This is a genomic window from Magnetospirillum sulfuroxidans (assembly GCF_018224925.1).
In the GTDB taxonomy this organism is placed as follows: domain Bacteria; phylum Pseudomonadota; class Alphaproteobacteria; order Rhodospirillales; family Magnetospirillaceae; genus Magnetospirillum; species Magnetospirillum sulfuroxidans.
Window position 1 is genome coordinate 112,020 of sequence record NZ_JAGTUF010000006.1, and the last position, 57,671, is coordinate 169,690.

General features: G+C 63.0%; 50 protein-coding genes (2 of these 50 cut by a window edge). 26 read left to right on the forward strand and 24 right to left on the reverse strand.

The window, feature by feature from the left end; genetic code table 11:
- Positions 1-240 carry the 5' portion of a bacteriohemerythrin gene (locus tag KEC16_RS08970; protein WP_211548007.1) on the reverse strand. The gene continues 156 nt to the left of window position 1, outside the view, so the window shows 240 of its 396 coding nt (coding positions 1-240); it begins with the start codon at positions 238-240; its stop codon lies beyond the left edge, outside the window.
- A 112-nt stretch (positions 241-352) separates the two neighbouring features.
- Positions 353-2,254 carry a sigma-54-dependent Fis family transcriptional regulator gene (locus KEC16_RS08975; protein ID WP_211548009.1) on the reverse strand — a complete coding sequence of 634 codons (1,902 nt, stop codon included), beginning with the start codon at positions 2,252-2,254 and terminating at the stop codon, positions 353-355.
- A gap of 270 nt (positions 2,255-2,524) precedes the next feature.
- Here KEC16_RS08975 and adh point away from each other — a divergent pair, with 270 nt between their 5' ends.
- The 3 genes from adh (at position 2,525) to KEC16_RS08990 (ending at position 5,687) form a co-directional block, all read left to right on the forward strand.
- Positions 2,525-4,045: an aldehyde dehydrogenase gene (gene adh / locus KEC16_RS08980; protein WP_211548011.1), complete on the forward strand. Its 1,521-nt coding sequence runs from the start codon at positions 2,525-2,527 to the stop codon at positions 4,043-4,045.
- Between the two features lie 72 nt (positions 4,046-4,117).
- Positions 4,118-5,269 (forward strand): L-threonine dehydrogenase, encoded by a 1,152-nt coding sequence (gene yiaY, locus KEC16_RS08985; protein ID WP_211548013.1) that lies wholly within the window; start codon positions 4,118-4,120, stop codon positions 5,267-5,269.
- 61 nt (positions 5,270-5,330) lie between these two features.
- Positions 5,331-5,687: a DUF779 domain-containing protein gene (locus tag KEC16_RS08990; RefSeq protein WP_211548015.1), complete on the forward strand. Its 357-nt coding sequence runs from the start codon at positions 5,331-5,333 to the stop codon at positions 5,685-5,687.
- Here KEC16_RS08990 and KEC16_RS08995 read toward each other — a convergent pair.
- Entirely contained in the window at positions 5,684-6,283 is a 600-nt protein-coding gene (locus KEC16_RS08995; protein WP_211548017.1) for a TetR/AcrR family transcriptional regulator, read from the reverse strand. The genes KEC16_RS08990 and KEC16_RS08995 overlap by 4 nt on opposite strands.
- Before the next feature lie 114 nt (positions 6,284-6,397).
- Here KEC16_RS08995 and KEC16_RS09000 point away from each other — a divergent pair, with 114 nt between their 5' ends.
- From KEC16_RS09000 to KEC16_RS09010, 3 genes are all read left to right on the forward strand, one after another.
- Positions 6,398-7,147 (forward strand): SDR family oxidoreductase, encoded by a 750-nt coding sequence (locus KEC16_RS09000; protein ID WP_211548019.1) that lies wholly within the window; start codon positions 6,398-6,400, stop codon positions 7,145-7,147.
- A gap of 63 nt (positions 7,148-7,210) precedes the next feature.
- A complete protein-coding gene (locus KEC16_RS09005; RefSeq protein WP_211548021.1) occupies positions 7,211-8,395 on the forward strand; it encodes an efflux RND transporter periplasmic adaptor subunit in 1,185 nt (394 codons plus the stop codon).
- Between the two features lie 28 nt (positions 8,396-8,423).
- Positions 8,424-11,642, forward strand: coding sequence for an efflux RND transporter permease subunit (locus KEC16_RS09010; RefSeq protein WP_211548023.1), 3,219 nt, complete (start codon positions 8,424-8,426; stop codon positions 11,640-11,642).
- A 109-nt stretch (positions 11,643-11,751) separates the two neighbouring features.
- Here the strand turns inward: KEC16_RS09010 and KEC16_RS09015 are convergent, their stop codons facing one another.
- From KEC16_RS09015 to purT, 3 genes are all read right to left on the reverse strand, one after another.
- A complete protein-coding gene (locus KEC16_RS09015; protein WP_211548025.1) occupies positions 11,752-13,209 on the reverse strand; it encodes a catalase in 1,458 nt (485 codons plus the stop codon).
- Between the two features lie 128 nt (positions 13,210-13,337).
- Positions 13,338-13,685 (reverse strand): arsenate reductase, encoded by a 348-nt coding sequence (locus KEC16_RS09020; RefSeq protein WP_211548027.1) that lies wholly within the window; start codon positions 13,683-13,685, stop codon positions 13,338-13,340.
- Positions 13,686-13,689: 4 nt separating this feature from the next.
- On the reverse strand, positions 13,690-14,871 hold the full coding sequence (gene purT, locus KEC16_RS09025; RefSeq protein ID WP_249208993.1) for a formate-dependent phosphoribosylglycinamide formyltransferase: 1,182 nt from the start codon (positions 14,869-14,871) through the stop codon (positions 13,690-13,692).
- A gap of 212 nt (positions 14,872-15,083) precedes the next feature.
- On the opposite strand from purT, the gene KEC16_RS09030 reads away from it, so the two are divergent.
- Positions 15,084-15,575, forward strand: a complete 492-nt coding sequence (locus tag KEC16_RS09030) for a GlcG/HbpS family heme-binding protein (RefSeq protein ID WP_211548029.1) — start codon at positions 15,084-15,086, stop codon at positions 15,573-15,575.
- Here the strand turns inward: KEC16_RS09030 and KEC16_RS09035 are convergent.
- The 9 genes from KEC16_RS09035 to KEC16_RS09075 all read right to left on the reverse strand — a co-directional run bounded on the left by KEC16_RS09035 (position 15,572) and on the right by KEC16_RS09075 (position 26,673).
- Entirely contained in the window at positions 15,572-17,392 is a 1,821-nt protein-coding gene (locus tag KEC16_RS09035; RefSeq protein ID WP_211548031.1) for a diguanylate cyclase, read from the reverse strand. The two genes, KEC16_RS09030 and KEC16_RS09035, sit on opposite strands and share 4 nt — an antisense overlap.
- Before the next feature lie 62 nt (positions 17,393-17,454).
- A complete protein-coding gene (locus tag KEC16_RS09040; protein ID WP_211548034.1) occupies positions 17,455-18,756 on the reverse strand; it encodes a M16 family metallopeptidase in 1,302 nt (433 codons plus the stop codon).
- Positions 18,753-20,204: a M16 family metallopeptidase gene (locus KEC16_RS09045; protein ID WP_249208996.1), complete on the reverse strand. Its 1,452-nt coding sequence runs from the start codon at positions 20,202-20,204 to the stop codon at positions 18,753-18,755. The genes KEC16_RS09040 and KEC16_RS09045 overlap by 4 nt, the downstream gene beginning before the upstream one ends.
- Positions 20,173-20,442 (reverse strand): hypothetical protein, encoded by a 270-nt coding sequence (locus KEC16_RS09050; protein WP_211548035.1) that lies wholly within the window; start codon positions 20,440-20,442, stop codon positions 20,173-20,175. Before KEC16_RS09050 ends, KEC16_RS09045 begins: the two co-directional genes overlap by 32 nt.
- Positions 20,443-20,623: 181 nt before the next feature.
- Positions 20,624-21,202: a DUF3035 domain-containing protein gene (locus KEC16_RS09055; protein ID WP_249208998.1), complete on the reverse strand. Its 579-nt coding sequence runs from the start codon at positions 21,200-21,202 to the stop codon at positions 20,624-20,626.
- Positions 21,203-21,215: 13 nt separating this feature from the next.
- A complete protein-coding gene (gene lspA, locus KEC16_RS09060) occupies positions 21,216-21,719 on the reverse strand; it encodes a signal peptidase II (RefSeq protein ID WP_211548039.1) in 504 nt (167 codons plus the stop codon).
- Positions 21,720-21,723: 4 nt separating this feature from the next.
- Complete coding sequence (gene ileS, locus KEC16_RS09065) at positions 21,724-24,576, reverse strand: isoleucine--tRNA ligase (protein ID WP_211548041.1); 2,853 nt, start codon at positions 24,574-24,576, stop codon at positions 21,724-21,726.
- A 12-nt stretch (positions 24,577-24,588) separates the two neighbouring features.
- Positions 24,589-25,575, reverse strand: a complete 987-nt coding sequence (locus tag KEC16_RS09070) for a bifunctional riboflavin kinase/FAD synthetase (RefSeq protein ID WP_211548111.1) — start codon at positions 25,573-25,575, stop codon at positions 24,589-24,591.
- Positions 25,576-25,656: 81 nt separating this feature from the next.
- Positions 25,657-26,673 (reverse strand): DUF2125 domain-containing protein, encoded by a 1,017-nt coding sequence (locus KEC16_RS09075; RefSeq protein WP_211548043.1) that lies wholly within the window; start codon positions 26,671-26,673, stop codon positions 25,657-25,659.
- Between KEC16_RS09075 and KEC16_RS09080 the strand changes: the two genes are divergently transcribed.
- The 4 genes from KEC16_RS09080 to KEC16_RS09095 all read left to right on the forward strand — a co-directional run bounded on the left by KEC16_RS09080 (position 26,672) and on the right by KEC16_RS09095 (position 28,652).
- Positions 26,672-27,253 (forward strand): gamma-glutamylcyclotransferase, encoded by a 582-nt coding sequence (locus KEC16_RS09080; RefSeq protein ID WP_211548046.1) that lies wholly within the window; start codon positions 26,672-26,674, stop codon positions 27,251-27,253. The two genes, KEC16_RS09075 and KEC16_RS09080, sit on opposite strands and share 2 nt — an antisense overlap.
- Positions 27,254-27,316: 63 nt before the next feature.
- Entirely contained in the window at positions 27,317-27,886 is a 570-nt protein-coding gene (locus KEC16_RS09085) for a TetR/AcrR family transcriptional regulator (RefSeq protein ID WP_211548048.1), read from the forward strand.
- Entirely contained in the window at positions 27,883-28,377 is a 495-nt protein-coding gene (locus KEC16_RS09090; protein ID WP_211548050.1) for a GNAT family N-acetyltransferase, read from the forward strand. Before KEC16_RS09085 ends, KEC16_RS09090 begins: the two co-directional genes overlap by 4 nt.
- On the forward strand, positions 28,374-28,652 hold the full coding sequence (locus KEC16_RS09095; protein ID WP_211548052.1) for a hypothetical protein: 279 nt from the start codon (positions 28,374-28,376) through the stop codon (positions 28,650-28,652). Before KEC16_RS09090 ends, KEC16_RS09095 begins: the two co-directional genes overlap by 4 nt.
- 2 nt (positions 28,653-28,654) lie before the next feature.
- Here KEC16_RS09095 and KEC16_RS09100 read toward each other — a convergent pair whose 3' ends face one another.
- Positions 28,655-30,334, reverse strand: a complete 1,680-nt coding sequence (locus KEC16_RS09100; protein ID WP_211548054.1) for a peptide ABC transporter substrate-binding protein — start codon at positions 30,332-30,334, stop codon at positions 28,655-28,657.
- 302 nt (positions 30,335-30,636) lie between these two features.
- Between KEC16_RS09100 and KEC16_RS09105 the strand changes: the two genes are divergently transcribed.
- Genes KEC16_RS09105 through ychF form a run of 3 tightly spaced genes read left to right on the forward strand, consistent with a single transcriptional unit; the run spans position 30,637 to position 33,059 of the window.
- The gene (locus KEC16_RS09105; protein WP_211548056.1) at positions 30,637-31,242 is read left to right on the forward strand and encodes a 50S ribosomal protein L25/general stress protein Ctc; all 606 of its coding nucleotides are present in this window, start codon (positions 30,637-30,639) and stop codon (positions 31,240-31,242) included.
- Positions 31,243-31,256: 14 nt separating this feature from the next.
- A complete protein-coding gene (gene pth / locus KEC16_RS09110) occupies positions 31,257-31,949 on the forward strand; it encodes an aminoacyl-tRNA hydrolase (RefSeq protein ID WP_211548058.1) in 693 nt (230 codons plus the stop codon).
- Between the two features lie 6 nt (positions 31,950-31,955).
- Positions 31,956-33,059 (forward strand): redox-regulated ATPase YchF, encoded by a 1,104-nt coding sequence (gene ychF / locus KEC16_RS09115; RefSeq protein WP_211548060.1) that lies wholly within the window; start codon positions 31,956-31,958, stop codon positions 33,057-33,059.
- A 54-nt stretch (positions 33,060-33,113) separates the two neighbouring features.
- On the opposite strand, the gene KEC16_RS09120 is transcribed toward ychF, so the two are convergent.
- Positions 33,114-34,286, reverse strand: coding sequence for a helix-turn-helix domain-containing protein (locus tag KEC16_RS09120; RefSeq protein WP_346344057.1), 1,173 nt, complete (start codon positions 34,284-34,286; stop codon positions 33,114-33,116).
- 148 nt (positions 34,287-34,434) lie between these two features.
- Entirely contained in the window at positions 34,435-35,223 is a 789-nt protein-coding gene (locus KEC16_RS09125; protein ID WP_211548062.1) for an enoyl-CoA hydratase, read from the reverse strand.
- Between the two features lie 83 nt (positions 35,224-35,306).
- On the opposite strand from KEC16_RS09125, the gene KEC16_RS09130 reads away from it, so the two are divergent.
- On the forward strand, positions 35,307-35,717 hold the full coding sequence (locus KEC16_RS09130) for a PaaI family thioesterase (protein WP_211548064.1): 411 nt from the start codon (positions 35,307-35,309) through the stop codon (positions 35,715-35,717).
- Positions 35,718-35,812: 95 nt separating this feature from the next.
- On the opposite strand, the gene KEC16_RS09135 is transcribed toward KEC16_RS09130, so the two are convergent.
- The 4 genes from KEC16_RS09135 to KEC16_RS09150 form a co-directional block, all read right to left on the reverse strand.
- On the reverse strand, positions 35,813-36,028 hold the full coding sequence (locus KEC16_RS09135) for a hypothetical protein (protein ID WP_211548066.1): 216 nt from the start codon (positions 36,026-36,028) through the stop codon (positions 35,813-35,815).
- 86 nt (positions 36,029-36,114) lie between these two features.
- Positions 36,115-38,376, reverse strand: coding sequence for a phosphoenolpyruvate--protein phosphotransferase (gene ptsP, locus KEC16_RS09140; protein WP_211548067.1), 2,262 nt, complete (start codon positions 38,374-38,376; stop codon positions 36,115-36,117).
- On the reverse strand, positions 38,376-39,401 hold the full coding sequence (locus tag KEC16_RS09145) for an NAD(P)H-dependent flavin oxidoreductase (protein ID WP_211548069.1): 1,026 nt from the start codon (positions 39,399-39,401) through the stop codon (positions 38,376-38,378). Before KEC16_RS09145 ends, ptsP begins: the two co-directional genes overlap by 1 nt.
- A gap of 31 nt (positions 39,402-39,432) precedes the next feature.
- On the reverse strand, positions 39,433-40,653 hold the full coding sequence (locus KEC16_RS09150; RefSeq protein WP_211548071.1) for an aspartate kinase: 1,221 nt from the start codon (positions 40,651-40,653) through the stop codon (positions 39,433-39,435).
- 152 nt (positions 40,654-40,805) lie between these two features.
- Between KEC16_RS09150 and ubiG the strand changes: the two genes are divergently transcribed.
- Both ubiG and KEC16_RS09160 read left to right on the forward strand, forming a co-directional pair.
- Positions 40,806-41,555: a bifunctional 2-polyprenyl-6-hydroxyphenol methylase/3-demethylubiquinol 3-O-methyltransferase UbiG gene (gene ubiG / locus KEC16_RS09155; RefSeq protein WP_211548073.1), complete on the forward strand. Its 750-nt coding sequence runs from the start codon at positions 40,806-40,808 to the stop codon at positions 41,553-41,555.
- Positions 41,556-41,633: 78 nt separating this feature from the next.
- Positions 41,634-43,505, forward strand: coding sequence for an ATP-binding protein (locus KEC16_RS09160; RefSeq protein ID WP_211548075.1), 1,872 nt, complete (start codon positions 41,634-41,636; stop codon positions 43,503-43,505).
- Positions 43,506-43,690: 185 nt separating this feature from the next.
- Here KEC16_RS09160 and KEC16_RS09165 read toward each other — a convergent pair whose 3' ends face one another.
- The gene (locus KEC16_RS09165) at positions 43,691-45,028 is read right to left on the reverse strand and encodes a KAP family P-loop NTPase fold protein (RefSeq protein WP_211548077.1); all 1,338 of its coding nucleotides are present in this window, start codon (positions 45,026-45,028) and stop codon (positions 43,691-43,693) included.
- 126 nt (positions 45,029-45,154) lie between these two features.
- Between KEC16_RS09165 and KEC16_RS09170 the strand changes: the two genes are divergently transcribed.
- From KEC16_RS09170 to clpB, 9 genes are all read left to right on the forward strand, one after another.
- Entirely contained in the window at positions 45,155-45,976 is an 822-nt protein-coding gene (locus tag KEC16_RS09170) for a substrate-binding periplasmic protein (protein WP_211548079.1), read from the forward strand.
- Between the two features lie 73 nt (positions 45,977-46,049).
- A complete protein-coding gene (ispG, locus tag KEC16_RS09175) occupies positions 46,050-47,150 on the forward strand; it encodes a flavodoxin-dependent (E)-4-hydroxy-3-methylbut-2-enyl-diphosphate synthase (protein WP_211548081.1) in 1,101 nt (366 codons plus the stop codon).
- A gap of 2 nt (positions 47,151-47,152) precedes the next feature.
- On the forward strand, positions 47,153-47,884 hold the full coding sequence (locus KEC16_RS09180; protein WP_211548083.1) for a class I SAM-dependent methyltransferase: 732 nt from the start codon (positions 47,153-47,155) through the stop codon (positions 47,882-47,884).
- Between the two features lies 1 nt (position 47,885).
- Positions 47,886-49,121 (forward strand): histidine--tRNA ligase, encoded by a 1,236-nt coding sequence (gene hisS, locus KEC16_RS09185; protein ID WP_211548085.1) that lies wholly within the window; start codon positions 47,886-47,888, stop codon positions 49,119-49,121.
- A complete protein-coding gene (gene hemA, locus KEC16_RS09190; protein ID WP_211548087.1) occupies positions 49,118-50,371 on the forward strand; it encodes a glutamyl-tRNA reductase in 1,254 nt (417 codons plus the stop codon). Before hisS ends, hemA begins: the two co-directional genes overlap by 4 nt.
- 8 nt (positions 50,372-50,379) lie before the next feature.
- Positions 50,380-51,438, forward strand: a complete 1,059-nt coding sequence (gene prfA, locus KEC16_RS09195; RefSeq protein WP_211548089.1) for a peptide chain release factor 1 — start codon at positions 50,380-50,382, stop codon at positions 51,436-51,438.
- On the forward strand, positions 51,435-52,280 hold the full coding sequence (gene prmC / locus KEC16_RS09200; protein ID WP_346344058.1) for a peptide chain release factor N(5)-glutamine methyltransferase: 846 nt from the start codon (positions 51,435-51,437) through the stop codon (positions 52,278-52,280). Before prfA ends, prmC begins: the two co-directional genes overlap by 4 nt.
- 208 nt (positions 52,281-52,488) lie before the next feature.
- Entirely contained in the window at positions 52,489-53,352 is an 864-nt protein-coding gene (locus tag KEC16_RS20195) for a DUF4167 domain-containing protein (protein ID WP_428846055.1), read from the forward strand.
- A gap of 206 nt (positions 53,353-53,558) precedes the next feature.
- Positions 53,559-56,147, forward strand: a complete 2,589-nt coding sequence (clpB, locus tag KEC16_RS09210) for an ATP-dependent chaperone ClpB (protein ID WP_211548091.1) — start codon at positions 53,559-53,561, stop codon at positions 56,145-56,147.
- 252 nt (positions 56,148-56,399) lie between these two features.
- On the opposite strand, the gene KEC16_RS09215 is transcribed toward clpB, so the two are convergent.
- On the reverse strand, positions 56,400-57,671 hold the 3' portion of the coding sequence (locus KEC16_RS09215; protein WP_211548093.1) for a M23 family metallopeptidase. The gene runs 111 nt beyond the window's last position; the window shows 1,272 of its 1,383 coding nt (coding positions 112-1,383); its start codon lies beyond the right edge, outside the window; the stop codon is at positions 56,400-56,402.

Below are 57,671 nucleotides of genomic sequence, written 5' to 3' on the forward strand. Positions count from 1 at the left end.
CAGGACCCGTTCGTGTTCCCCCTGATGACAGCCCAGGGCGAAAAAGCCGGTCTTGGCCATCATTGCTTCTTCGCGGGCGAAATGCTCGCGGCAATGGTCGATAAAGTGACGCAGCAGATCCAGGCGTTGCGGCAAGGCGGCTTCGGCCAGGGCGTTGATCTGACCGGCGGCGACCGCATGGTCGTCATCCATGAATCCCACCCCGACATCAAGCCCCGCATGCCACTCAAGAACAGACATTTTCCTTACCTTTCCCGTTCGGCGACTGGCGGTGTCGGTTGCACTGCACCGATATTGCCAACGTCCCCTATAGGGGGCAAGTAAATACCTGTATTAAAAATAAGGGGAAGGGTCAGGGGCTTTCCCGCCGCAGGTGACGGTACAAGGTGTTGCGGCTGATGCCCAATTGCTTGGCCGCCTGCGACATATTGCCGCCGCAGGCTTCCACCGCTTGTTCCATCAAAGTCTCGGAGACGGTGCGCAAGCTGCCGCCCTGGGGGGCGGTGCCGGGGACGGGGTGGCGCAAATCGTCAATCAGGTCGTCGGGCAGGTGCTGCCAGCGGATGCGGTTTTCGCCGGGTTCCAGCAAGGCGCAGGCGGTGCGCAGGGCGTTGGCCAATTGGCGGATGTTCCCTGGCCAGGCATAGCCGGCGAAGGCGGCGGCGACCTGCGCCGACAGGGCCAGACCGCCGCCGGGTTCGAGGTCGTCAAGAATGCGGGCGACCAGATGTTGCAAATCGCCACGTTGGCGCAGGGGCGGCAAATTCAGCGACAGGCCGTTGATGCGGTAATAAAGATCGGCGCGGAAACGGCCCGCCGCGATGGCTTGCTTGAGCGGTTGATGGGTGGCGGTGATCAAGGTGAAATCCACCTGAACCGGCTTGCCGCCGCCCAGCGGCACCACCTGATGGTCCTGCAACACCCGCAACAGCCGGGTTTGCAAGGCCAGCGGCATGTCGCCGATTTCATCCAGGAACAAGGTGCCGCCCTGGGCTTGGCGGATGCGGCCGGCGCAGCCGTCGCGGCGGGCGCCGGTAAAGGCGCCGGGGGCATAGCCGAACAATTCGGCTTCGATCAGATGTTCGGGCAAGGCGGCGCAATTGACGGCGATGAACGGGCCGTGCGCCCGTGGGCCGCTGGCGTGGACGGCGTGGGCGAACACCTCCTTGCCGACGCCGGATTCGCCATGCAGCAACAAGGCAATGGCTTTGCCCGCGACCTTGCGGGCGCGGCTGATGGCTTGGCGCAAGCTGTCGTCGCCGCTGTCGAGCGCGGCCAGGGCATCGGTCTGGGGCGTGACGGGCGCGGGGTGGGCGACAGGGCGGCGCGGCGGCGCTTCCACCCGCAGGAACAGGCGTTGGCCATGGGGGGAATTGGCCATCAGCGGCGCGCCGGGGCGGCTGTGGCCCCAATCGAGGATTTGATCCAGCGGCAGGCACAGACGGTCTTCCAGGCGCAGCCGGCCCAAATCGGTGGGGGTCAGGCCCAGCAGGGCCGACGCGGCGCGGTTGGCGCCGATGATGCGGCCGTCCTCGGCCAGGGCCAGCAATCCCTCGGCCACCGTGCCGATGCCGTCGGGTTGCGGATGCAGGCGCAGGCGCAAAGTGCATTCGTGGCGGGCATCGAACAGGCGGTTCTCGATCATATGGGCGGCGGCGCTGACCAGTCCGGCGGTGTGCGGATGGCGGCCGCGGCGATGGCCGGAAATGTCGAGGACTCCCAGTAAGCGGCCATCGGGGCCGGCGACCGGGGCGGCGGTGCAGGTGAGGAAGCCGTTATGTTCCAAGAAGTGCTCGCCGCCATGAACGCTGACCGGCGCCGCCTCGGCCAAGGCGGTGCCGATGGCGTTGGTGCCGCGATGGCTTTCATGCCACGAGGCGCCGGGCGTCAGCGCCACCCGCTCGGCCCGAGTCAGAAATTCGGCATCGCCCAAGGCGTCCAGCACCACCCCTTGGTCATCGGCCAAGATGACCATGGAGCCCGAGCCGCGGGTCTGGGCCTGAAGGTATTCCATCACCGGGCGGGCGCGGGTGACCAATTCACGTCGGCGTTCGATGGCATGTGATAATTGCGGCGCCGACAGATGCGGGCTGTCGCCGCCGCGCCATGGGGTCAGGCCGGCGCCGACGCTGCGGCGCCACGATTGGGTGACGATGCTGCTGACCAGGCCGGCCGGTGGAATTTGGCCGCATTCCAGCAGATGACGGGCATGACGCAAGGCCTGCCCGGGGGGCTGCCCCTTGGCGCTGTCCATGACGTTTCTCCCTGTGGTCGCGGCTGCGTTGCGCGCTCGCGCTTACCTTTGTTGCGAAACAGTGTCGAAGAGGCGGCGGGACGATTGCAAGAAAAACCTGGGTGTGCGCTGCAACCGTCCCATTTTGACACACTGTGCCGGAATGACACAGTAATGGCGCCGTTAACGCATTGAAATAAAACGTATTTTGTTTGGCACGATATGTGCGGATGATTGGGCGATCCCGTGTTCAAGCGGGGCATCCAAAGGAAAATCCAGGGAGGATCATCCATGCTGTACGCCGCTCCCGGCTCTGCCGACGCCAAGGTCACGTTCAAGCCGCGTTACGACAATTTCATCGGCGGCCGCTGGGTCGCCCCGGTCAAGGGCCAGTATTTCGACAACGTCACCCCGATCACCGGCAAAGTCTTTTGCCAGGCGGCACGCTCGACCGCCGAGGATATCGAGTTGGCGCTGGATGCCGCCCATGCCGCCGCGCCCAAATGGGGCCATACCTCGGTGGCCGAACGCGCCTTGGTGATGTGCCGCATCGCCGATCGGATGGAAGCCAATCTGGAAAAGCTGGCCTATGCCGAGTGCGTGGATAACGGCAAGCCGATCCGCGAGACCATGGCCGCCGATATTCCGCTGGCCATCGACCATTTCCGCTATTTCGCCTCGTGCATCCGGGCTCAGGAAGGCTCGTTGGCCGAACTTGATTCCGACACCGTCGCGTATCACCTGCACGAACCCCTGGGGGTGGTCGGCCAGATCATCCCGTGGAACTTCCCCATCCTGATGGCGACGTGGAAACTGGCCCCGGCGATCGCGGCGGGGAATTGCGTGGTGCTCAAGCCGGCGGAACAGACCCCCATCGGCATTTTGGTGTTGATGGAGCTGATCGCCGATATTTTGCCGGCCGGCGTCATCAATGTCGTCAACGGCTTCGGGGTCGAGGCCGGCAAGCCGTTGGCCTCAAGCCCGCGCATCGCCAAGATCGCCTTTACCGGGGAAACCACCACCGGCCGCTTGATCATGCAATATGCCAGTCAGAACCTGATCCCGGTGACGCTGGAACTGGGCGGCAAGTCGCCCAACATCTTTTTCCCCGACGTTGCCGCCGAGGACGATGATTTCTTCGATAAGGCCATCGAAGGCTTTGTCATGTTCGCGCTTAATCAGGGCGAGGTGTGCACCTGCCCATCGCGGGCCCTGATCCATGAAAAACTGTATGACCGCTTCATGGAACGGGCCTTGACGCGGGTCGCCGCCATCAAGCAGGGCAATCCGTTGGACACCAGCACCATGATCGGCGCCCAGGCTTCCAGCGAGCAGATGGAAAAGATCCTGTCCTACATGAATATCGGCCAGGAAGAGGGCGCGACCTTGCTGACCGGCGGCGGTCGGGCCGATCTGGGCGGCGAGCTGTCGGGCGGCTATTACGTCAAGCCGACGGTGTTCAAGGGCCACAACCGGATGCGCATCTTCCAAGAGGAAATCTTCGGCCCGGTGGTGGCGGTGACCACCTTCAAGGACGAGGACGAGGCGCTGCATCTGGCCAACGATACCTTGTACGGCCTGGGCTCGGGCATCTGGACCCGCGACGGCAACCGCGCCTATCGCTTCGGTCGCGGCATCAAGGCCGGTCGGGTGTGGACCAATTGCTATCACCTTTATCCGGCGCATGCGGCGTTCGGCGGTTACAAGCAATCGGGGATCGGTCGCGAAACCCATGCCATGATGCTGGATCATTACCAGCAGACCAAAAACCTGTTGGTCAGCTATAGCCCGAAAGCGCTAGGCTTCTTCTGATATCCAAACGCTGCCGATCCGGGGGCGCTGGACGCTCCCGGACGGGCTTCGTGCCCATGTAGGGGATCGATCATGACACAAACCGCTTTCTACATTCCGTCCGTCAATCTGATGGGGGCCGGCTGTCTTGACGACGCCATTGCCCGCATCAAGACCTATGGCTTTTCCCGCGCGCTGATCGTCACCGACGTGCCGCTGGTCAAGCTGGGCATGGCCGGGAAGGTTGCCGACCTGTTGGCCGCCCAAGGCATCGCCGCCGCTGTTTTCGATGGGGTTCATCCCAACCCGACCACCAGCAATGTGGAGGCCGGGCTGGCGCTGTTGCGGGCCAATGGCTGCGATTGCGTTATTTCCCTGGGCGGCGGCTCGCCCCATGACTGTGCCAAGGGCATCGCTTTGTGCGCCGCCAATGGCGGCGCCATCGGCGATTACGAAGGCGTCGACAAATCGGCCAAGCCGCAAATGCCGCTGATCGCCATTAACACCACCGCCGGCACCGCGTCGGAGATGACCCGCTTTTGCATCATCACCGACGAATCCCGTCATGTGAAAATGGCCATCGTCGATAAGCACGTCACCCCGATCCTCTCGGTCAACGACCCTGAACTGATGTTGGCCAAGCCGCCGGCCTTGACCGCCGCCACCGGCATGGATGCGCTGACCCATGCCATCGAGGCTTATGTCTCGATTGCCGCCACGCCGATCACCGATGCCTGCGCCTTGAAAGCGGTGGGGTTGGTGTCCGCCCATTTGCGTCAGGCGGTGGCCAATGGCGGCGATCTGGCGGCGCGCGAAGCCATGGCCTATGCCCAATTCCTGGCCGGCATGGCCTTCAACAACGCCTCGCTCGGCTATGTTCATGCCATGGCCCATCAATTGGGCGGGTTTTACGATCTGCCCCATGGCGTCTGCAATGCGGTGTTGTTGCCGCATGTGGAGGAATTCAACGCCCAAACCAGCGGTGGGCGGCTGCGCGACGTGGCCGCCGCCATGGGCGTCGATGTGCGCGGAATGGACGATACGACGGGGGCCAAGGCCGCCATCGCCGCCATCCGCGCCTTGGCCGGCGATATCGGCATTCCCGCCGGTTTGGCGCAATTGGGGATGAAGGATGCCGACGTTTCGATCCTGGCCGCCAACGCCATGAAGGACGCCTGCGGCCTGACCAATCCGCGCCGGGCCAGTCAAGAAGAGATCGAAGCCATCTTCCGCGCCGCCGCATAGAAAGCCGCGACCTTGCCGGGGATGGTTTGCCCATCCCCGGTTTTTCTCCCGGAGGTCTTTCATGGTGCAACGGGTTTTGGCCACTGATGCCGCCTTGGCGTTGATCGAAACGCTGAAGCTTAAGCATGGGCCGTTGATGTTTCACCAATCGGGCGGGTGCTGCGATGGCAGCGCCCCCATGTGCTATGCCCTGGGTGAGTTCCTGGTGGGCGAATCCGACGTCAAATTGGGGGTGATCGGCGATTGCCCGTTTTACATGGGCAAGGCGCAATTCGAATATTGGCGTCACACCCAATTGATCATCGACGTCGTGCCGGGGCGCGGCGGCATGTTTTCGCTGGAAGGGCCGGAGGGCCTGCGCTTCCTGACCCGGTCACGGGTGTTCACCGATGCCGAGGTGGCCGCGCTGGGAGATTAACCCGGCTTGGGGCCCGGCCAGGCTGACAAGGCGGTGGCGGCGACCTGACGCAATTGTTCGCGGGTGGCGCCGGCGACCACCTGAATGGCCATGCCCTGGGCGACGGTGATGATGAAACGGGTCAAGGCCAAGGTGTCGCAATCGGCCGGTAATTCGCCGGCCTGCCGGCCCTGGTCGAGGCGGGCGACCATCCTGGTCTGGTATTGCTCGCGGATTTTATTGAGCTCCAGCTTGACCGCGTCGGCTTCGTCGGCGCCGCTTAGGGTCGCCTTGATCGCCATGCAGCCGACCGGCTGGGTCGGGTCGGTCATCATGTCGGCGCCGCCCAACAGCAGCCGTTCGGCCACTTGGTAGGCGGTGGGGGCGGACAGCGCCTCGCTCATATAGGCGGCTTTTTCCGAGACATAACGGTCCATGGCCTTGCGGAACAATTCTTCCTTGTTGCCGAAGGCGGCGTACAGGCTGGGGCGGTTGATGCCCATGGCCTGGGTCAGATCGGTGAGCGTCGTGGCTTCGTAGCCCTTTTGCCAAAACACGCCCAAGGCCTTGTCCAAGGCCTGTTCCGGGCAAAAGCAGCGGGGGCGTCCGATAGCCATACCATTGGCTCCTTGATTTCTGTACCGAAGAGTAAAATATTCTGTTGACACCCTCCTGTCCAGTCCGATATTTGTACCGATCAGTACAAAACAGATGGATGGAGCATCCCCCACATGAGCAAGCCCCTTTCCGGCAAGATTGCCCTGGTCACTGGTGGCGCCCGCGGCATCGGCGCCGCCATCGTCCGCTCGTTGGCCGCCGATGGCGCCGCTGTCGCCATCAGCTATTCCGCCTCGGCCGAGAAGGCCGAGGCCTTGGTGGCCGAACTCAAGGCGCAGGGCGTGACCGCCGCCGCCTTTCAGGCCGATCAGGCTGACACCGCCCAGGTCGATGGCCTGATCGCGGCGGTTTACGCCCATTTCGGCCGCCTGGATATCTTGGTCAACAATGCCGGCGTGTTCATCGGTTGGCCGGTGGACGCGGTGGCGGCGGATCGGGCGGCGCTTGATCGCCTTTATGCCATCAACCAGCACGGCGTCATCGCCGCCATTCGCCGCGCGTCGCAAGTGATGGCCGAAGGTGGCCGCATCATCACCATCGGCTCGGTGCTGGCCCAGCGTTCCGGCTTTCCCGGCATCGCCGATTACGTCGCCAGCAAGGCGGCGGTGGTTGGCTATGCCAAGGGCGCGGCCCGCGATCTGGCGGCGAAAAAGATCACCGTCAACGTGGTTCAGCCCGGATCCACCGCCACCGAGATGAACTCGGAGGTGGGTGATTTCGCCGATCTGCAACGTTCCGGCATTCCGCTCGGCCGTTTTGCCCAGCCGGGAGAAATCGCCGCTGCCGTTTCCTATCTGGCCTCGCCGGGGGCGGCTTTCGTCACCGGTCAGGTGATCACCGTCGATGGCGGTTTCACCGCGTGAATGACTGCGGTTTCACCGCGTGAATGGTTGCGGTTTCACCGCGTGAACTACAGGAGCATCGTCATGGGCGTCGTCCTTTCGAAAAACAAACTTTGGCTCGCCGGTGTTGCCGTGACGGTGATTGTCGTCGGCGGCGGCTTGGCCGTCTCTTTGAACGGTCACGTCGCCAAGGCGACGCAAAGCGCGGTGGCGGCGCCGCCGCCGTTGCCGGTTTCGGTGGCGGTGGTGGAAAGCCGCGACATGGTGGCATGGGAGGAATTCTCGGGCCGGCTGGAAGCGGTGGAACGGGTCGAGCTGCGCTCTCGCGTGGCCGGGCAGGTGCAAGCGGTGCATTTCCGCGAGGGCGGGCTGGTGAAAAAGGGGGATCTGCTGGTCACCATTGATCCCGCCCCGTTCGCCGCCGAAGTGGCCCGCGCCGAGGCGCAACTGGCCTCGGCGCAGGCGCGGCTGACCTTTACCCAGCGTGAACATGACCGCGCCCGCCAATTGACCGGATCAGGCAATATGCCGGTGCGGGAATTGGATACCCGCGCCAATGCCTATGCCGAGGCCCAGGCCAGTGTGCGGGTGGCGCAGGCGGCGCTGCAAAGCGCCCGTCTGGATTTGGGCTATAGCCGGATCACCGCCCCGATTTCCGGTCGCATCGGCAAGGCGCAGATCACCGCCGGCAATCTGGTGCCGGCCGGGGCCGGCGCCCCGGTTCTCGCCACCTTGGTGTCGGTGTCGCCCATCCATGCCAGCTTCGATGCGGACGAACAGGTGGTGACGCACGCGTTGGCCGACCTTAAGGGCGGCGCGGTCGACGGTATCCCGGTGCGCATGCAGGTGGGCGGGCACGAGACCAGCGGCAGCGTGCAGATGATCGACAATACCGTCGACGTCAAAAGCGGCACCGTGCAGGTCCGCGCCATCTTCGCCAACGACGACGGGGCGCTGATCCCCGGTCAATTCGCCCGTCTGTCGTTGGGCCAGCCGCAAAGCCGGCCGGTGCTGCTGGTCTCTGAACGGGCCATCGGCACCGATCAGGACAAGAAGTACGTGCTGGTGGTCGGTGCCGACAACAAGGCGCTGTATCGCCAGATCACCCTGGGGAGCGCCACCGATGGCTTGCGGGTGGTGACGTCCGGTTTGCAGCCGGGCGAACGCATTGTCGTCAACGGCCTGCAACGCCTGCGCCCCGGCGCCGTCGTCGCCCCGCACGAGGTGGCGATGCTGGCCAAGAATCCCGACGCGCTGGCGCAACGTTGATTTTTCCCGACAAGACGAGGGCGACATCATGAACATCTCTAAATTCTTCATCGACCGCCCCGTCTTTGCCGGTGTCTTGTCGGTGCTGATCTTCGTGTCCGGTCTGCTGGCCCTGGGCAATCTGCCGATTTCCGAATATCCGGAAGTGGTGCCGCCCACGGTGGTGGTGCGGGCCAATTATCCTGGCGCTAATCCGACGGTGATCGCCGAGACGGTGGCCACCCCGATCGAAGAAGCCATCAACGGCGTCGAGAACATGCTGTACATGGGGTCTCAGGCAACCACCGATGGCCTGATGACGTTGACGGTGACCTTTAAGCTGGGCACCGATCCCGACAAGGCCCAGCAATTGGTGCAAAACCGGGTTTCCCAGGCCGAGCCGCGCCTGCCCGAGGAAGTCCGGCGCTTGGGCATCACCACGGTGAAAAGCTCGCCCGATCTGACCATGGTGGTGCATCTGCTGTCACCCGACGGCCGCTATGACATGACCTATCTGCGCAATTACGCGGTGCTGAACGTCAAGGACCGGCTGGCCCGCATCAACGGGGTCGGTCAGGTGCAGTTGTTCGGCTCGGGCGATTATTCCATGCGGATCTGGCTTGACCCGCAAAAGGTGGCGGAACGCGGTCTTGCCGCCGGCGACGTGGTCGCCGCCATTCGCGAACAAAACGTCCAGGCGGCGGCCGGCGTCGTCGGCGCTTCGCCCGGCCTGGCGGGGGTGGACCTGCAATTGTCGGTCAACGCCCAAGGACGCCTGCAAAGCGAAGACGAATTCGGCGACATCATCGTCAAGACCGACGCCAATGGCGCCGTCACCCGTCTGCGCGATCTCGGCCGGATCGAATTGGGGGCGGCGCAATACGCGTTGCGTTCCTTGCTCGACAACAAATCGGCGGTGGCGGTGCCGATCTTCCAGGCGCCGGGCTCCAACGCCATCGAGATTTCCGACCATGTGCGCGCCACCATGGCCGAGTTGAAAACCTATATGCCCGAGGGCATCGATTACGAAATCGTCTATGACCCGACCCAATTCGTCCGCGCTTCGATCAAATCGGTGATCCATACGCTGTTGGAAGCGGTGTTGCTGGTGGTGCTGGTGGTGATCTTGTTCCTGCAAACCTGGCGGGCGTCGATCATTCCGTTGCTGGCGGTTCCGGTTTCGGTGGTCGGCACCTTCGCCGTCATGCATCTGCTGGGGGTGTCCATCAACGCCTTGTCGCTGTTCGGGCTGGTGCTGGCCATCGGCATCGTCGTCGATGACGCCATCGTCGTCGTCGAGAACGTCGAACGCAATATCGAAGCCGGGCTTAGTCCCAAGCAAGCCACCTATCGGGCCATGCGCGAAGTCTCTGGTCCCATTGTCGCCATCGCTTTGGTGCTGGTGGCGGTGTTCGTGCCGCTGGCCTTCATCAGCGGCCTGACCGGGCAGTTCTATAAGCAATTCGCCCTGACCATCGCCATTTCCACGGTGATCTCGGCGATCAATTCGCTGACCTTGTCGCCGGCGCTGTCGGCCTTGCTGCTGAAGGGGCACGACGCCCCCAAGGACCGGCTGACCCGGATCATGGATAGCGGTCTGGGCTGGCTGTTTCGCGGGTTTAACCGTGTTTTCGGCGCCGGCACCCGTGCTTATGCCGGCGGCGTGGAAAAGGTCATCGGCCGCAAGGCGCTGATGATGGCGATCTATCTGGCCATGGTCGGGGTGACCTATGGTCTGTTCCAGGCGGTGCCCGGCGGGTTCGTCCCCATGCAGGACAAGCAATACCTGATCGGCTTCGCCCAATTGCCCGACGCCGCCACCTTGGACCGGACCGAGGACGTGATCCGCACCATGAGCGCCATCGCCCTGGAAGATCCCGGCGTCGAGCACGCCATTTCCTTCCCCGGTCTGTCGATCAACGGTTTCACCAATTCCACCAATTCCGGCATCGTCTTCGCCGCGTTGAAATCTTTTGACCAGCGTCAGGACCCCAGCATGAGCGCGGGGGCCATCGCCATGCGCCTGAACCAGAAATATGCCGGCTTGCAAGACGCCTTTGTCGTCATGTTCCCGCCGCCGCCGGTTCAGGGGCTGGGCACCACCGGCGGGTTCAAATTGCAGATCGAGGATCGCGGCTCGGCCGGCTATCCGGCCACCGACGCGGCGGTCAAGGCGTTCATGGCCGAAGCGGCCAAGGCGCCGGAACTGGCCAATCTTTTTTCCAGCTATCAGGTCAACGTGCCGCAGCTCTATGCCGATCTTGACCGCACCAAGGCGCGTCAGTTGGGGGTGGCGGTGACCGACGTGTTCGACACCTTGCAGATTTATTTGGGCAGTCTGTACGTCAATGACTTCAACAAGTTCGGCCGCACCTATTCGGTCCGGGTCCAGGCCGATGCCCCGTTCCGCGCCCATGCCGACGATATCGGCAAGCTGAAGGTGCGCTCGAATAGCGGCGAGATGGTGCCGTTGGCGGCGTTGCTGGCGGTCAAGCAGACGGCGGGACCGGAACGGGCCATGCGCTATAACGGCTTTTTGTCCGCCGATATCAGCGGCGCCGCCGCGCCCGGCTATTCCTCGGGCGAAGCCCAGGCCGCGGCCGAGCGCATCGCCGCGCAGACCCTGCCCAAGGGCTTTTCCTTCGAATGGACGGAATTGACCTATCAGCAGATCTTGGCCGGCAATTCCGCCGTCATCGTCTTCCCGCTGGCCATCTTGCTGGTGTTCCTGGTGCTGGCGGCGCAATACGAAAGCCTGACCCTGCCCATCGCCATCATCATGATCGTCCCCATGGGGCTGCTGGCGGCGATGACCGGCATCTGGCTGACCGGCGGCGACAACAACGTCTTTACCCAAATCGGCCTGGTGGTGCTGGTTGGTCTTTCGGCCAAGAACGCCATCTTGATCGTCGAATTCGCCCGCGAACTGGAATTCGTCGGCCGCACCCCGATGCAGGCGGCGATGGAGGCGGCGCGGCTACGGTTGCGGCCGATCTTGATGACCTCGCTTGCCTTCATCATGGGGGTGGTGCCGCTGGTGGTGTCGAGCGGGGCGGGGGCGGAGATGCGTCAGGCCATGGGGGTGGCGGTGTTCGCCGGCATGATCGGGGTGACCGCGTTCGGCATCTTCCTGACCCCGGTGTTCTATGTGCTGATCCGTCGTCTGGTCGGCAACCGGCCGCTGCACCACCATCAGGGCAGCCACGCAGTCAAGGTTCCCGATGAAATCGAGGCGCCGCTTTCACCCCATCCCTTGCCGGCGGAATAACCGATCCCCCAACCCCCGGCAAAGGCGGAACCCCGGGTTGCTTCCCTGACTCAGAAGCGACCCGGGGTTCATCATGTGGATATCGGCCCGGTTTTGCCGGGTGGGGTGGTTATTGCGCCAGGGCTGCTGTCACCCCGGCGGCATAATCGGGGTGAATTTGTGCGAACAGGGCCAGCTGGCGCTCGACGATATTGGCGGGCACCCCAGCCATGGCGGCGGCGATATTGCCGTACAGCCGGGCTTTGTGGGCGTCGTCGAACAATGCCCACAGGGCGCGGGGTTGGGCGAAATCGTCATTGCCGTCGCGGTGGGAATAGCGGTCGGCCATGCCGTCCACGGCCAGGGGCGGTTCCTTGTATTGCGGGGCCTCGGTCGGGCCGTTCATGGAATTGGGCTCGTAATAGGCATCAGGATTGCCGGTATCGTTGGCGAAAAAGCGCATGGCGCCATCCTTGTGATAATGGTGCACCGGACAGCGCGGCTGGTTGACCGGCAGGGCTTCGTAATGGGTTCCCAGGCGATAGCGATGGGCGTCAGCATACGAGAACAGCCGGGCTTGCAGCATTTTGTCCGGCGAGGCGCCGATGCCGGGCACGGTGTTGGAGGGCGAGAACGCCGCCTGTTCGATCTCGGCGAAGTAATTCGCGGGGTTGCGGTTCAGTTCGATCACCCCGACCTGTTGCAGCGGCGCATCGGCATGGGGCCACACTTTGGTCAGATCAAAGGGGTTGAAGCCGGTGCGGTTGCTCCACTCTTCCGCCTGTTGCTCGCTCATCACCTGGACCTGAACGGTCCAGCGCGGGAAACGGCCGGATTCGATGGCCCCGAACAAGGCTTCTTGATAGCTTTCGCGGCTCTTGCCGATGACCTGCCCGGATTCGGCGTTGGTCATGGTCTGCCATCCCTGTTGGGTCTTGAAATGGAACTTGACCCAGAACCGCTCGCCGGCCTGATTCCACAAGGAATAGGTGTGGCTGCCATAGCCGTTCATGTGCATGGGCGTCACCGGGATGCCGCGATCAGAGAACAAGATGGTGACCTGATGCAGGCTTTCCGGTGACAGCGACCAGAAATCCCACATGGCGGTGGGCGACCGCAGATTGCTGCGCGGATGGCGCTTTTGCGTGTGAATGAAATCGGGGAATTTCAGTGGGTCGCGGATGAAGAATACCGGGGTATTGTTGCCGACCAGATCCCAATTGCCTTCCTCGGTATAGAATTTCAAGGCGAAGCCGCGGACGTCGCGCTCGGCATCCGCCGCCCCCATCTCGCCGGCGACGGTGGAAAAACGCGCCAGCATCGGCGTCTGTTTGCCGACGCCGGCGAAGATGGCGGCGCGGCTATGGGCGCTGATGTCGTGGGTGACGGTGAAGGTGCCGAAGGCCCCCCAGCCCTTGGCGTGAACCACACGCTCGGGGATGCGCTCGCGATTTTGGTGGGCCAGCTTTTCCAGCAGATGGTGATCTTGCAGCAGCAGCGGCCCACGCGGCCCGGCGCTCAATGAATTCTGGTTGTCGGTGACCGGAGCCCCGGCGGTGGTGGTCTGATGATAGGGACACTTGCTCATGACGATCCTCCGGAATTGACGCCTTGGCGGCACAGGATGCAATCATAGGCAGCGGCCTATTATTATAGAAATTGGTTTAATTTTTAGATGTGATCGATTCTATCAATGATGATGCGCATCATGTGGGATCAGGCCGGGAAAATGGCGGCGTAGCGTTCCGGCTTGAAGCCGATCTCGATGCCCTCCGCGTATTCCAGCACCGGCCGCTTGATCATCGACGGCTGTTCCCGCATCAGGGCGATGGCCTTGTCGCGGTCCAGATTCTGCTTGGCCTCATCGGGGAGTTTGCGAAAGGTGGTGCCGGCGCGGTTGATCACCTTTTCCCAGCCGGCGGCGTCGCACCAGCGTTCCAGCGCCGCGCGTTCGATTCCGGCTTTCTTGAAATCGTGGAAGTCATGGGCGATGCCGTGGCTGTCCAACCAGACGAAGGCCTTCTTCATGGTGTCGCAGGCCTTGATGCCGTAAAGCGTGGTCATGGAATCAGCCCTGGTAGCGGATGCTGATCTTGGCCGCCGCCGCCCGTGCCGCCGCCCGCGCCGTGTCGGTATCGCCATCTGGCGCCAGGGCCAGGGCGACGGCCATGCGGCGATAGGGCCGGGTCGTCGGCTTGTTGAAGACGCGGACATCGACGTCAATGCCCGCTGCCGGCGCGATCAGGGCGTCAGCCAGGCCTTCGATGGTGAAGTCGCGGCTGTCGCGATCGGCCAGGACCACGGCGCTGGCCGCCGGGCCGAACTGGGTGATCGCCGGGATCGGCAGGCCCAGGATCGCCCGCGCATGCAGATCGAACTCGGTCAAATTCTGCGAGATCAGCGTCACCATGCCAGTGTCGTGCGGGCGCGGCGACAATTCGGAAAAGATCACCGCGTCGCCCTTGACGAAGAATTCGACGCCGAACAGGCCATAGCCGCCCAGATTGTCGACCACCGCCGTGGCCATGCGCTGGGCCTCGGCCACCGCCTGTGGGGTCATCGGCGTCGGCTGCCAGCTTTCCTGATAGTCGCCGCGTTCCTGGCGGTGGCCGATGGGGTCGCAAAACAGCACGCCGTCACGGGTGCGGATGGTCAGCAGCGTGATCTCGTAGTCGAAGTCGATAAAGGCCTCGACGATGACCCGCTGGCGGTCGCCGCGCATGCCGGCCACCGCGTAATTCCAGGCGGCATCGATGGCATCGGCGGATTTCACCGTGCTTTGGCCCTTGCCCGACGACGACATCACCGGCTTGATCACACAGGGGATGCCGACCGTGGCGACGGCGGCCCGCATTTCTTCCAGGGTTTCGGCGTAAAGATAGGTGGAGGTCGGCAGGTTGAGTTCGGCCGCCGCCACCTCGCGGATACGGTCGCGGTTCATGGTCATGATGGTGGCCCGCGCCGACGGCACCACGTTTTGGCCGTTATCCTCGTAGTGCTTGAGCACCTCGGTGCGGATGGCCTCGACCTCGGGAACGATGAAATCGGGCTTATGCTTGTCGATGGCCGCGCCAAGCGCGGCGGCGTCGAGCATGGAGAAGACCTCGGCCTCGTCCGCCACCTGCATGGCCGGGGCGCCGGCATAGGCGTCGCAGGCGATGACATGAGCGCCCAGGCGCTTGGCTGAAATGACGAATTCACGCCCCAATTCGCCGGAGCCGAGCAGCAGGATTTTGGCGATGGCGGTCATGTCAGGTTACTCCAGCTCAGGAATCAGGTTGTTTTTATGTGGAAAAGCTAATCTATTATGCGCAGGGAGCGGCGCGCTTTCGATGATCCCTATCTCAGTAACAAAATTTCTGCGCCAAGCAAAGGTTCGCCTCGCCGCGACGATCCGCTTTGGCTGATGCGGTCAGAGCCTGACACGGCGGCGCCCCGTCCAGAACCGTTCGGAGACACATCATGCGCAAATTTCTGTTGGCATTGGCCGCCATGGCCGCTGTTTCCCCGGCTTATGCCGCTGACGGCACTTTCGATCAAGCGATGTTGACGCCGGAAGCGGCGCTGAAGGCGGCGCAGGCCGCCATGGATTCTTGCCGCAAGAACGGTTGGCAAGTCGCGGTTTCGGTGGTTGATCGTGGCGGCAATGTTCAGGCCTTGCTGCGCGACCGTTACGCCGGTCCCCATACGGTGGGGGTCGCCACCGGCAAGGCGTGGACGGCGGTCAGCTTTCGCACCAACACCACTGATTTGGTGGCGTTGACCGGTCCCGGCATGGCGCAAGCGGGATTGCGCACCGTGCCGGGCGCCACCGTTTTGGGCGGCGGGCTTAAGATCGAAGCCGCCGGCGCCCTGATCGCCGGGATTGGGGTCTCGGGCGCGCCGGGGGGTGAATCCGATGATATTTGCGCCAAGGCCGGGCTGGCGGCGATACAGGATCTGCTCAATTTCTAATCCGTCGCGGCGAGCACGGCGCGGTCGCGGCCTTGGTTCTTGGCCGCGTACAGGGCGTGGTCGGCCCGTGACAGCAAGTCTTCCAGCCCATCGGCCTCGGTGCCGATGGCGATGCCGATGCTGACCCGGAATTCAAGGATGCAATCGTCACTCAGCCTGACCTGGGTGGCGCGGACACGGTTCAAGATCTGGTTGGCGACGCGCTCGGCGGCATTGCCGGGGGCCTGGGCCAGGATGAGGGCGAATTCTTCGCCGCCCATGCGGCCGGCGATGTCGGCGCCACGGGCGGATTCGCGCAAAATGGTCGCCAAATGGCGCAACACCTGATCGCCGGCCGCGTGGCCATGGGTGTCGTTGACATGCTTGAAGTGGTCGGCATCGACCATCAGCACGGCAAGGGGGGCGCCCTTGCTTTCCGCCAATAGGCGATTGCCCTGTTCCAGAAAGGCGGTGCGGTTCAACATTTCGGTCAGCCCGTCGACGGTGGCCAAGTGGGTCAACCGGGCCTCGGCCTGCTTGCGTTCGGTGATGTCGCGGATGACGCCGACATGGATCATGGTGTCGCCGTTGCGATGGGTGCCGACAGTCAATTCAATGGGGAATTCGCTGCAATCCTTGCGCAAGCCGACCATTTCCCGGCCGCGCCCGACATTACGGGCCGGCTGCATGCGGGCATGCGCCAGATAATTGTCATGGGTGGCGGCATAACGCGGCGGCATCAGCATGTTGATGCTTTGGCGGATCACTTCGTCTTCTTCATAGCCGAACAGAGTTTGGGCCGCAGGGTTGAATTCGGTGATCAATCCCTGGTGATCGATGACCACGACGGCATCTTGGGCCACCGACAGGAAGCTTTGAAGGCGGTTGGCGGTGGTTTGCAATTGCGTGGTGCGTTCCTGCACCCTTTGTTCCAAGCGGGCGTTGGTTTCGGCGAGATCAGCCAACACCTGTCGGCGGCGCAGGGTTTGGCGGCGCAGGCCGAAGGCGCCGGCACCGATCACCACCGAACCGCACAGGGCCAGAACCAGGGCGGCGTTACGTTCTTGCCGCCAGGGGGCCAATCTGGTCTCCAGGTTGATCTCGACTTCGACCTGAACCGGATAGCGCGAGGAATGCCGTCGGGTCGCGATGGACGGATCATTGCGCGCGGGCGCGGGAATCTCGGTTTCGGTGCTGAGATTGGGCAGGCTGGCGATAACGGCGCCGTTGACGTGGCGCAAGATGATCGTCGTGCTTTCTTCATTGGCCAAGGTGTCGAACATATCGACGAAATGCAGCGGCGATATGCCGCAGAGCATCACCCCGGCGAAACGCCCGTCGGGTGTTTCCAGCCGTTGGGTCAGGGGGACGATCCAGGTGCCGTTGGTCCTGTTCCGCAACGGGGGGCCGAGCAGGGGCTGAAAGCTTGGGGTATCGCGGTGATGGATGAAATAGGGGCGGTCGGCCACGTTGCCGCCGCGAAAATCCGCCCCTTGCGAATTCAGGCGCAGATCGCCATGGGCGTCGAAGGCCAGGAACGCCGTTAAAGCGGGGGACGCCCGTCGCCGTTCGGTCAAGGCGGCCACCACCTCGGGGCGGGGCGTTTCAACCATCGCGCCGGTCACGCTTACCAATTGGGCCAGACCGGTCAGCGTCCGCTGGCTGCTTTCAATGAATTCGCTGACGCTGGCTTCGATCAGGGTGGCGGTGCTGGCGGCCTCGATTTCGATAGCGGCGACCGCCGTCCGGCGTTGCCGTTCAAGCGCGGCGAACACCGCCACATTGAAGATGACGATCAACAAAATACCGATGGGTGGCCAGATCGTGGTCTTACGCAAGCGCCACCTTTATCAAAATGCAGATCCAGGATACGCCTTAAAGGCGAAATCTCAAGCCTGCATCACGGCGATGACGTTACTCCTTCCGGCTTGCCGACGATGACGACCAGCAGGTTGTCGGCATCCAGCAGGCGTTTGGCCGCTGTCTTGACCTGATCCATATCGACCGCCGCGATCAGGGCGTTGCGGCGTTGCAGATAATCGATGCCCAATTTGTCCGATTGCATGACCACCAGCAGATTGGCGATGGCGGCGGTGGAATCCAGGGATAGCGGGAACGATCCGGTCAGATAGGTCTTGGCGTCGGCCAATTCGGTTTCGCTTGGGCCGGCGTCAGCCATGCGCCGGAGTTCCTGGCGGATAAGGTCCAGCGATTGCTTGACCCGCGCGTTCTGGGTGGCGACGCCGCCGACCAGCACGCCGGCATGATCCATGGGCAACAAATAGGAATAGACGGAATAAGCAAGGCCGCGCTTTTCCCGGACTTCTTCGGTCAAGCGCGAGGAAAAGCCGCCGCCGCCCAAGATGTAGTTCATCACATAGGCGGGAAACCAATTGCTGTCATCGCGCTTGATCCCCGGCGCGCCGAACACGGCGACGCTTTGCGGAATGTCGCGCTGTTCGACGATGGTCTTGCCGGTGGCGATGGTGGCTTCGCTGACCTTGATCGCCGGATGGCTGGCCGGCAGGGCGCCAAAGGTTTGGTCCAGCAACGGCGCCAATTGTTCGGGGGTGATGTCGCCGACGATTCCGACGATCAGGCCTTGGCGGCTCAGCCAGGTTTTGGCGTGCGCCTTCAGCTCGGCCGTCTTGATCGCCTTGACCGTGTCGGGGGCGCCGTTGACGGGGCGGGCATAAGGATGCGCGCCAAAGGCCGCCTTGTTCCACAGGCGCGAGGCGACGGAATTGGGGTTTTGCAATTCGCGGGTCAGCCCGGCCAGGATCTGGCCGCGAATGCGTTCGGTTGGCTCCTTGTCGAAGCGGGGCTGGGTCAGGGCCAGACGGAACAGTTCGAAGGCGGTGTCGCGGTTGTCGGTCAGGGTTTTCAGCGAGCCGCGCAGATCGTCCCTGCCGGCATGGAAGGACAAGCCGATGGACAGATCCTCCAGCTTGCCCTGGAAGCTTTGCGAATCGTAAGGCCCGGCGCCTTCGTCCAGCAGGCTGGCCATCATGTTGACCAGACCGGGCTTGGTCTCGACGGCGGCGCCGCCGGCAAAGGCCACTTCCATGGCGATGATCGGGTTGGCGTGGTCCTGCACCAGCCAGGCCTCAATGCCGCCGGGGCTGGTGACTTTTTCCACGGTGACGGCCCAAGCGGGCAGGGGCAGCGTCAGCAGCAGGGCGAAGACAAGGCGGCGGATCATTGGCGGGCTTCCTGGGCGGCGGGCAACAGCAGGCCGGTGACCGAAGCGTTATCGGACAAAACGGCGCGGGCGGTGGCGTTGACCTGATCGGCGGTGATGGCGGCAATGCGGTTGGGCCAGTCTTCCACGTCGGCGACGCTTTGGCCGGTGGTCAGCGCTTCCCCCAGAACGCGGGCGGCGGTGTGGAGCGAATCGCGGGCATAGACCACTTCCGCCTTCAGCCGAGTCTTGGCCCGCCGCACTTCGTCCTCGCTGATGCCGGTTTTCAGCAACAAGGCGATTTCGGCTTTCATCGCCGCCTGTAGCTTGTCCATGCTGATCCCCGGACGGGGCGAGGCGGCGAAGCCGAAGGTGGTCTGGTCCAAGGCGCCGGCATCGTACCAGGCATGGGCCGAGGCGGCGAGACCCTGATCGACCACCAAAGCCTTGTACAGCCGGCTGGTGGCGCCCCCCGACAGCACTTCCGCCAACACCTCAAGCGCTTGCGGTTGGGTCTTGTCGACGGCCGAATGCTGGCTGGGGGCGACGTATAATCGTGTCCAGGACGGTTGTTTGACCCGCGGGTCGGCAAGGGTGATCTGGCGGGCGCCGGCTTGCGGCGGTTCGCTGGCGCGGATACGGGGCGGCAAGTGTTCTGGCTTCAAGGGGCCATAATAGGTTTCGGCCAGGGCGATGACCTTGGCCGGGTCCACATCGCCGGCGACCACCAAGATGGCGTTGTTGGGGGCGTACCAGCGTTTATAGAAATCCAGGGCGTCGGTGCGGCTTAGGCCGGCCAATTCCCCCGGCCAGCCGATGACCGGCCGGCGATACGGGTGGTTGAGGAACAAAGCCGCTTCCAGCCGCTCTTGCAGCAGCGCGGCGGGGTCGTTGTCGGTGCGCGAGCGCCGTTCTTCCTTGACCACTTCCAGTTCCGACGTCACGTCGTTTTCGGCCAGCGTCAGGTTGCGCATGCGGTCGGCTTCCAGCTTCATCACCAGTTCCAGCCGGTCGGCGGCGATGTTTTGGAAATAGGCGGTGTAGTCGGACGCGGTGAAAGCGTTATCGCGGCCGCCATTGCGGGCGACAATCTTCGAGAACTCGCCGGGCGGAATCTCGGGCGTGCCCTTGAACATCAGGTGTTCGAGAAAATGGGCGATCCCCGATTTGCCGGCGGTTTCATCGGCGGCGCCGACCCGGTACCAGACCATGTGGCTGACGATGGGGGCACGATGGTTTTCGACGACGACCACCTCAAGGCCGTTGCTCAAGGTCTTGGTCACCGGGTTGAAGACCTGGGCCTGGGCCGGCAAGGCCACCGTGATCGCCAGGGCCGCCATCGCCGCCCAATCGCGCCACATCCGCATGTCGTGTTCACTTTCGTTGGTTACCGTCTTGCCGATATAGGCGTATGGGCGATGGCCGGCAAGCGGGCGATCACTCCCTAAGCAATTTGTAATGCGGATCATCGGCGGCGCTGTCGAAGCTGAACAACACCGCGCCGGTGGCGTGGTCGATGCATTGAAAGGCGGTGCGCTCGGAGGTCGAGGACGGTTGCCACAAGGCGTTGGTCATGCCGGCGCGGCTGAGGCCGGCGATCATGGGCGCCGCTTTTTCGCATTGGGCGACGGTGTCGAAGGAGATGGCGGGGGCGGTGTAGGCGCACATGGGGCCGACACAGGCGATGACCAGGGCGGAAATGGGCATGGCAAATCTCCTTCGGGGCAATGGACGATGGGAAACCTCGTTGCATGTCGCGTTATCGACAGATGGGCACGGCCCGCGCCGTCACCAAGATGTAACGCAAGAAGCGGGCCAGGATGGGCAAAGAAAAACCCCCAGGCGGAACCTGGGGGTGCGTTCATTGTTCAGGTTGCGGGGGGGGCTGTTACCAGATCCCCTCCAGCATGCCCTTGCGGCGGCGCTCGATGCGCGGGGTGTCACCCGATGTCGGCGCATTGCCCAAGGCCTGATTTTCGCGCAGACGCTGCGCTTCCTTGCCAGCGTCCAATTGCTCGCCATAGCCCATTCCCTCGGCCTTGCGCCAGAACACCAGCTTGTCGGTGAAGGATTTGTCGGCATCGGCCAGCGACTGGCTTTCCTTGTTCACCAGCAGGCGGATATCGGGCTGAGCCTGTTCGGCCCCGGCCTTTTTCAGCAAGGTGACGTCACCTTGGGTGCGGCCTTGGGTGGAAATCGGGGTGACGGCGCGGGGATTGCCGGTCAACGCCCGGCGGGCCTGATCGCGGACATTGCCTTCTTGCGGGCGATCAACGCCCGGCGTCGGCGGCCGCAGCGAAAAATCGGGCGGCATGGACAACGGTGCCCGTGACACCACCTGGAATTCATCCGGCGGCGCTTTGTCGTAGCCCAGCGCGCGCTTGGCTTCGGAGCAGCCGGAAAGGGCGAGCGAGGCCAGCGCCAGCAGGGCGGCAACTCGCAACGGTGACGAAAGGGAGATGTTCATGCGCTTCATGGCCTCAATTCTTATCCGAGTTCTGCCGGCTAAACAAGGAATCCAATATCAGCAGGATGGCGCCGATGGTGATGGCTGAATCCGCCAGATTAAAGGCTGGCCAATGCCAGCCAAAGGCGTGGACGTCCAAAAAGTCGGCCACCGCGCCCCACCGCACCCGATCGACGACATTGCCCAAGGCGCCGCCGATGATCGCCCCCAGGGCCAGCGAAATCAGCCGCCCCTGCGCCTTGCCCAGCCAAATCAGCAAGGCGATGACGATGACCACCGACAAGGCCGACAGGGCCAACGCATTCCACGGCCCGTCATTATTGAAGATACCAAACGACACGCCGCGATTCCAGGTCATCAGCAGATTGAAGAACGGCGTCAGTTCGATCACTGTCGGGCTGAAGAACGGGGTGTCGGTGACGCCGTCGGGGCGCATCACCTTTTCCACCACCCACCATTTGGAAATCTGGTCGGCGACGATCAGCGCCGCCGCCAGCATCAGGCCCAATTTGCGCATGATCTCAGCCCGCCTTGCTGACGGCGTCGGAACAGCGTCCGCACACGCCGTCGTGCTGGCGGTGGCCGACTTCGGGCAAGACCTTCCAGCAGCGTTGGCATTTGTCGCCCTCAGCATTGCGCGGCACCACCCCGACGCCGGCGATATCGGAAAGAACGAAGGCACTGTCGGGCGGCGGCCCTTCGATCACCAACAGGCCCGAGGTGATGCAGATTTCCGCCATATCCTGATCGGCGATGGCTTCGGCCAGTTCGCCTTGGACATAGAGCGCCGGGTTGGCTTGCAGGCTGGAGCCGATGCGCTTGGCCACCCGTTCGCCTTCCAGCGCGCCGGTGACGACGCGGCGGACATCGCGGATTTTCTGCCATTTGGCGGCCAGGGCATCGTCGCGCCATGCGGCCGGCACGTCGGGGAAGGTGTGCAGATGGACCGAATCGTCGGCTGACGGATGGCGGGTCAGCCAAGCTTCTTCCGCCGTGAAACAGGCGAACGGAGCCAACCACTTGCACAGCGCGTCCAAAACGATGTCCATCACCGTGCGGGCGGCGCGGCGGCGGATGCTGTCGCTGGCATCGCAGTACAGCGCATCCTTGCGGATGTCGAAATAGAACGCCGACAGATCGACGGCGCAGAAATTGTGCAGCTCGTTGAACCAGGGATGGAATTCGAAGCCGGCGCAGGCGGCGCGCAGACCGCCGTCGATTTCGCTCAGGCGATGCAGCACCCAGCGTTCCAGTTCGGGCATCTCGGCCACCGGCAGGCGTTCCGCCTCGCTCAGACCATCGACGGCGCCGAGCAGATAGCGCAAGGTGTTGCGCAGGCGGCGATAGACGTCGACCTGGGTCTTCAGGATTTCCGGGCCGATGCGCAGATCGTCGGAATAATCCGACCCCACCACCCACAGGCGCAAGATATCGGCCCCCTGGGTGTCGACCACCTGTTGCGGCGAGACGACGTTGCCCAAGGATTTGGACATCTTGCGGCCGTCTTCGTCCAAGACGAAGCCGTGGGTCAGCACCGCGTCATAGGGGGCGCGGCCACGGGTGCCGCAGCTTTCCAGCAACGAGGAATGGAACCAGCCGCGATGCTGGTCGCTGCCTTCCAGATACAGGCTGGCCGGCCATTGGGTGCCGGACCATTCGGCGCCTTCCAGCACGAAGGCATGGGTGCAGCCGGAATCGAACCAGACGTCCAAGACGTCGAAGATCTGTTCGAAATTTTCCGGGTCGTGGTCGTTGCCGAGGAAACGGCTGGCCGGGCTGGTGTACCAGGCGTCCGAGCCCTCGGTCTCGAAGGCGGCGACGATGCGGGCCATGACGTCAGGATCGCGCAACGGCTGGCCATTGCGCTTGTCGACGAAGACGGTGATCGGCACGCCCCAGGCGCGCTGGCGCGACAGGCACCAATCGGGACGGGTCTCGATCATGGCGCCGATGCGGTTCTTGCCCTGGGCGGGGACGAAGCGGGTGGTGTCGATGGCGGCCAGGGCCTTGGCCCGCAGGCCGTGGCTTTCCATGGACACGAACCATTGCGGCGTGGTGCGGAAGATCAGCGGCGCTTTCGAGCGCCAGGAATGCGGATAGGAATGGTCGATCTTGCCGTGAGCCAACAGGTTGCCGCAGGCTTTCATCGCTTCCAGCACCGGCTTGGCCACCGGGCTGTAATACTTGCCGTTCTTGCCCTGGGCCAAGACGCTAAGGCCGGCGAAGATGGCCACCGACGGATAATAGGTGCCGTCGGGCTGGACGGTGTCGGGCACCGCGATGCCATGGGCGCGGCCCAGATGGAAATCGTCCTCGCCATGGCCCGGCGCGATGTGGACGAAACCGGTGCCGGTATCGGTGGTGACGAAATCGCCGGCCAGGGCGGGGACGGGGAAATCATAGCCGCCCTTGGCGTCGGGGTGATGCTTCAAGGGATGCTGGCAGAGGGTGCCGGCCAGGGCCTCGCCCTTGATGGTATGCAACACGGTGAAGCTGGCCTTGGCATCCTTGGCCACCTGCTCGGCCTGATCCTTGATCAGCACCAGCTTGTCACCCATCCGTGCCAGGCTGCCTTCGGCCGCCTCGGTGACCTCCACCACCACATACTCGAATTCGGCGCCATAGGCCAAGGCGCGGTTGCCCGGCATGGTCCACGGCGTCGTCGTCCAGATGACGATGTTGGCGCCTTCGATCTCGGGGCAGCCGGCGCTCACCACCGGGAACTTGACCCAGATGGTCACCGAGGTGTGGTCGTGATACTCGATTTCGGCCTCGGCCAGGGCGGTCTTTTCCACCACCGACCACATCACCGGCTTGACGCCCTTGTACAAGCTGCCGTCCAGCAGGAACTTGCCCAATTCGCCGGCGATGGTGGCTTCGGCGGCATTGGTCATGGTGGTGTAGGGGTGATCCCAGTCGCCTTCCACCCCCAGGCGCTTGAATTCCTCGCGCTGGATGTCGATCCATTGGCGGGCGAAGGCGCGGCATTCCTCGCGGAATTGCACCACCGGCACCTGATCCTTGTCCTGGCCGGCGTCGCGGTACTTTTCCTCGATCTTCCATTCGATCGGCAGGCCGTGGCAATCCCAGCCGGGAATGTAATGAACATCACGACCCAGCATGAATTGGGTGCGGTTGATGACGTCCTTCAAGATCTTGTTGAGCGCGTGACCGATGTGCAAATGGCCGTTGGCATAAGGCGGGCCGTCATGCAGCATGAACTTCTCGCGGCCCTTGGCCACCTGCTGCATGCGGGCAAACAGGCCCATATCGGCCCAACGCTTGAGCAGCTTGGGTTCCAGATCGGGCAGGCCGGCTTTCATCGGAAAATCGGTCTTGGGCAGGAAGACGGTGTTCTTGTAGTCCGCGCTCATGTCGGGTCTCTTCTAATTTTCGGACACGGCCACCATGGGGCCGGGACTTGCGGGGAAATGACGGGCAGCCAGCATTTGGCGGGCGGTGGCGGCATCGGTTTGAATTTGCGACTTCAATTCGTCCAGACCCGAGAATTTGCGTTCCGTGCGGATGAAGTCGATCAGGGCGACCCGCAGATGACGGCCGTACAGGTCCATATTCTGGTCCAGCAGATGCACTTCCAAAATCTGGTCGGTCTTGTCGAAAGTCGGGCGCGAGCCGAAATTGGCGACGCCGTCCAGCCATTGGGTGGCGCCGCCCAGATCGATGCCGGCGCGCACGGCATAGACGCCGGCCGCCGGGCGCTGATATTCGCCCAGATGGATGTTGGCGGTGGGGAAGCCGATGGTGCGGCCGCGCTGGTCGCCGTGTTCGACCCGGCCTTCGATTTCCCAGTAATGGCCCAGCAATTGGGCGGCGATGGCGGGGCGGCCGTTGGTCAAGGCCTCCCGCACGCGGGTCGAGGAAAAAGTCTCGCCGCCCTCGGCCATTTCCGGCGGCACGGCGGTGAAGCCGAAAGCGCCTTCATCGGCGGCCTTTTGCAACAGCGCCCCGGTGCCCTTGCGGCCCTTGCCGAAAACGTAATCATAGCCGACCACCACGTGGCGAACCTTCAGGCAATTGCCCAAAACATCGCCGACGAATTCCAACGCCGTCATGTTGGCGAAATCCTGGTCGAAATGCTGCATGAACAACAAATCGATGCCCAAGGCTTCGATCAGCCGGGCCTTGACGCGAAACGGCGTCAGCCGGAATTGCGGCTGGGTCGGATTGAAAAAAGCGCGGGGGTGCGGCTCGAACGTCATCACCCCGTGGGGCGCGCCCAAGGATTCGGCGATACGCTTGGCGGTCAGGATCACCGCCTGATGGCCCCGATGGACGCCGTCGAAATTGCCCAGCGCCACCACACACCCGCGCAGGTCGGGGGGCAGTTCGCCGCAATGTCGGATCAGGCGCATGGGGGCCAAGTTCGCATTCCTTCATTTCCAAGGAAGTAAGGGGTAGTCGAAAGCGCAGACCAGTGCAACCCCGCTGGACGGTCAGTCCATGGAGAAGTCGGCCCAGGGAATGGCTGGAAAGGCCGCGATCCGCGCCGGCCCCAAATACAGCCCGCCCTCTTGCACGGTGATTGGGGCGGGGATCGCCGGGCGGCCGCGTGCGTCCGGTTTGGCCATCAGCGCCAAAATGGTCTTGGTGGTCCGGGCGACCGCGGGGTCGATGGCGCCGCTTTGTCCCAACCGGTCCATCAGCGCGTCAAAGCCGCGCATCTGGGTGGATAAGGCGATCAGGGGCTGGCCGTTGGGGTCCAGGGCGGCGGTGCCGTTGCCTTCCAGGCCCATGGGCGGCCAATCCAGGGCGACCCGTTCCAGTTCCAGCACACCGCCTTGCTTGCTCCAATCGATGATGGCGGTCACAGGCCGAGGCCAGGATGCGGAAGGCGGGAATATTCCCATCACCCGGCCGGATATTTCGGCCATGGTGATGGTGGGGTCGAAATCGGCGAAGGGCAGCTTTGGCACGCCGATCTCGCGGGCGGACAGGGCAAAGCGCCAACTGGCCGGGTGGCCGCTGGGGTCAGGGCGCGGCGGCAGCGCGGCAATGCTGAGAGCCATGTCTTCGATGCTCAGGCTATCGGGGCCGCGCAGACCGTGCAGATGGGCGTCAAGGGTGCCGGCGGCCAGCGTCGCCGTCAGCACGGCGACGTCGCAGCTCCAGTCGCGGCCATCGCGGCCGATGGTCTGGCGGCCTTGGGTGCTGAGATGCACCGCGCGCGGCCACAGCGGCGCCGTCTTCAGGGTCAGAATCGGGGCCTGCCAGTGTATTCCGGCCGGAATGGTCACGCTGGGGTTGCCAAGGGTCAGGGACAGGCGTCCGGGAAAACCGCTTGCGGTGATGTCATCCCAGGCGACATTCCAGCCCGCGGCGCGCCGGGTTTCGGCCCAGCGTTCCAATTGGCTGCGGGCTTGCCCTGCGGCATGAAACCAATACAGGGTATAAGCGACAGCGGCGACAACGAGCGCGGCGCCAAGAACAAGGCTGAGACGGCGAGCGGACATGGATACATCCGACGACAGGAAGGCGAAGCAAAGGTCTACTCCGGCCCATGGCGCGGCGCAAGGTGATGTGTGGGTCTTCGCCTATGGCTCGTTGATGTGGAACCCGGATTTCACCCCGCAAGAAAGCGTGCCGGCCCGGCTTTTCGGCTGGCGGCGGGCGTTGTGCATCTTATCGACCATCTATCGCGGCACCGAGGATCGGCCCGGTCTGGTCTTGGGTTTGGATCAGGGGGGCTCGTGCCGGGGGCGGGCCTTGCGGGTGGCGGCGGCGGATTGGCCGACGGTCAAGGCGCGGCTGGATGCGCGCGAATTGCCGACCTTGGTCTATATCCCGCGCTTTTTGCCGGTGCGGCTGGAAAATGGCGCGACGGTCGCCGCCTATGCCTATGTGGTCGATCGCCGGCACCGGCAATATTGGCGCGGCGAACCGGCCGAGGCGCTGCGATTGCTGCGCCAGGGGCACGGCAAGGGCGGCTCGGCTCGGGATTATCTGGCGCAGACGGTCGGGCACCTGTCGCAGATGGGAATTCGCGCCGGCGCCCTGCATCGCCTGCTCAAAGCCGTGGATGAAGGGGATTGACGGCGGCGGCCAAGCCGGTTCATCATCCAAGACGAAACGTATCGTCTTGTTGTGTGGTGAGCCATGGCCGATCCCGCCCGTCGTTCCTCTGTCAAGCAAACCGCGATCCTGAGCGCCGCCGCCGCCCTGGCGGCTGAGGTCGGATATGCGGCGGTAACCATCGAAGCCATCGCCGCGCGGGCCGGGGTGGGCAAGCAGACGATCTATCGCTGGTGGCCGTCCAAGGCGGCCCTCTTCGTTGACGTCTATGATCAATTGGTGGTGGTGACGACCGACGATGCGGGGATGGTGTCGGCCCCCCGGCAGGTCCGCGCTATCTTGGAACAGGTTTTCGCCCTCTATGCCGCCACTCCGGCCGCCACCATCCTGGCCGGACTGATCGCCGACGCCCAGCATGATCCCGCCGCCCGTCATGCCGTTCTGCACGGGCTGATCGGCGGCCGTGGTCCCGTCTTGGCCACCCCTTTGGCCCGCGCCCGCGCCCAGGGCGGTTTGCCCGCCGATTTCGACGTCGATTGGGCGGCGGAAATGGTGGTGGCGCTGATCTGGAAGCGGGTGTTGTCCGATGGCGCCCTGGATCAAGCTTTCATCGATCGTATCCTGGCCAGCGTTTTCGCCGCGGTGGCGTCATGACCGTTTGTTATCAATCCTATGTGCCCGGCGCCGTCGGCCGGCTGCTGGCCATGCAGATCGAAACGTACTGCCGGACCTTGGGCTTCGGTCGTCCCTTCGAAGCCAAGGTTGGCGCCGACATGGCGGCGTTTCTCGGTCGTTACGATCCGGGGCGCGATCTGTTCTTGACGGCCTTTGACGGCGATGCCTTGGTCGGCGGGATCACCCTTGATCGGGGGGAACATGATCCTGCCTTGGCGATGGCTCATCTGCGTTGGTTCGTCGTTGATGAAAATCAGCGTGGTCAGGGCATCGGCGGCACTTTGTTGGGCCGCGCCATCGCCTTCGCCCGCATGCGCGGCGACCGACAGATTTATCTGTGGACGGTCGATGCCCTGCCGGCGGCGCGCCGCCTTTATGACGCCGCCGGTTTTGTCGTGGCCGAACAGTTCCGCGCCACCACCTGGGGCAAGGAAATGCTCGAACAAAAGCTGGTGCTGGATCTGACTTGACCGAAGCCAAGGCTGGGGCCCGGCTCTGGCTTCAGTCTGGCGGCATGAGCAAGCTGCTGATTATCGCCGGGATCATCATCCTGGGTTCCTCGGGCCTGTCGGCCCTGATCGCCATCGCCGTCGGGACGGCGCAATGGCTCAGCCTTCTTGAGCCTCTGTCGCCACGGATACCGCCGCAAAGTCTGGTGGTTGGCGGTCTGTTTCTGGGGGTGCCGGTGATGGCGGTGGGCTGGGCGCTGATCTGGTTCGGCGGCTGGGCCCGCCATCACCCCTGATCTTATCTTTGCGCCGCCGCCACACGATTCCAGTCGGCGACCCACAGCGAGCTGGGGGCGTCGTGGCCGGTGGGACGCAGCCCGCTTAGCCAATCGGGGGTGATGAAGCTGGCGGTGGTGAAGAACAGCGGCAGCGCCGGCAGGTCGTCGGCATACAATTCCTGCATTTGCCGCCACAGATCGGCGCGCTTGGCCGGATCAAGCTCGGCCTCGAGGGCGTCGATCAACGCATCCATCCTTGGATTGGCGTAGCCGGTGAAATTCTGGCCCGAGAAATTATTCGCGGACGAGGGGATGAAGGCGGAATGAAGCGTGCTGCGCGGCACCTGTCCGGGCGTTCCGAACCACGAATATAAAATCATGCCGCTAAAGGCGCGCTTGGTCACTTTATCGGCGAAGAACGAGCGCGACACTTCGGTGAACGGGCGGATTTCGACGCCGATCTGGCGCAGTTGCGCCTGGATCACCTGTTGCACCAATTCCCGTGAATGGTTGCCGGCGGTGGTGCCCAGCTCGATCACCAATGGCTGGCCGGCGGCGTTGCGGCGCGGACCGGGGCCGGCGGCTTTCCACCCGGCATCGTCCAACAGCGCGGCGGCGCGGCGGGGGTCATAGCCATAGCGTCTGGCACTGGTGCTGTAGATCGGTTCCAGCGGCGAAATGTTGCTGTCGGCCAGCGGCAGCTTGCCCCCGAACATCTCGCGGCTGATGGCTTGGCGGTCGATGCCGTACAACAGCGCCTTGCGCACGCGGGCATCGGCCAGGGCGGGATGGGCCGGATTGACGTCAAGATGTTCATAGACCAGGCCGGGCTTGAATTCCGCCTTCAGGCCGGCCGGCAAGCGATTGGCCAGCGATACCGCCTGATCCAGCGGCAACCCCATTTCGCCGGCGATCATGTGGATTTGGCCGGACAGCAGCGCCGCTTGCAAGGCGCTGGTGTTTTCAATGGTACGCAAGACGATGCGGTCGAAGGCGGGCGTCTTGCCCTTCCAATAGGGGTTGCGTTCCAGCACGACATGGCTGCCGGTGGCGACTTCGCTGACCCGATAGGGGCCGTCATAAAGGCCGGCGGTGGTCGGCGCGGCCATATAAAGGCTGCGCTTGCGGTATTGCTCGGGCTCGGCGAAGGCGGCTTTTTCCACATGGGCGGGCAAGACGCGGAAATCGGTGACGACGTTATAGCCGCCGCTGGCTTTTTCCAGGTGCAGGGTGAACGTCTTTTTGTCGGCGCTGGTGTCGATCCGGCTGATCGAGCGGTAGATGGCGGCGTTGGCGACGCCGCTTTGCGGGTGTTTGCCGACATTCCAGCTAAACAACACGTCGTCGGTGGTCACGGGGATGCCGTCGGCCCAAAAGGCGTCGGCGGGCAGGGTAAAGGTCACCGCCATGCCGCCGCCGGCTTCGGTCTTGGCCAAGCCGTTCTCGACGGTGGGCAAGCTGGTGCACATCAGGCAGGTCAGCTTCCAATCGGCGTCATAGGCGGTGATCGGGCGATGGACGAAACCCAAGGCATAGGCCTTGACGATCATCGATTCGATGCTGGGGTGCAAGATGGTGGGAAATTGCGATAAGCCGATGATCAGCTCGGAGCGCGCCGGCGCCGGCTGAGCATTAGCCGCCAGCGGCAGACAACAGGCTAAAGCTGCCAACAGGTTGCGCAATCGTGACCGGGGCCGCATCTCAGGTAAAACCCTTACGACTATTGATTGTTCGGGTAGCGATGCTTTGAATAACATGGGTGTCGCGCCCGAGTCACGATTGATAATGTTTATCTAAATGGGATCGGCCAAGGTATTTTCATCTTCTTATCCAATGAGGGCGGCTTCTTTATATGTCATAGGCCTTAGGTTTTTGTGCATAATCCGCCTGCTCCCTTTGGGGCCAATACAGCATTGAAATGAATCGCCTATGGGTGTAAACACCCCCCTTCGGCGCGGCACCCCTGGAGGCCGCGCCTTTACGCGTTATTTGGAGAAACGATATGACTGAGATCAGCGCCATCGCCGCCGAGCTGCGCGATCGGGCCGGAAAGGGGGCCGCCCGAGCCACTCGCCGTGAAGGTAAGGTTCCGGGTGTGATTTATGGTGGCAAGCAGGAACCCCTCTGCATCGCCATCGATCCTCGCGTCATCTGGGCCGAGTTGCACAAGCCGGGTTTCAAGACCCGTCTGTTCGACGTGGATTTGGCTGCCGGCGGCAAGCATCGCTGCTTGTGCCGCGACGTGCAGTTCCATCCGGTCACCGATCAGCCGTTGCACATCGATCTGATGCGCGTGTCGGCCGATGCCATCGTGCACGTCAAGGTGCCGGTGCATGTGACCAATGCCGACAAGTCCCCGGGCGTCAAGGCCGGTGGCGTCGTCACCCTGGAACTGCATGAAGTGGAAGTCACCTGCGCCCCCGACCTGATCCCGTCCGAACTGGTCATCGACCTGACCGGCAAGGATGTGGGGTATTCGGTGCATGTGGATCAGCTGGGTCTGCCGGCTGGCGTCACTCCCTACCACGTTGGCGCCAAGGCTGCCGTCCTGACCATCGTCCCGCCGACGGTCAAGGCTGGTGACGCCGAAGCCAGCGCTGAAGCGTAAGGTCTGGTGGCGGTATGATTCTGGTCGTCGGGCTGGGCAATCCCGGCCCTGAATATGCCCAGAACCGCCACAATATCGGCTTCATGGCGGCGGACGAACTCGTCCGCCGCCATTCCTTTGGCCCCTGGCGCACCAAATTCCAGGGCGAGATCGCCGAAGGCAGCATCGACGGCGTCAAGGTTCTGGTCCTCAAGCCCTTGACCTATATGAACCTGTCCGGCCAAGCGGTGGCAGCCGCCGCCCGCTTCCTCAAAATTGCGGTCGAAGATGTCGTCGTCATCCACGACGAGCTGGACGTCGCCCCCGGTCGGGTCAAGGTCAAGCGCGGTGGTGGAGCCGGTGGTCATAACGGCCTGAAAAGCATTGATGCCCATCTGGGGGCCAATTATCGCCGCATCCGTCTGGGCATCGGCCATCCTGGTGACAAAGACCGGGTGTCAGGCTATGTTCTGCACGATTTCGCCAAGGCCGAAAGCTGGGTCGGGCCGCTGCTCGACGCGGTGGCCGACGCCTTGCCCAGAATGCTGGCCGGCGACGATGCTGGTTTCATGAACCGGGTGGCCGTGTTGACGGCGCCGCCCAAGCCGAAAAAGGACAAACCGGCGGCGGATGCCAAGCCGGCGGTTCCTTCCTCTCCGCCGCCGCCGGCCCCGCAAGGCTCCCTTGCCGAGGCTTTGAAGGCGGCACTCGAACGTAAAAAGGATTAACGCGCCATGGGTTTCAATTGCGGCATCGTCGGCCTGCCCAACGTCGGTAAAAGCACGCTGTTCAATGCGCTGACCCAGACGGCGGCGGCCCAGGCGGCCAATTATCCGTTCTGCACCATCGAACCCAATGTCGGCCGCGTCGCCGTGCCCGATCCGCGCCTGGACCGGCTGGTGGTCATCGGCAAAAGCCAAAAAGAAATTCCCACCCAGTTGGAATTCGTCGATATCGCCGGTCTGGTGCGCGGCGCTTCCAAGGGGGAAGGCCTGGGAAATCAGTTCCTGGCCAATATCCGCGAAGTCGATGCCATCGTGCATGTGCTGCGCTGCTTCGTCGATGACGACATCAAGCATGTCGAGGATTCGGTCGATCCGGTGCGCGACGCCGACATTATCGAGACCGAACTGATGCTGGCCGATCTTGATAGCCTGGAACGGCGCATCGTGCCCTTGGAAAAAAAGGCCAAGGGCGGCGATAAGGACGCCAAGGCCCAGGTCGACGTGATGACGCCGCTGTTGGCGGCGTTGCGCGACGGCAAGCCGGCCCGCACCGTCGGCTTCGACAACGAAGACGAAATCCGCATCGCCAAGCAATTGGGCCTGCTGACCATCAAGCCGGTGGTCTATGCCTGCAATGTCGAGGAAGCCTCGGCCGCTTCGGGCAATGCGCTGTCGGAAAAAGTGTTCGCCATGGCCGCCGCCGAAGGTAATTCCGCCGTGGTGATCTCGGCCGCCATCGAAGCGGAAGTGGCGCAATTGGGCAGCGATGAGGAACGGTCCGAGTTTCTGGAAAGCCTGGGCTTGGAGGAAACCGGCCTGGCCCGTGTGATCCGCGCCGGCTATGAATTGCTGCACCTGATCACTTTTTTCACCGTCGGCCCCAAGGAAGCGCGGGCGTGGACGGTGCAAAAGGGGGCCAAGGCCCCGCAGGCCGCCGGCGTCATTCATACCGATTTCGAAAAAGGCTTCATCCGCGCCGAAACCATCGCCTATGACGATTTCATCGCCTGCAATGGCGAGGCCGGGGCCAAGGAAGCCGGCAAGATGCGGTTGGAAGGCAAGGAATACGTCGTCCATGATGGCGACATCTTCCACTTCCGCTTCAACGTCTGAGGCGGGATGAAATAAAAAAGGCCGGGGTGACCCGGCCTTTTTCATGTGTGGCTTTCAGCCGCCGACCAATTTGTCGGGATCAAGGCGAATATCGCGCCGGACTTGGCCGGGATTGCCCAAAGACGGGGCTTTTTTGCCGTCAACGGTGACATCCAAAGCACCGGCATTGCCAACCATCAAGGTCAGGCCGGGGCGGTTGGGCACGGTGTAGCTATCGCCCTTGCGCAGCAAGCGGCTCATCAGCAATTGGCCGTCCATCTCACGCACCTGAATCCAGCAATCATCGGCGGCGGCAAGCAGCTGGACGCGGGAATCCCCCATGTCGGCGCTGGGTTTGGCCGGCTCGACCTTCGGCGTCTCGACCTTGGCCGCTTCGACCTTGGCCACTTCGGGGGCCTTGGCGGTTTCGCTCGGCTTGGCCGGCTCGGCCTTGATCGGTTCGACTTTCGCCGGCTCAACCTTTGTCGGTTCAACCTTTGTCGGTTCTGGGGCTTTGACGGTTTCGCTCGGCTTGGCCGGCTCGGCCGTCTTTGCCTTTTCCGTCGGCTTGACCGGCTCGACTTTCGCCGGCTCGATCTTTGCCATTTCGGGGGGCTTGATCGGCTCGGCTTTGCTGGTTTCTTCCGGCTTGGCCGGTTTGGCGTCGTCATCCTCGGCCGGCGGCACCATTTCGCTTTCCTTGATGGCGGCGGCGGGCGGCGGCGGGGTCACCGGCTTGGCGGCGGCGGGCGGCTCGGCGGTCACATTGACCTGGCGGTTAAGCACCGAGCTAAGGCGGTCGGGGAGGGCGGGAACCATTTCCGCCACCGAGGAATCGCGCGACGAAAGCATGTACCAGGTGCCATAGGCCAATCCGGCCAGCAACAGGCCGACGAACAGCACGGCGCCGCCGGGAATGCGGCCTTCGGAGACCGGCGAGGGAAAGACCAGTTCGCTGCGGGGTGTCAGGTCGTCGGACGCTTCGGCCCGGAAGCGCCGGACCATTTCCTCGCCGTCGAGACCCAGAAACTCAGCATAGGTGCGCAGAAAGCCGATGGCATAGGCGCCGCCGGGCAAATCCCGGTTGCGGCCTTCTTCCAGGGCCAGCAGATAAGGCTGCCGGATGCGCAGCAGCGCGGCCACTTCGGTCAGGGTTTTGCCGGTTTTAGCCCGCGCGGCCCGCAAGGTGGCGCTGACGCTGAGCGGAGATGACGGGGCCGTAGGCTCGTCTGGCGTGGTGTTGGGCACGATGGATCGTTCCTGTTCGCGATGGGACGTTGCAAGCGTCCCTTGTTGCCGCCCCCCATGGACGTCCCGCCCGCCAAGGTTTCGACGGACGGAACCGTTTTACAAAGACTCGCTGTCTCAGGCAACCGTTACCGGGATCGCCCAGGGATTAGCATCCCTGCCAGACCGGGGGGCGCTTGGACAAGAAGGCGTCGATGCCTTCGGCGGCATCGCGGGCCAGCATGTTCGCGGTCATCACCTGGGCGGCATAGGCATAGGCGTCGTCCAGCCCCATTTCCGCTTGCCGGTAAAAGGCTTCCTTGCCCACCTTGACGGTATGCGGCGATTTCGATCCGATCAGACGGGCGAAGCTGTCCACCGTGTCGTCCAACTGGTCCATGGGCACGGCGCGGTTGACCAAGCCCCAGGCGGTGGCGGTGGCGGCGTCGATGGCATGGCCGGTCAGCAGCATTTCCATGGCCTGCTTGCGACCGACCGCTCGCGACAGCGCCACCATGGGGGTCGAGCAGAACAAGCCGATATTGACGCCAGGGGTGGCGAATTGGGCGCTGTCGGCGGCGACGGCCAGATCGCAACTGGCGACGATTTGGCAGCCGGCGGCGGTGGCCATGGCGTGGACGCGGGCGATCACCGGCTGGGGCAGGCGGACGATGGCGGTCATCATGCGTGAGCATTGGCTGAATACCGCCGCCACCGCCTCACGGCCTTCGAGCGAGCGCATTTCCTTAAGGTCATGGCCGGCGCAAAATGCCGGACCGTTGGCCGCCAGCACCACCACCTTGATGGCGGGGTCGGCGGCGATCTTGGCCAAGGTGGCTTCGATTTCGCTCATCATCGCCACCGACAAGGCGTTGCGAGCCTGGGGGCGATTGAGCGTCATGGTTGCGATACCGTTGTCGCAGGACAGCAAAACCATGGCTTCGGTGGAGATGGACATTGGGGCTCCCTTGTCTTTTCATCGTATTCAAAGGCACAGTGTGACGTGGAAACGATCAAACGTTCAATAACCAAGAGGATTCCATGGCCGCCATTTCCGTCGAGGAGTTCAATCGTGATTTCATCATCAAGGTGCCCATGGCTGCCGCGATCGGGATTCACGCCACCCAAGTGGGCAAAGGCGAAGCCCGTCTGCTGATGCCGTTTTCCGCCGCTTTGGCCCGTCCGGTCGATACGGTCAGCGGTCCGGCCTTGATGACGTTGGCCGATGTGGCCGCCTGGGCGGTGGTGTTGACGGTGGTTGGCCGGCAGGAGATGGCGGTGACCACCAGTCTGAACATGAATTTTCTGCGCATGCCCGGTTCCTCGGCCATTGTCGCCGAGGCCAAGATCTTGAAGATGGGGCGGCGTCTGGCGGTGTCGGCCATCGAATTGATCGCGACCGATACCGACGACATGGTCGCACACGCCACCGCGACCTATGCGATTCCTTAGTCCGAAGGCCGCCCCGTGCCGGGGCCGTTCAGACGCCACGCGGGCTTGGGGCCGAAGGCGTGCTCTCAGACGTTATGCGGGACTTGGGGCGGCGGTTATTCCAGTCCCTGCGGCACCACCTGAAGTTTGGCCGGGTCGTCGGCCAACAGGTTCAAGACAACGGTGCCATGGGCGCCGCGCACCAGTAACTCACAGAACCACATGCCATCATCGATTTGTTTGGGGGCGGTGATGTCGATGCGCGATACACTTTCCATGTCCATGGACAGGCTGTGGTTATCACGAAAGGATATAGCGGCGACGGTTTGCATGGTGTGCTCCCTCGGGCAAGCGCAGAGTCCAGGCTCGTTGAAAGCGCGGGCGACGTCAACGGCGTAAGGGGCATACACCGATGCGGTTACAAGATGACGTCGTGGTCCAAGGCAAAGGCGCGCAGGCGGTCACGCAGCGAACGGTCGGGCAATTTCAACAGATGGTCAAGATAGGCGCGGACCGGGGCCACCGCCAACGAGCGGATCATCGTCTTGACCGGGCCGACGGCAGGCGATGACACCGACAAGGTGCGAATGCCGCAGGCCAGCAAGGCCATGGCCTCCAGCGGCCGACCGGCCATTTCGCCGCACACCGACAACGGCACCCCGGCGGCATCGCATTTCGACGCCACATAGCGCATGAAGGTCAGCATGGCCGGCGACAGCGGATCATAGCGATCGGCGATGCGCGGGTTGCCGCGGTCAATGGCGAACAGGAACTGCGCCATATCGTTTGAGCCGATGGAAACGAAATCGACCAGCGGCAACAGCGAATCCATCTGGAAGGCCAAGGCCGGGACTTCCAGCATGGTGCCGACCTTGATGCGCGGTTCCGCATGGCCCGAGGCGATGGCGTGGGCGATTTCCATGTCCAGCAAGCGCCGGGCCTGAACCAGTTCGGCCACTTCGGCGACCATGGGGAACATGATGCTGAGTTCGCGGCCATCGGCGGCGCGGATGAGCGCGCGCAATTGCTGGCGCATGACCGCCGGGCGATCCAGGGTAATGCGGATCGAACGCCAGCCCAGCGCCGGATTGTCTTCCTCATAGGGGTTCCAATAGGGCAGAACCTTGTCGCCGCCGACATCCAGGGTGCGGAAGACCACTTGTCGCCCTGCCGCCTGGTCGATGATCTTGCGGTAAAGCGTGGTCTGGGCAACCACGTCGGGCAAGGACGAGCGGGCCATGAACGGCAATTCGGTGCGGTAAAGGCCAATGCCGTCGGCGCCGCATTCATGCAAATGCTGCATATCGAGCAACAAGCCGGCATTCATCATCAGCCGCACGGCGATGCCGTCGCTGGTGATGGCCGGCAGATCCTTCAGCTTGGCGTAATTGGCGGCACGCTGTTGACGCAGATGCAAGGCATCGAAAAAGATGTCGCGGATGTCGTCGCTGGGGCGCAGAAAGACCTGACCGTTATCGCCGTCGATGACCACCGGATCCAGTGGTTCGACCTTATCGAGCGCGTCCTTGCAGCGTCCGACCACCGGGATATCCAGGGCGCGGGCGACGATGGCCACATGCATGGTCGGGCTGCCCTCTTCCATGACCAGGCCGCGCAGGCGCTTGGGGTCATAGTCGAACAATTCCATCGGCCCCATGGAGCGGGCGAACAAAATGGCATCGGCCGGCAATTCACCCTTGGAGGCCGCGCCGCTTTCGCCCGACAGGTGTTGCAACAAGCGATTGGCCAGATCCTCGAAATCGTGCAGGCGTTCGCGCAAATACGGGTCGGAAATCTGGCTCATGCGCGCGCGCATGTCCTCGTGCACCTTTTGCACGGCGGCCTCGGCGGTCAGGCCGGTGTTGATCGCCTCGCCGATCTTGCCCAGCCACCCCTTGTCCTCGGTGAACATGCGATAGGTTTCAAGCACGTCGCGGTGCTCGCCGTCGCGCATTTCGGGGCGGGAGAACAGATCGTCCAGGGCCTGCTTGATGTCGGCCAGCGCCTTTTTCAGGCGCTCGTGTTCGATGTCGGGGTCTTCCGCCACCAAGCGGCGGATGACGATGCGCGGGTTGTGCAGCACGGCGGTGCCGATGCCGACGCCGCCATTGAGGCGGATCCCTTCAAGGCGCAGCGGCAACAAGGCATTGCCATCGACCGGAACCAATTCGTCGCGGCTGACCAATTCGCCCGAAGCGACCAATTCGGCCAAGACCATGGCGACGGTTTCCATGGTCTCGATTTCTTCGTCGGTGTAGTGGCGCATGGTGCGGTTTTGCACCACCAAAACGCCGACGACGCGGCCGCCGCGGATGATCGGCACCCCCATCAGCGAATGGAAGATCTCTTCGCCGGTTTCCGGCCGATAGGCGAAATTGGGATGGCTTTGGGCGTCGGCCAGGGCCAGGGGGCGGGCATGGGCGGCGATATCGCCGACCAGACCTTCGCCGACGCGCAGCCGGGTGTTGTGGATGGCGCCTTTTTTCAGGCCTTCGGTGGCGAACAATTCCAGCACTTCGCCCGCGCGCATGACGTAGCACGAGCACACTTCGGCGACCATGTCGGCGGCAATCAGGCCGACGACGCGGCTGAGGCGTTCTTCGGCGCTGCCGCCGCCAGCCATGACGTCCCGCAAGCGCGCCAGCAGGCGCCGCGAGACCGAGGGCGACGCCGGGCTCATTACGCCAGCCCCGAACGGGAAGCCAGGGCGCCAAGGGCCTGATCCAACAATTCGGACAGGATTTCGGCGCAGGGCTGCACCTTGGTGACCAATCCGACGCTTTGACCCGCCATGACCGAGCCGGTTTCGACGTCGCCGTCGATGACCGCGCGTTTCAGTGCCCCAGCCCAATAATGCTCGATTTCCAACTGCGCTTCCTTTTGTTCCAACTCGCCGGCGCGGTAGCGGCGGATGATGTCGTGCTGGAATTCGATGAAGCGCTTCGATCCCTGATTGTAAAGGGCGCGCACCGGGATGACCGGAAAGACCGGGTCGACCTGGGTGGTGGGAACGGCGTCGCGCGCGGCGGCGCGGATGAAGGATTGCTTGAAATTGGGATGGGCGATGCACTCGCTGGCGCAGACGAAACGGGTGCCCAATTGCACCCCGGCCGCGCCCATTTCCAGATAGCTGACGATGGCTTCGCCGCGACCGATGCCGCCGGCGACGAAGATCGGCAATTGCTCGGCCATCACCGGCAGGATTTCCTGAGCCAGCACGCTGGTGGCGACCGGGCCGATATGACCGCCGGCTTCCGCCCCTTCGATGACCAGGGCGTCAACGCCAGAGCGCACCAGCTTTTTCGCCAGCACCAGGGCCGGGGCGAAGCAGACCACTTTCGCGCCGGTATCCTTGGCCCGCTTGATCGCCGCCGCCGAGGGCAGGCCGCCGGCCAGGACGATATGGCTGACATGGGTTTGGCCGCAGACGTCGATCAGGGCGTCCAGATCGGGGTGCATGGTGATCAGGTTAACGCCGAAAGGGCGCTTGGTCTGCTCCTGCGTCGCGATGATTTCGGCGCGAAGGCGGGCGGGCTCCATCGAGCCGCAGGCGATGACGCCGAAACCGCCGGCATTGGAGATGGCGGCAACCAAATGGCGTTCGGATATCCATGACATGGCGCCGCCCATGATGGCGTAATCCGTGCCCAGGAACTCGCGTCCCCGCTGCCACAGTCGGTCCAGTCGTCCGGCTGAGCTTGCCATCGCCGTCATGTCCCGTCACCCGGTCCGTTAATCAGGCTGCATCCAAACCATAGGCAGTGTGCAGGGCGCGCAACGCCAGTTCAGTGTATTTTTCTTCGATCAGCACGCTGATCTTGATTTCCGAGGTCGAGATGACCTGGATGTTGATACCTTCGGTCGCCAGGGTCTGGAACATTTTCTGAGCGATGCCGGCATGGCTGCGCATGCCGACGCCGATGACCGAGACCTTGACCACGTTGGAATCGGCGATCAGACCTTCATAGGCGACATTGGCCTGGTTGTCCTCGATAACCTTCTTGGCCCGCTCCAGATCGGCCTTGCCGACGGTGAAGGTCAAATCGGTGGATTTGCCGTCTTCCGACACGTTTTGGACGATCATGTCAACGTTGACGGCGGCGTCGGCCAGCGGGCCGAAGATGGCGGCGGCGACACCGGGACGGTCGGAGACGCGCACCAGGGTGATCTTGGCTTCGTCGCGACTATAGGCGATTCCGCTCAGCAATTCCTTTTCCACGATCTCATCCTCATCGCAAACCAGAGTTCCGGGCTTGTCCTCGAAGCTGGACAGCACCTGTACGCGCACATGATGCTTCATGGCCATTTCGACCGAGCGGGTCTGCAAGACCTTGGCGCCGACCGAAGCCAGCTCCAGCATTTCCTCATAGGTGATCTTATCGAGCTTTCGCGCCTTGGTCACGATCCGCGGATCGGTGGTGTAGACGCCATCGACATCAGTATAGATGTCGCAACGATCAGCGGAAAGCGCCGCCGCCAAGGCCACCGCCGAGGTGTCCGAGCCGCCGCGGCCCAGGGTGGCGATGCGGTTGCCCGGGGCGATGCCCTGGAAGCCGGCGACCACCGCCACTTGGCCCAAGGCCATGCCGGCCAGCATCTCGGTGGTGTCGATGGCGTCGATGCGGGCCTTGCCGTGAACATCGTCGGTGCGGATCGGAACTTGCCAGCCGGTCCATGACCGGGCGTTGACGCCCAGTTCCTGCAAGCCGATGGCCAGCAGGCCCGAGGTGACCTGTTCACCGGTGGCGACGACGCAATCGTATTCGCGTTGGTCGTGCAGCGGGGCCATCTGCTTGCACCAATCAACCAATTGATTGGTGACGCCGGACATGGCGGAAACCACCACGGCCACTTGATTGCCAGCCTCGACCTCGCGCTTGACGCGGCGGGCCACATTTTTGATACGGTCGATGTCGCCGACGGAGGTTCCGCCGAATTTCATCACGATACGAGCCATGAAATCATCCTTTAGGACCAGGGCATCAGTGGCCCCGGTTCACTTTTCTTTGTCTGCCCGGTTGCCGGCCGAAAGGCGCCCCTTCATACTCTGTCGCCAATCAGGACGCAAGCCCGGCAACCCCAGGGAACCGGCCCCAGCAGGAGTATTCGATGAACCGTTCCGCCCAAGCCTCCGGCGCGGGAACCGCCTCGGCCGAAGAGGTCGCCCGCTTTACCGCCATGGCCGAAGAATGGTGGGATGCCACCGGAAAGTTCAAGCCGCTCCATCGTTTCAATCCGGTTCGGCTGTCGTTCATTCGCCGCGAGATGGCCGCCCATTTCGGCCGTGATCCGCAAAGCCCGCGCCCCTTCGAAGGCTTGACCCTGCTGGATGTCGGGTGTGGCGGCGGCCTGCTGTCCGAGCCGTTGGCCCGCATGGGGTTTGCCGTCACCGGCATCGACGCTGGCGACAAGAACATCGCTGTCGCCCGCCTTCATGCCGAAAAATCCGGCGTGCCGGTGGATTATCTGGTCGGCGGGCCCGAGGACGTGACGGCGGCAAGCTTTGATGTGGTCTTGTCCATGGAAGTGATCGAGCATGTTCCCGACCCGTCCCGGTTTCTCGCCTTGGCGGCGGCGGCGCTCAAGCCCGGCGGCGTCTTTTTGGGGGCGACGCTGAATCGGACGGCCAAGTCCTGGCTGATGGCGGTGGTCGGGGCCGAATACGTGCTGCGCTGGCTGCCCAAGGGGACCCATGATTGGAAAAAGTTCGTCCGCCCGTCGGAATTCGCCGCCATGCTGCGCGCCGCCGGCATCGCGACCAAGGTGTTCCGCGGCATGGAATTCCGGCCCTTAACGGATGAATGGCGCGAAACCATGAACCTGGATGTTAATTACATGTTGATGGGGACGAAGGGGTGATCCTTCAACCATAAGGTTGGGGGTGCTTGTGCGTGAAATGGGTGTATGCTTTCACGATGATGTAATTTCGGGGGCGGCATGCATAAAGCATTCGCCGACAAGACATCGAAGCGTTTCACCCAGTTGCGCCATCTTGTGGTGGCTGCTGTCGTGGGGTGGAGCCTTCTTGTTGGCGGGTCCTTGAGTTGGAATCTGCTCAACGAAATCCGCCAAGCCCAGGAATTGGCGACGCGTGAGGCGCGGGTCCACTTCAACAAGGATCTGGCCTTTCGCCGCTGGGCCACCCTGCATGGCGGCGTCTATGTCCCGGTGGATGAACGCACCCAACCCAGCCCGTGGCTGAGCCATATTCCCGATCGCGATGTCGTCACCGATGGCGGGGTCCACCTGACGTTGATGAACCCCGCCTTCATGCTGCGTCAGGTGATGGAGGAATATGCCGCTGATTACGGCGTCCATGGCCGGATCACCAGCTTGTTGCCGTTGAACCCGGCCAACAGCCCCGATGGGTGGGAACAAGGGGTTCTTGAACGTTTCGCCCGGCACGAGACGGACGAGGTGACCGAATTGGTCAAGGTTGACGGCCAGCCGCAAATTCGGTTGATGCGGGCCATGGTCACCGAGATCGGCTGCCTGAAATGTCACGCCCATCAAGGCTATGAAGTCGGGGATGTGCGCGGCGGCATCGGTGTGGCGGTGCCCTTGGCGGGCTATCTGGCGCTTCAACGCCACGCCACCATTGCCCAATCCATCACCCATGCGGTGATCTGGCTGGTGGGGATCGGCGGCATCGGCTTTGGCGCCAATCGGTCACGTCGCCGGATTCTTGAGGAAATCAAGGATGAGGGGCGTCTGCACGAACTCAGTCATCAAAACCAGATGATCTTGAATTCCGTCGGCGAGGGGATTGTCGGCATCGATGCCCAGTGCCGCATCATTTTTTTCAGCCCGTCAGCCTCGCATATTCTTGGTTGGCCGGCGGACGAGATCCTGGGCCACAAATTCCATGAACTGATCGAGCCGGGATCGCATGTCGAGGGCCAGCCCTGTCCTGGGGTCAACACATGTTGCCCAACCCTGATATCGGGGCAAGGGCGGCAAAGCGCCGGTGAATTGTTGCGGCGCAAGGACGCGCCGGCCTTGCCGGTGGAGGTGCAAAGCGCCCCGGTGGTGGAAGACGGCGTGGTGAAGGGCGCGGTGCTGGTGTTTCACGACATTTCCGAACGCCAAGACAGCGAGCGCCGCCGGCACGAATTGCTGGAACGGCTGGAACGCTCCAATCGCGATTTGCAGGATTTCGCCTATGTGGTGTCGCATGATTTGCAGGAACCCCTGCGCATGGTCTCGTCCTATCTGGGATTGGTGCGGCGGCGCTATGACGAGAAATTGGACGATGACGGCCGCGAGTTCATCGAATTTGCCGTCGATGGCGCCAAACGCATGTCGCGGATGATCGCCGATCTGGTGGATTTTTCCCGCGTCGAAACCCGCGGCGCCACGTTCGTCCCCGTCGACATGAACAAGGTGGTCGCCGATGCCCAGGCCAATCTGGCCTTGGCCATCGAAGAAGCCGGCGCCACCGTCGCCGTGCCAGCGGATTTGCCGGCCGCGCTGGGCGACCGCGAGCAATTGGTGCGGTTGCTGCAAAATCTGATCGGCAATGCCGTCAAGTTCCGGGCGCCCGAACGGCCAGCCTTGATCACCATCGGGGGCCGTGTCCGCGACGATGGCCGCCGCGAATATTGGGTCACCGATAACGGCATCGGCATCGCCCCGGAATATCACCAGCGCATCTTCATGATTTTCCAGCGAGTCGGCACGGTAAAAGTCGATGGCACCGGCATCGGCCTGGCGGTGGTCAAGCGCATCGTCGAGCGCCATGACGGCGAAATCCACGTCGAATCCCAAGTGGGCGCCGGCGCCACCTTCCGTTTCGACCTGCCGGGATAGGGTTTGTCGATCCCGTCCTGCCCGCACAGGCTGGTATCTTGGAGTTTTGGCAAACTCTGGGTTTCCGCCGGCGCGGAAACAGCGAGGGGGCCTGATTATTCACCACAGAGACACAGAGACACAGAGGTGGTTTTCATGGGGCTGACCGGGTGCCCCTGGCACGGCCTCTCTGTGCCTCTGTGGTTTTATCGGTCGTCGGGTAGGGCGAAACCGTCAATGTGGCGACATAGGGTAGGCAAGACGTTTTCGCGGGAAACCCCCAGGAACCCATGAAAATCAGAAAATCCATTCCGGGAAAGCGGGGCACCGCAACAATACTTCCATTCCTGGGATATGGTGTGTCCGGTTGGATCTCGTTCATAATTGGTGATGTCTTTGACGCCCCATTCCAAGGCTTCGGCCCAGTCAAGTTGGCCTGCTTGGGCCAAGGCGTAACGCTTTGGGTCGTTCAATTTCATCAGGGACAGAGACGCGACGACATCCACGAACCAGCGCTGCTGATGTTGGGACGAAATCTCATAAAGAACCAGATTGGCCATCAACCGCTCAATCGTTCTGAAGTTCAGTTTTCTATCCTCGGCAAGCCGAATAAGAGCCTCGCTCAAATGCGGGTTCTTGAGGCTCATGGACTGAGCCAAGTGTCGAACATAGGTACTGGCATCAGTTTCCACCTGGGTCGGCTTCGTCGGCATTACTGCCCGCACGTGAAAGAACTTCTCCAGATACCCTCGCGCGTCGATCCCCGCGCCATAGGCGAATTCCACTGATTTTTCCAATTGCGCCAGATTGGTGACCAGCAGGAACACCACGCCATCGACATCGAAGAAGTGCTTCACCGTTTCCAGCAGTGACAGGGCGAAGGTGGGGCGGCAGCGGTCCAGTTCGTCGATGACGAAAACCAAGGGCGGGCGGCGTTCCCCCTCGGGTTGGTCGGCGGGGGCCAAGGTGGTGGTCAATTCGGCCAGGGTTTCGCGGAAGGCGGCAAACGAAGCGCGTTCCTCGGCATGGTTTTCCAGGCGTTTCAGCAGCAAGGCGTCGGCTGCGTCGGTCACCCCATCGACGATGGCTTTCTCGCCGGCCTTGGCATCGTCGCTGCCGCCGATATCGACAAGGCCCTGTGTCGCCACCTTGACGCCGATCCGCAAGCCATGGCGGGCCAAAACCTTGGTGACGGCCCATGCTTTTTGGCGGAATTCATCGACTTTGCTTGCGTCGCTTTGATGCTGTTTGGCCAAGTCCAGCACCTCGCCGGCCAAAGCGGTGAACGGGTCGGCCATGTAATCGCTGGCGAAGGCGTCAAAATGGATCGCCGGGATTTTCTGCTGACGCAGACTGCCTTCCCACATCTTGACAAAGGTGGTCTTGCCGGCCCCCCAGGGGGCATCCAACAACAGGACCGCCGGGTGTTCCAAGGCGTGGATCAGTCGGGTCAGGCGGTCGCCGAATTCCTGGCGTTGAAACAGGTCGGCCTGATCGAAGCCGGTGTCGGCGCCGATTTCGGGTGGGGCGGGGAACAGGCGCATGAAATGGTCTCGCTTTGGAATGTCTGTTGTGATGGTGCACAATTCTTTGGCGGTCACAAGCTAAGCGCGCAGACACCTCAAGGTTATTAACTGATAACCAATCTTAGACACCTTTTAGGATGGGATGTGCTTGGTTTCGCCTTGGCCTATCATCGCCACTGGGGCAATTTTTGGTGGTGGGGCATGGCGATGGGGCGTTGGGCTTGGGGGGCGTTCGCCGTCGTGATGGCGTGGGGTTCGGCGGCTGCGGCCGATACCATTCGCCTGCGGGCCGATGATTGGTGTCCGTATAATTGCACGGAAGCCAAGATGGGCTATGGCGTCGAACTGGCGACCGAGATTTTCGCCGCCGCCGGCCATGACGTGCAATACCAACTGACGCCGTGGAGTCGCTCGCTGGAGGATTGTCTGCGCGGCGAGGTCGAGGCGGTGATCGGCGCCGCTCCGGTGGATTCGCCTGATCTGGTGTTCGGGGCCGAGCCCATCGGCGTCTGGGACAGCACCTTCGTTGTCCGCACGGGCGTGTCCTGGCGCTATGACGGGGTGGCTTCGCTCGAACAAATCAAGCTGGCGGCGATCATCGGCTATATATATATGGAGCCGGTGGGGGGCTATATCGACGCCCACAAGAAAGACCGCAAGCGTGTCGATCTCATCGGCGGCACCGCGCCGCTGGATCAAAGCTTGAAAATGGTCGCCGCCGGCCGTATCGACGCCACCTTGGAAAGCCGGTCGGTATTAGAATACAAACTGCGCGAGATGGGCTTGGCCGATCGGCTGGAACTGGCCGGAGGCACCGAATCCGGCCCCATCTACATCGCCTTTTCGCCTCTGCAGGCCAAGGCGCGGGACTATGCCGCGATTTTGGATCAGGGTATCCGCGCCATGCGGGCCAGCGGCCGGTTGAAGCAAATTCTCGACCGCTATGGTGTCCGCGACTGGAAATAGCGCGGTCAAATGCGCTATATCAACGGCCCGGACTGGACACTGTGTCCGGCCCGGACCCTTTGCGCGGTGAGATATGTCCGTCCGTCCCTATCGTCAGATTACCCGTCGGCATTCCCGGCAAATCTTCGTTGGTTCGGTGCCGGTGGGCGGCGACGCCCCCATTTCCGTCCAGACCATGACCAATTCGCTGACCACCGACGTGGCGGCGACGGTGGCGCAGATCAAACGGGCGGAAGCCGCCGGCGTCGATATCGTCCGGGTGTCGTGCCCGGACGAAGAATCGACCGCGGCCTTGGCTGATATCATTCGCCAAGTGTCGGTGCCGGTGGTGGCCGACATTCATTTCCATTACCGCCGCGCCATCGAAGCGGCCGAGGCCGGCGCGGCCTGTCTGCGCATCAATCCCGGCAATATCGGCTCCGCCGAGCGTGTGCGCGAGGTGGTCAAGGCGGCCAAGGATCATGGCTGTTCCATGCGCATCGGCGTCAATGCCGGCTCGTTGGAAAAGCATTTGCTGGAAAAATACGGCGAGCCCTGTCCCGAGGCCATGGTCGAAAGCGCGCTGGAACATGCGCGCATCTTGGAAGACAACGACTTTCGCCAATTCAAGATCAGCGTCAAGGCATCGGATGTGTTCCTGGCGGTGGCCGCCTATCAAGGGCTGGCCGAGGCGTGCGATTACCCGTTGCATCTGGGTATCACCGAGGCCGGCGGCCTGATCGGCGGCACCGTCAAATCGGCCATCGGCCTGGGCAACCTGCTGTGGGCCGGCATCGGCGACACCATCCGGGTGTCGCTGTCGGCGGCGCCCGAGGAAGAGGTCAAGGTCGGCTATGACATTTTGAAAAGCCTGGGGCTGCGGGTCCGGGGCGTCAACATTGTGTCGTGCCCGTCTTGTGCCCGTCAGGGTTTCGACGTGGTCAAGACGGTGGAAATTCTGGAACAGCGGTTGGCCCACATCACCGCCCCGGTGACGCTGTCGATCATCGGCTGCGTCGTCAACGGCCCGGGCGAGGCGCGGGAAACCCAGATCGGCCTGACCGGCGGCGGCAACGATTCGCATATGGTCTATGTGGGCGGCGCTCCCGACCACAAGGTCGATACTCTGGCCATGATCGACCACATCGTCGGTCTGGTGGAAGCCAAGGCAAGAGAATTAGAGGGAAGGGATTGAGCATGAGCAAGAGCGACGAGTGGATGCAGCCGGACCGATTGGCGCAATCTGCAGAATCCGAGCGTGGCAATCTTTCCGCCCATGGCGATTTTGGCTGTTATGCCCGCGTCAATAGCACCGGCAGTTTGGCGGATAGTGGCATCGAAAGCCATAACCTGGTCTTTGCCGACGGGCGGGGCGCCTTGTATAAGCAAATGTGGCGCGGGCTGCGGTTGAACGCCATTGCCGATATCGGCTGTGGCTTGGGCCTGACCAGCGCGGCCTTGGCTCGGCAATTTCCGGCAGCCAGTGTTTATGGCTATGAACTGTCCCCTGATGCGATCGAATTCGCACGGCGGAGTTTCCCCCAAGTCACGTTTGAATGCCGGGTCATCAACAAAGATTGTGCTCTGGAACGGCGTTTGGATCTGATCTTGTGCCAGGAGTTCTATCCCTTCACCCGCACCGCGGATTTGGTGCTTCAGATCGATGTTCTGCGCGGATTGCGCAATAATCTGGCGGATGGCGGCTGTATTATCGTCGAATTGTCGGAACGCGATTACGACACGTCCATATTGGTCAATCTGGAGAATATCACCGGTTTCGCCCTTGAGAGACGCGTCATGCCTTATGATCGGGTGTTCCGCAGCCTTCCGATCCTGCCATTGGCGCGGTTGGCTTCTTTCTTCATGAGGTTGGCGACACGCCAGCCGCGCAACATCCACCTTAAGTTCACGCCTTTGAAAGGCCATTGATATGTCCGGCTTGCAGCCCGTTCGCGGCACCCACGACCTGTTGCCCGAGGATTCGCGCCGGCATCGTTTCGTCGAGGAAACCGCCTTTTCCATCGCCAAGCGTTATGGCTATGGCGAGATCGTCACCCCCATCTTCGAGTTCACCGAGGTGTTTTCCCGCACGTTGGGCGAGACCTCGGACGTGGTGACCAAGGAGATGTATACCTTTGCCGACCGTTCGGGCGATTCCATCACCTTGCGGCCCGAGGGCACGGCCGGGGTGGCGCGCGCCTTCATTTCCGGCGGCCTGACCCAGTCTTTGCCGCTGAAGGTGATGTATCGCGGCCCCATGTTCCGGCACGAGCGGCCGCAAAAGGGTCGGCTGCGCCAGTTCCATCAGGTTGGCTGCGAATTGTTGGGGGTCGAGGGACCGCAAGCGGATATCGAGGTCATTTCCATGGCCTGGCGCATCCTGCAAGGGCTGGGCTTGGGCGATAAGGTGCAGTTGGAAATCAACAGCCTGGGCGACGCGGAAAGTCGCGCCGCCTATCGCTCCGCCCTGATCGCCTATCTTGAACCCATGCGCATGACCCTGTCAGAGGAAAGCCAGGCGCGGCTGGACAAGAACCCGTTGCGGGTGCTTGATTCCAAGGACGAGGAAGACAAGCGCGTCGTCGCCCAAGCCCCGGTGATGAGCGATTGCATGACGCCGGCCGCCAAGGAATTCTTTGATCAGGTGACCAGCGGTTTGACGGCGTTGGGCATTGCCTTCGTCATCAATCCCAAGCTGGTGCGCGGGTTGGATTATTATTGCCACACCGCCTTCGAATTCACCACCACCGCGCTGGGCGCCCAGGGAACGGTCTTGGCCGGCGGTCGCTATGACGGATTGATCGGCCAGATGGGCGGTCCGGCGACGCCGGGCATCGGCTGGGCCGCGGGCGTCGAACGTCTGGCCATGCTGATCGAGGATTTGCCGGCCTTGGATCGTCCGGTCAGCCTGATTCCCATGGGCGACAGCGTGCCGGCGGTGGTGCTGGCCGACCGCTTGCGCGCGGCCGGTTTCACCGTTGATCTTGGCTTTTCCGGCAATATGAAAAAGCGCATGGCCCGCGCCAACAAGGCGAATGCCCGCTTCGCCGTCATCTTGGGCGAGGACGAATTGGCCCGCAATGCCGTGTCGTTGCGCGATCTTGACGCCGGCACCCAGGAGGAAATCCCCCTGGCCGAAGTGGAGCGGCGACTGGGCCGGGAATGAGCCGCGCCGCCGCCACCCCCCGCCTGACGGTCATCGGCGCCAACCATCGGTCGGCGTCGCTTTCCTTGCGCGATCAATTGTTCGTCGATGACGCCGCCGCCGCCGATTTTCTCGTCGATCTGAAACGGCGCGGATTACACGAAGCGCTGGTGCTGTCCACCTGCGACCGGGTCGAGGTGTGGGCGTCCCATATCGATGCCGACAGCGTGCAAGATCAGGTGGCGGCCGCCTTGGCGGCTCGTGTTGGGGTGGTTGCCGCCGCCTTGTCCGGGCAATTGTATCGGCATGATGGCGCCGATGCGGTCCGCCATTGCTTCGCCGTTACCGCCTCGCTTGATTCCCTGATCATCGGCGAGCCGCATGTGTTGGGTCAGGTCAAGGTCGCCCATCGGCTGGCCCGCGATTCGGCCACCTGCGGCCCGGAACTGGAAGCGGTGCTGCAAGCGGCCTTTACCGCCGCCAAACGCATCCGCACCGAGACGGTGATCGGCGAAGGCCCGGTCTCGATCGCCGCCGCCGCCGTGCAGATGGCGCGTGACCTGCACGGCGATTTGTCACGCTGCACGGTCTTGCTGGTCGGCGCCGCCGATATGGGCGAATTGGTGGCGGAAAGTCTGTTGGCGGCAGGGGTGGCGCGGTTGCTGGTCACCGCCCCCAGGGCCAGCCGGGCCGAGGCCGTGGCCGCCAGTTTGAACGGCAATGTCATGGGCTTTGAAACCCTGCGTGAGGCCTTGGCCGATGCCGACGTCGTGGTGTGCTCGGTGGGAACCCGCACCATCACGCTGACCGCCGAGATGATGAGCGCGGCACTGAAGAAACGCCGCCGCAAGCCGATCTTCGTCGTCGATGCCGGCATTCCCGGTGACGTCGAGCCGGCGGTCAACCGCGTCGACGGCGCCTTTCTTTATGATCTTGGCGATCTTGAACGGGTGGCGCTGGAAGGACGGGCCGGCCGCGAGCAGGCGGCGCGCGCCGCCTGGGGCATCTTGGAGGACGAGGTCGGGGGGTTCCTTAAGGGCCGCGCCGCCCGTGTCGCCGTACCGGCCATCGTTTCGTTACGGCAACATTGCGAGGCCATGCGCGAGGCGGTCCTGGCCGAGCATCCCGCCAGCCCCGAAGACGCCACCCGCTTGTTGCTCAATCGCCTGCTGCATGCCCCGAGCGAAGCGATGAAATCGGTGGCGGCCGAAGGGCCGGAATGGCAAACCATGGAAAAGACCCTGCGCAAGCTGTTCCATTTGGACGAATAAGGACCACCATGACTCTCGATGCCCAATTGGACAAAGTGCTGTACCGCTATGACGAGCTGCGTGAATTGCTGGCCGTCGGCGATGGCGGCTCTTTCGCCAAATTGTCCAAGGAATTCTCTGACATCGAGCCGGTGGTCAATGCCGTTCAGGCGTTGAAGAAAGCCCGCGCCGACATGGTCGAGGCCGAGGCGATGATGGCCGATCCCGACATGAAGGATTTGGCCAGCGAAGAGTTCTACGCGCTCAAGGAAACGCTGCCGGCGTTGGAACGCGATGTGCAGTTGATGCTGTTGCCGAAAGACGAGGCGGATGAAAAGAACGCCATCTTGGAAGTGCGCGCCGGCACCGGTGGAGAAGAGGCGGCGCTGTTCGCCGCCGAATTGTTCCGCATGTACGAACGCTTTGCCGCCACCAAGGGCTGGCGTTTCGAGGTGATGGACGTCAACGAAACCGGCATCGGCGGCATGAAGGAAGCCAGCGCCACCATCACCGGGCGCGGCGTCTTCGCCAAGCTGAAATTCGAATCCGGCGTGCATCGGGTGCAGCGGGTGCCGGCGACCGAATCGGGCGGCCGCATTCACACCTCGGCCGCGACCGTGGCGATCATGCCGGAAGCGGAAGAAGTCGATATCCAGATCGACGACAAGGATTTGCGGTTCGACGTTTATCGGTCCCAGGGCTCGGGTGGGCAATCGGTCAACACCACCGATTCGGCGGTGCGCGTCACCCATATTCCCACCGGCTTGGCGGTGGCTTGCCAACAGGAAAAAAGCCAGCACAAGAACAAGGCGACGGCGATGAAGCTGTTGCGGGCCCGGCTCTACGAGATGGAGCGCGCGGCCAAGGCGGCCGAACGCGCCGCCAACCGCAAAAGCCAAGTCGGTTCGGGGGACCGATCGGAACGGATCCGCACCTATAATTTCCCGCAAGGCCGGGTTACCGATCACCGCATCAACCTGACCCTTTACAAGATCGACGAGATGATGAACGGCATGGCGCTGGACGAGGTGGCCGACGCCTTGATCGCCGCCGATCAGGCCGAGCGTCTGGCCGAGATGGGCGAGTGATCAGCGCCGGCGATTGGCTGCGGGCGCTGACCATGCGCTTTCAAGCCGCGGGCATCGACACCGCCCGTCTGGATGCCCGTCTGTTGGTGGCCGAGGCGTTGGCGGTGGAGCCGGGGCGGCTGATCAGCCATCCCGAGATTATTCCTGACCCGCAACAACAAACTGCGATCGAAGGCATGGCGGCGCGCCGCGAAAACCGCGAGCCGATCAGCCACATTCTGGGGCGACGCGGGTTTTGGACCCTGGATTTGCGGGTGACGGCCGATACCTTGGACCCGCGCCCCGACACGGAAACCCTGGTGGCCGGGATGCTTGAACGCCTTGTCGATCACGCCGCGCCGTTGCGGCTGCTGGATTTCGGCACCGGCAGCGGTTGCATCTTGCTGGCCTTGCTGTCGGAATTGCCCCAGGCCAGCGGTCTTGGCATTGACCAGAGCGCGGCGGCCCTGGCGGTGGCGGCGGAAAATGCCGCGAACACCGGTCTGGCGGCACGGGCAAGCTTTCAATGTGGCAATTGGGGGCAAGGGCTTTCGGGGCAATTCGATGTCATCGTTTCCAACCCGCCTTATATCCCCGATGGTGAAATCGACGGGCTGGCGCCGGAAGTATCGCGGCACGAGCCGCGTTCGGCCTTGGCCGGCGGCGGCGATGGACTGGAATGCTATCGCGCCCTGGCGCCGCATATCGTCCGGTTGTTGGCGCCAGGCGGCGTGGTCGGGGTCGAGGTCGGCGCCGGCCAGGCCGACGATGTCGCCGCCTTGTTCACCGCCGCCGGCTTGTCGTCGCCCCGCGTTGCGCCTGACCTTTCCGGCATTGGCCGTTGTGTTTTTGCGACACGGTAAAAAAGTGTTGGAAAGAAACCGCAACCCGGCTAGGGTTGCGCCGTCGAGCGCCCCTGATCGAGGCCGGCGTAGAGCTTGTGGCTCCGTCACCCTCACTTGGCGCCTTCCGATCCCGTCATCGTCGGCCGTTGGCTTACGAGGACCCTGGTCAGCCAGGGCAGATCGTTTGAGTGAAAAGCACCGATAAGACCTTGAGAAGGCGGAACCAGTGAATCCCAATCCGAAGCAACGTTCCCGCGGCCGTGGCAATAATGGCGGCAATCCCAATCGCATCAATCATGGCGGCGGCGGTCACGGTGGTGGGCACAGCAGTGGCGGCGGCGGCGGCGGACATGTCCGCAACATCAATGTCCGCAGCCAAGTGTTCGATTCCAACGGCCCCGAAGGCCGGATCCGTGGCAATGCCCATCAGGTGATGGAAAAGTATCTGACCTTGGCCCGCGATGCCGCCTCGCAAGGCGACCGCCATGCGGCCGAGAATTTCTATCAGCACGCCGAACATTATTTCCGGCTGATCAACGCCTATAATCAGAATAACGGCCAGCGCCGCCCGCAGAATTTGCCGACTCCGGCCGAGGATCAGGCAGAAATGCCGGCCGAGGACGATGACGGCGACGACCATGACCAGCGTGACGATCGCGGCCAACGCGATGACCGTGGCCAAGGTGATGATCGCGATCAGCGCGACGACCGCAATCAGAACGACAACCGCGATCAGCGCGATGACCGCGATGACCGCGATCAGGGCGATGAGCGCGGCCAAGGCGGCGAGCGTGACCGTTCGGAGGGGCAGCAACGGCCGCCGCGGGAACCGCGCCAACGGCGTGAATATCGCCAGCCGGCCGCGGTGGAAGAGCAGCCGGTTGCCGCCGCCGCAACCCCCCCAGTTCCGGCCCCGGCCCCAGTTCCTGCTCCGGTGGTCGAAGCCGCCGCCGAGCCGGCCGCTGCCGTCGCCCAGGGCGAGGACGATGCTCCGGCCCGTGCTCCGGTGCGCCGTCGTCGCCGTCCCGCCGCCGCCGCCGAGCCGGCCGCCGAGGCGGCTCCGGCCGATGCCGAGCCGGTGCTGATCTAAGCGTTCACGCGCATTTGTCTTTGAGCGTTTTGGGGCGTGCCGCCCTCCTTTATCCGTGATCGGGTAAAGGGGGGCGGCGCGCCCTTCGACATTTAAGCCCTCCGCTTGCAACCGGCGGGAACCCCACTAAATCATTAGCGAATGTTCGAGGAATACCAGGGCTGCCGCGGTTGGGGTCCCCGTGTTCCGTCGCATCGGAGGCATTCATGGAATTCGACAAATATACCGAACGCTCGAAGGGCTTTATCCAATCGGCCCAGACCTTGGCGTTGCGTCATGGCCATCAACGGTTGACGCCGGAACACTTGCTCAAGGTTCTGCTGGACGACAAGGAAGGCTTGGCGGCCAAGCTGATCAAGGCATCTGGCGGCGATCACAAAAAAGCGCTGGCCGGCGTTGAAGCCGAAATCGCCAAACAACCCACCGTCGAAGGCCCTGGCGCCGGCGGTCTGCATCTGACCGGCGAATTGTCGCGGGTGTTTCAGTTGGCGGAAGAAGCCGCGACCAAGGCTGGTGATGAATACGTCACCGCCGAGCGGCTGCTGCTGGCTTTGACCATGGGCGCTGGTTCTGCCGCGGCTCGGGTTCTGTCCGAGGCCGGGGTGAACCCGCAGGCGCTTAATCGCGCCATCGAGGAGATGCGCAAAGGCCGCAAGGCCAATTCCTCCAGCGCCGAAGACGGTTATGACGCCTTGAAGAAATACGCCCGTGACCTGACGGCGGCGGCGCGGGAAGGCAAGCTTGACCCGGTGATCGGCCGCGACGAGGAAATTCGCCGCACCATCCAGGTGCTCAGCCGGCGGACCAAAAACAATCCGGTGCTGATTGGCGAACCCGGCGTTGGCAAGACCGCCATCATCGAAGGCTTGGCCATTCGCATCGTCAATGGCGATGTCCCCGAGAATCTTAAGCTGAAAAGCTTGATGAGCTTGGACATGGGGTCGTTGATCGCCGGGGCCAAGTTCCGGGGTGAGTTCGAGGAACGCCTGAAAGCGGTGCTGTCGGAAATCCAGGCCGCCAATGGCGACGTCATCTTGTTCATCGACGAGATGCACACCTTGGTCGGCGCCGGGGCGGCGGAAGGGGCGATGGATGCCTCGAACCTGCTCAAGCCGGCCTTGGCGCGGGGCGAGTTGCATTGTGTCGGCGCCACCACGCTGAACGAATATCGCAAGCATGTGGAAAAAGACGCGGCCCTGGCCCGGCGCTTTCAGCCGGTCTTCGTCTCCGAGCCGACGGTCGAAGACACCATCTCGATTTTGCGTGGGATCAAGGAAAAGTACGAGATGCATCACGGCGTGCGCATCTCGGATTCGTCGCTGGTGGCGGCGGCGACCTTGTCCAATCGCTATATCACCGATCGGTTCCTGCCCGACAAAGCCATTGATCTGGTCGACGAAGCCGCCTCACGCTTGCGCATGGAGGTGGATTCCAAGCCCGAGGAATTGGACGAACTGGACCGCCGGATCATTCAGTTGAAGATCGAACGCGAGGCTTTGAAAAAGGAAAGTGACCGCGCCAGCCGGGATCGGTTGGAGGTTCTGGATGAGGAACTGGCCGAACTGGAAGTCGATAGTGCCCGGATCAGCGCCGAATGGCGGGCGGAAAAAGATCAATTGGCTTCGGCCACCAAGCTGAAGGAACAGTTGGACGCCGCCCGTATCGAGGCCGACAAGGCCCAGCGCGAGGGGCAATATCAAAAAGCCGGCGAATTGTTGTACGGGGTGATCCCCGATCTGGAACGCAAGCTGGCGACGGCCGATGCGGCCGAGGGCCGCATGCTCAATGAGGCGGTGACCGAAGAGCACATCGCCGGGGTGGTGTCGCGCTGGACCGGTATTCCGGTGGATAAGATGCTGGCGGGCGAGCGGGAAAAGCTGCTGGACATGGAAAACCGCCTCAAGGCCCGCGTGATCGGCCAAGACGAGGCCCTGGTCGCCGTTTCCAACGCCGTACGCCGGGCGCGGGCCGGCTTGCAGGACCCCAACCGCCCCATCGGCTCGTTCTTGTTCCTGGGGCCGACCGGCGTCGGCAAAACCGAGCTGACCAAGGCCTTGGCCGAGTTCTTGTTCGACGACGAAACCGCCATGGTGCGGATGGATATGTCGGAATACATGGAAAAGCATTCCGTCGCCCGCCTGATCGGGGCGCCGCCCGGCTATGTCGGCTACGAGGAAGGCGGGGCGCTGACCGAGGCGGTCCGGCGGCGACCCTATCAGGTGATCTTGTTCGACGAGGTGGAAAAGGCCCATCCCGACGTCTTCAACGTGCTGCTGCAAGTGCTTGACGATGGCCGTCTGACCGATGGACAAGGGCGAACGGTGGATTTCCGCAACACTCTGATCGTGCTGACTTCGAATCTGGGGTCGGACATTTTAGCACATCAAGAGGAAGGTCATGATTCGGACGAGGTTCGGGGCTTGGTGATGGAAGTGGTGCGCGATGCCTTCCGTCCCGAATTCCTTAACCGCCTGGACGAGATCTTGCTGTTCCATCGTTTGGGCCGCGCCCACATGACCGGGATCGTACAAATCCAGTTGGCGCGGTTGCGGCACTTGCTGGCGGATCGCAAAATCAGTCTGGATTTGGATGAATCCGCCAATGAGTGGCTTGCGCAAAAGGGTTACGACCCTATTTACGGAGCACGCCCGTTGAAGCGGATCATACAGCGGGCTTTGCAAAATCCGCTGGCCGGCCTGATCTTGGAGGGCCGGGTCACGGATGGGTCGAAGGTCAAGGTTTCCGCGGATTGCGGGGCTTTGACCATTGACGGGCACGAGGTTGCGTTGAAGTAAGCGCACAGCCCCTCTCCCAAAGGATAGGGGAGGCGGTGAGAACTTGATTAGGGCGGCGCAGGTGTGCGTAACTGGTTTGCATTGCCCAATGCCACATGTTAGAAGGTCGCCGCCCGCAGAAAGCCGGGCGCTCCAGAATTTCAATCGGCCGGTACTCCGTCCCCCCTCCCCCCCCATAGGGGTGCTGGCCGCGAGGGCGGGGATGCCCAAGGGCATCCCCGTTCCGCCTCGACGATACGATCTGTCCGGGGTTTAGTTGGTCAAGGCTGCTGACTTGCCCAGGGCATTGGCGGCAAGTCGGGTCGAGGGCGGGATTTTCACCATCAACACATCGGTATCACGCTTGACCGTCTTGAAACGGTCCAGGTCGCGGCCGGCCAGCTTGGTGGTGGTGGGCATCTTGACCGATAGCGGGTTGATCTGGTCCTTGCCGCGCAGCACCTCGTAATGCAGGTGGGCGCCGGTGGAACGGCCGGTGGTGCCGACAAAGCCGATGATCTGGCCTTGGGCAACGCGCTTGCCGGGGGCGATGCCGGTGGCGATGCGGCTCATATGGGCATAGGCGGTGCCAAAGCCGGAGCCATGGCGCAAGCGGACGTAATTCCCGTACGAGCCGTTGAAGCCGGCGATTTCGACGGTGCCGTCGCCGGCGGCCTGAATCGGGGTGCCGGTGGGCACGCCAAAGTCGATACCCTTGTGCATCTTGGAATAGCCAAGGATCGGGTGGTTGCGCATGCCGAAGCCCGAGGTGATCTTGGCGCCATCGACCGGCGTCTTCAGCAGCGCCTTTTTGACGCTTTCGCCTTTCTCATTGAAATATTCCACCGTGCCCTGGCCGTTATCGAAACGGTACATGGCGATGGGATTCCCCGACAGGTTAACGGCGGCATACAGCATCTCGCCGTGACGCACCAATTTGCCCTTGGTGTCGTAAAACCCTTCATAGACCACGGTGAACTCGTCACCGGACTGAATATCGCGCTGGAAATCGACGTCATAGGACAGTGCCTTGATCATCGCCATGATGATCTGAACCGGGACACCGGCATTTTGCGCGCTCTCGAACAGGCTGGATTTGATCTGGCCGGAATTGTGCGCCACTTGCTTACTGACTTGGCGCATGGTCTCAATCGCCCCAAAGCCGCCCTTGGCATCACGCTGGGCGCCGACGACGCGGATGGGGTCGGCGTTCAGCGACACCATCTGAAAGCCGCCATGGCCAAAGCCGTGGGGGGATTTCTCGAAAGTGACCTTGACCTTTTGTCCGGCTTTCAGGGCACGTGGATTAAAGACGTCGCGCAAGGCTTCGATGGCCTGGGTGGCTTCGACGCCATCGACCCCGGCTCGGGCCAGGACGTCGCCCAGGGTATCGCCGGCGCCAACCCTGACATGGTTTTCCACCGGGCGGGTGGCGCGGTCTTCCAATTCACTGTCGGTGGTCAGCGGCAGGGCTTTGGCCGAGTGTTCGGCCTCGGCATCCATGAACATCGGCGGCGGCCCATCCATAAAGGATTCGTCCCGGTC

Excerpts from the sequence above, each read along its gene's own strand:
- ileS (WP_211548041.1), bottom strand. The coding sequence starts at position 24,576 with ATGAGCGCGGACTACAAGAACACCGTCTTCCTGCCCAAGACCGATTTT.
- KEC16_RS09000 (WP_211548019.1), top strand. The coding sequence starts at position 6,398 with ATGAGCAAGCCCCTTTCCGGCAAGATTGCCCTGGTCACTGGTGGCGCC.
- KEC16_RS09045 (WP_249208996.1), bottom strand. The coding sequence starts at position 20,204 with ATGATCCGCATTACAAATTGCTTAGGGAGTGATCGCCCGCTTGCCGGC.
- KEC16_RS09105 (WP_211548056.1), top strand. The coding sequence starts at position 30,637 with ATGACTGAGATCAGCGCCATCGCCGCCGAGCTGCGCGATCGGGCCGGA.
- KEC16_RS09055 (WP_249208998.1), bottom strand. The coding sequence starts at position 21,202 with ATGAACATCTCCCTTTCGTCACCGTTGCGAGTTGCCGCCCTGCTGGCG.
- KEC16_RS09085 (WP_211548048.1), top strand. The coding sequence starts at position 27,317 with ATGGCCGATCCCGCCCGTCGTTCCTCTGTCAAGCAAACCGCGATCCTG.
- ychF (WP_211548060.1), top strand. The coding sequence starts at position 31,956 with ATGGGTTTCAATTGCGGCATCGTCGGCCTGCCCAACGTCGGTAAAAGC.
- KEC16_RS09010 (WP_211548023.1), top strand. The coding sequence starts at position 8,424 with ATGAACATCTCTAAATTCTTCATCGACCGCCCCGTCTTTGCCGGTGTC.
- KEC16_RS09080 (WP_211548046.1), top strand. The coding sequence starts at position 26,672 with ATGGATACATCCGACGACAGGAAGGCGAAGCAAAGGTCTACTCCGGCC.
- KEC16_RS09135 (WP_211548066.1), bottom strand. The coding sequence starts at position 36,028 with ATGCAAACCGTCGCCGCTATATCCTTTCGTGATAACCACAGCCTGTCC.
- lspA (WP_211548039.1), bottom strand. The coding sequence starts at position 21,719 with ATGCGCAAATTGGGCCTGATGCTGGCGGCGGCGCTGATCGTCGCCGAC.
- purT (WP_249208993.1), bottom strand. The coding sequence starts at position 14,871 with ATGACCGCCATCGCCAAAATCCTGCTGCTCGGCTCCGGCGAATTGGGG.
- ispG (WP_211548081.1), top strand. The coding sequence starts at position 46,050 with ATGTCCGTCCGTCCCTATCGTCAGATTACCCGTCGGCATTCCCGGCAA.
- KEC16_RS09040 (WP_211548034.1), bottom strand. The coding sequence starts at position 18,756 with ATGATCCGCCGCCTTGTCTTCGCCCTGCTGCTGACGCTGCCCCTGCCC.
- KEC16_RS09160 (WP_211548075.1), top strand. The coding sequence starts at position 41,634 with ATGCATAAAGCATTCGCCGACAAGACATCGAAGCGTTTCACCCAGTTG.
- KEC16_RS09050 (WP_211548035.1), bottom strand. The coding sequence starts at position 20,442 with ATGCCCATTTCCGCCCTGGTCATCGCCTGTGTCGGCCCCATGTGCGCC.
- KEC16_RS09005 (WP_211548021.1), top strand. The coding sequence starts at position 7,211 with ATGGGCGTCGTCCTTTCGAAAAACAAACTTTGGCTCGCCGGTGTTGCC.
- KEC16_RS09165 (WP_211548077.1), bottom strand. The coding sequence starts at position 45,028 with ATGCGCCTGTTCCCCGCCCCACCCGAAATCGGCGCCGACACCGGCTTC.
- ubiG (WP_211548073.1), top strand. The coding sequence starts at position 40,806 with ATGAACCGTTCCGCCCAAGCCTCCGGCGCGGGAACCGCCTCGGCCGAA.
- KEC16_RS08995 (WP_211548017.1), bottom strand. The coding sequence starts at position 6,283 with ATGGCTATCGGACGCCCCCGCTGCTTTTGCCCGGAACAGGCCTTGGAC.
- KEC16_RS09180 (WP_211548083.1), top strand. The coding sequence starts at position 47,153 with ATGAGCAAGAGCGACGAGTGGATGCAGCCGGACCGATTGGCGCAATCT.
- ptsP (WP_211548067.1), bottom strand. The coding sequence starts at position 38,376 with ATGAGCCCGGCGTCGCCCTCGGTCTCGCGGCGCCTGCTGGCGCGCTTG.
- KEC16_RS08990 (WP_211548015.1), top strand. The coding sequence starts at position 5,331 with ATGGTGCAACGGGTTTTGGCCACTGATGCCGCCTTGGCGTTGATCGAA.
- KEC16_RS09100 (WP_211548054.1), bottom strand. The coding sequence starts at position 30,334 with ATGCGGCCCCGGTCACGATTGCGCAACCTGTTGGCAGCTTTAGCCTGT.
- KEC16_RS09030 (WP_211548029.1), top strand. The coding sequence starts at position 15,084 with ATGCGCAAATTTCTGTTGGCATTGGCCGCCATGGCCGCTGTTTCCCCG.
- prfA (WP_211548089.1), top strand. The coding sequence starts at position 50,380 with ATGACTCTCGATGCCCAATTGGACAAAGTGCTGTACCGCTATGACGAG.
- KEC16_RS09020 (WP_211548027.1), bottom strand. The coding sequence starts at position 13,685 with ATGACCACGCTTTACGGCATCAAGGCCTGCGACACCATGAAGAAGGCC.
- yiaY (WP_211548013.1), top strand. The coding sequence starts at position 4,118 with ATGACACAAACCGCTTTCTACATTCCGTCCGTCAATCTGATGGGGGCC.
- KEC16_RS09150 (WP_211548071.1), bottom strand. The coding sequence starts at position 40,653 with ATGGCTCGTATCGTGATGAAATTCGGCGGAACCTCCGTCGGCGACATC.
- clpB (WP_211548091.1), top strand. The coding sequence starts at position 53,559 with ATGGAATTCGACAAATATACCGAACGCTCGAAGGGCTTTATCCAATCG.
- pth (WP_211548058.1), top strand. The coding sequence starts at position 31,257 with ATGATTCTGGTCGTCGGGCTGGGCAATCCCGGCCCTGAATATGCCCAG.
- KEC16_RS09145 (WP_211548069.1), bottom strand. The coding sequence starts at position 39,401 with ATGGCAAGCTCAGCCGGACGACTGGACCGACTGTGGCAGCGGGGACGC.
- adh (WP_211548011.1), top strand. The coding sequence starts at position 2,525 with ATGCTGTACGCCGCTCCCGGCTCTGCCGACGCCAAGGTCACGTTCAAG.
- KEC16_RS08975 (WP_211548009.1), bottom strand. The coding sequence starts at position 2,254 with ATGGACAGCGCCAAGGGGCAGCCCCCCGGGCAGGCCTTGCGTCATGCC.
- KEC16_RS09070 (WP_211548111.1), bottom strand. The coding sequence starts at position 25,575 with ATGCGCCTGATCCGACATTGCGGCGAACTGCCCCCCGACCTGCGCGGG.
- hemA (WP_211548087.1), top strand. The coding sequence starts at position 49,118 with ATGAGCCGCGCCGCCGCCACCCCCCGCCTGACGGTCATCGGCGCCAAC.
- KEC16_RS09125 (WP_211548062.1), bottom strand. The coding sequence starts at position 35,223 with ATGTCCATCTCCACCGAAGCCATGGTTTTGCTGTCCTGCGACAACGGT.
- KEC16_RS09075 (WP_211548043.1), bottom strand. The coding sequence starts at position 26,673 with ATGTCCGCTCGCCGTCTCAGCCTTGTTCTTGGCGCCGCGCTCGTTGTC.
- KEC16_RS09130 (WP_211548064.1), top strand. The coding sequence starts at position 35,307 with ATGGCCGCCATTTCCGTCGAGGAGTTCAATCGTGATTTCATCATCAAG.
- hisS (WP_211548085.1), top strand. The coding sequence starts at position 47,886 with ATGTCCGGCTTGCAGCCCGTTCGCGGCACCCACGACCTGTTGCCCGAG.
- KEC16_RS09015 (WP_211548025.1), bottom strand. The coding sequence starts at position 13,209 with ATGAGCAAGTGTCCCTATCATCAGACCACCACCGCCGGGGCTCCGGTC.
- KEC16_RS09090 (WP_211548050.1), top strand. The coding sequence starts at position 27,883 with ATGACCGTTTGTTATCAATCCTATGTGCCCGGCGCCGTCGGCCGGCTG.